The following is a 56849-nucleotide window of genomic DNA, read 5'->3' on the forward strand; positions in this document are numbered from 1 at the left end:
GACGCAGCTGAGCGCCGCGTCGGTACCCGAGTCCATCCGGGGATGACGAACTCCGTTCCCGTACGCTCGTCGTGTTTGAAAGGACTCCCGTGATCGACGACATCCGCGCCGCCCGTGACGCAGCGCTCGCACAGGTCGACGCCGCCGATTCCCTCGAATCGGTCACCGCGCTCGATACGCAACTCCTCGGTAAGAAGGGGCAGCTCGCCCAGCTCAAGAAGCAACTGGGCGGTCTCGCCACGATCGACGAGAAGAAGGCGGCCGGCCAGGCCGTCAACGAGGCGATGGAGGCCGTCGGCGCTGCGCTCGAATCTCGAACCGCGGCACTCCGCTCGGCGGCGCTCGACGCTCGCGTCCAGGCCGAACGCATCGATCTGACCGAACACGTCGGCCGACCCACCCGCGGCCACGCCCACCTGGTCACACAGGCCTGGGAGCGGCTCGAAGACGTGTTCGTCGGCCTCGGCTACCGGGTCGCCGAAGGTCCGGAGGTCGAGACCGACTGGCACAACTTCGAAGCCCTCAACATGGGGGAGGGGCACCCGGCGCGCGGCGAGTTCGACACGTTGTTCGTCGACTACGCCCCGGACGGTGGCGAACCCGGTCACACCGTCCTGCGCACCCACACGTCGCCGGTCCAGATCCGGACGATGCTCGAACAGGAGCCGCCGATCTACATCGTCGCCCCCGGACGTGTCTTCCGGCGCGACACACCCGACGCCACCCACATGCCCGTGTTCCACCAGATCGAGGGTCTGGTCATCGACCGCAACATCACGATGGCCCACCTCGCCGGCACGATCGAGGCGTTCACCAAGGCCTTCTTCGGCCCGGGCTGGTCGTCGCGGCTCCGGCCGAGCTATTTCCCGTTCACCGAGCCGTCGGCCGAGTTCGACATCCAGCGGCCCGACGGGTCGTGGCTCGAACTCGGCGGATGCGGCATGGTGCACCCGAACGTGTTGCGTGCCGGTGGGATCGATCCCGAGGAGTGGAGCGGCTTCGCCTTCGGGTTCGGCATCGACCGGATGGCGGTCATGCGGCACCAGGTCGGTGACATCCGCGACATGTTCACCAATGACATCCGCTTCCTGGAACAATTCTGAGACGAGCCACGATGCCCGATCGCTGCGTTCCGCCTCACCGCTCGTTGCCCACAGGCAACTCGGGTTCGTCGCGCCTTGCGCTCGAACATCCTGATCTCGTCTCAGGCCTTCTTGTCGACGTTCTCGGTGCCCGGCCGATTCCTCGGGCGATCACCTCGGAGGTGACCACATGAAGATCTTGTTGTCGTGGCTGAACGAGTACGGGGACTTCGCCGATCCCGCGGATGCTGCTGCGGTGGCGCGGCTCGCCGACGTGTTGACGGCGTTGGGGATGGAGGTCGACTCGGTCGACCACATCGGTGCGACCGTCGACGGCGTCGTCAGCGCCGAAGTGAAACGGCTCGAACAGCACCCCGACGCCGCCAAGGTGCAGCGGGTGTACGTCGACGCCGGCGACGGCGCCGAACGTCACGTCTGGTGCGGCGCGTTCAACATGGCGGTCGGCGACATCGTGCCGCTGGCGACCTTGGGCACCACCATGCCCAACGGGATGAAGATCGAACCCCGTGGCATCCTCGGGATCGACTCGCAGGGCATGCTGTGCGCCGCCGACGAGCTCGGCCTGGGTGACGACCACTCGGGCATCCTCGTCCTGCCGGCGGGGACGCCGCTCGGCGTGCCGTACGGCGAAGTGCTCGGCATCGAGGCCGACGTCCTGATCGACGTCGACGTCACCCGGAATCGACCCGACTGCTGGGGGTACGTCGGCATCGCCCGTGACGTCGCTGCACAGATGGGCATCGAGTTCCGCCCGCCGACGCCCGAGTTGGTGTTCGACGGCCCCGAGCGCACCGCGCCGGTCGAGATCGTCGACGGCGACCGGTGCGGACGGTTCACGTCGGTCGTCATGAGCGGCGTGCGCGTCGCACCGAGCGCTGGGTGGATGCAGCGTCGCCTCGCCGCCGCCGGCATGCGTCCGATCAGCAACGTCGTCGACGTCTCCAACTACGTGACCCTCGAACTCAACCAGCCGACACACGCCTACGACATCGACACGCTCGGAGGTGGTGGGTTCCGCATCCGCGTCGCCACCGACGGTGAACAGCTCACGACGCTCGACGGCGAGACCCGGACGCTCACGCCGAGCGATCTGTTGATCTGCGACGCCGAGGACGTGCCGATCGGGCTCGGCGGCGTCATGGGCGGACTCGACACCGAGATCAGCGAGGCCACCACGACCGTCGCCCACGAGATCGCCTGGTTCACCCCGCTGACCGTGCTCCAGACCTCTGCTCGCCTCGGACTCCGCTCCGAGGCCTCGGCGCGATACGAGCGCGGCTGCGACCCGTACATCATCGAGACCGCGCACGCCCGTTTCGCCGAGTTGCTCCGCGAGACGTGTCCCGACCTCGTCGTCCACGCCGGCATGGCCGACCAGCGGGGATCCTCGATGCCCGAGCGCAACCGTTCGGCCACGGTGCGGGTGATGGAGGTCAACCGCATTCTCGGCACCTCGCTGCAGGGCGACGACCTGCCCCGCCTGCTCGACCCGATCGGCTTCACGGTCACCGGCGACGGTGACACGCGCCAGGTGGCGCTGCCGACTTGGCGGCCCGACAGCGAAGCCGAGGTCGACGTGATCGAAGAGGTCGCCCGGCACTACGGCTACGCCGAACTCGGCAAGGCCGTACCCGAGATCACCAGCCACGGCGGCCTCACGGTTCGTCAGCAACGTCGTCGCCGGCTCCGCCAGGTGCTGCTCGGCATGGGGCTCTCCGAGGCGATGCCCAACCCCTTCCTCGCGCCCGACACCCTCGCAAAGGCGGGTCTCGACGGTCCGACCATCTCGATCACCAACCCGCTGGTCGTCGAGGAGAGCGTGTTGCGCACCTCGCTCCGGCCGGGCCTCCTCGAGGCGATCGCCTTCAACGAGTCGCATCGGCGACCTGGCGTCGGCCTGTTCGAGATCGGCCACGTCTACCCGCCCGGCTCCGGAGACCTGCCCGACGAGTACGAGGCGTTGTGCGTCGTGCTGGCCGGCGAGGAGGCGCCGGCCGCGATGGCGGTGTGGCGCGAGGTGTCAGCCGCCATGGGCGTCGGCGCTCGCATCGACCAGGGTCGTGTGCCTGCGGGGCTCCACTCGACCCGCTCCGCGGTCTTGCAGGCCGGCAAGTCGCCGACCGGGGCGGTCGGCGAGGTCGATCCGGCCGTGCTCGAGCGCTTCGAGGTGGCCGAGCGGGTGGCGATCCTCGAGCTGAACCTCGACGAAGTGCTCGACCGCGAGCCAAAACCTGCCAGCTGGTCACCGGTCAGCCGCATGCCGTCGAGCGACCTCGACCTGGCGTTCGTACTGCCGGAGGAGATCCCCGCCGAGAAGCTCGAGAAGGCGATCCGCCAGGGTGCCGGCAGGCTGCTCGACGACATCCGGCTCTTCGACGTCTACCGCGGCGAATCCCTCGGCACCGACCGACGCAGCCTCGCGTACCGGCTTCGTCTGCAGGCGCCCGATCGGAACCTCACCGACGCCGACGTCGCCGAGGTCCGCCGCTCGGTCGAGGCCGCCACGAGCAAACTCGGCGCCGAGCTGCGGGGCTGACGTGGCCGGTGAGACCGACCTGGCCAAGATGTTGGCGACGCTCGACGTCGACCGACGGCCGGGCCGGTTCGCCTTCGTGTCGGGCGATCACCCCGAGTTGCGTTCGGGCGCCGTCGCCATGATCGAGGAGACCGAGGGCACCACCCTCGTCGTTCCGGTGGCGTCCGCTCGCGAAGCGGGCCTCGCCGTCGAGTTCGAGGCGGCATGGTTGACGCTGACCGTCTTCAGTGCGCTCGAAGCGGTCGGACTGACCGCGGCGTTCAGCGCAGCGCTCGGCGAGGTCGACATCCCGTGCAACGTGCTGGCCGGCTACCACCACGATCATCTGCTCGTGCCGGTCGATCGCGTCGACGATGCGGTCGAGGCGCTGCTCGCGCTGCGCTCGGCCTGACCACCCGCCGTTCAGTTGGCGCTGAGGTCGTCGGGCGCGGTGGCCAACCAGGCCAGTCGACCGCTCTGACGTCGCAGCACCCCTCGCCAGAGGTCGTCGGGGGCACCGGCGAACACGTCGTCGGGTTCGGCGTCGAGCACCAGCCATGATCCGGCGTCGATCTCGCCCTCGAGCTGTCCCGGTCCCCACCCGGCGTAGCCGCGAAAGATGCGGACCGAACCCACGAGGCCGGCGATCAGCGCCGGATCGGTGGTCAGATCAGCGGATGCCACGCGGCCCGACACCGGGGAGAGTTCTTCGGACGGCTCGTCGACCGGCCGGTTGGCGAACGCCAACGCGATGAGGGCATCCGGTTCAACGGGCCCGCCCAGGAACACCGATGCCGGTTCGGCCTGGAGGTCGGCCCACCGATCGAGCGGTTCGCCGAGTTCTTCGCCGGTCGGCCGGTTGAGAACCACCCCGAGCGCTCCGTCGTCGCGGTGCTCGATCATGTAGATCACGACACGGTCGAAGTTCGGGTCGTCCATGGGAGGGGTCGCCAGGAGCAGCCGTCCCTTCGTGGGCGTCGAACCGTGCAGCACCGGTCCAGTCTGCCGTCGAATCCTCCCGAACGGAGATTGCATGAACATTCGTCGCGCTGTATGCTCATGCGTCTATGGTCGCGGTCGGCATCATCGGCGCGTCGGGATTCACCGGAGCAGAACTCCTCCGGCTCGCCGCGCAACATCCGGAACTCGAGGTCGTGTACGCGACGGGGGACTCACAGGCGGGCGTCCGAGCCGCCGAACTCTACCCGAGCCTTGCCGCCGTCTACCCCGACCTCGTGTTCGAATCGTTCGACCTCGAACGGGCGCGAGGGCTCGATCTGGTGTTCCTCGGTCTGCCTCACGCCGCCTCGATGGCGATGGCGCCGCAGCTCGTCGGCAGCGTGGGCTGTGTGGTCGATCTGTCGGCCGCATTCCGGCTGAAGGATCCGGTGCACTATCCGACCTACTACGGCTTCGACCACGACCAGCTCGGGCTGCTCGCCGACGCCGTGTTCGGGTTGCCCGAACTCCACCGCTCCGAACTGCACGGTGCGTCGCTCATCGCGACACCCGGATGCCACGTGACCACCGCCGTCCTGGCCCTGCGGCCGCTCGTCGATGCCGGGCTGATCGAGACCACCGGCATCACCGTCGACACGATGACGGGAATCACCGGGGCCGGGCGGGCGCCGAGCGCGACCAACATGTTCACGTCGATCGACTCCAACGTCGAGGCCTACGGGCTGCTGCATCACCGGCACACCCCCGAGATCGAGCAGGAGTTGGGAGCCCAGGTGCTGTTCACGCCGCACCTCGTCCCGATGAGTCGTGGCCTGTTCGCCACGTGCCACGCCAGGCCGGCTCCCGGCGTCGAACTCTCGACCGGGATGTTGCTCGAGACGCTGAGGTCGCGCTGGAGCGACGAACCGTTCATGGTCGTGACCGACGGATCGCCGTCGACCAAGGCGACCCTCGGCTCGAACGCGGTTCACGTCAGCGCCGCCTACGACGCCCGCACCGGCACGGTGCTGGCGTTCGCCGCCCTCGACAACCTCACGAAGGGCGCCTCCGGAGGGGCCGTGCACGCTGCGAACGTGGCGCTCGGCCTCGACGAGACCGCCGGACTCGCATCGATCGGTCTGGCCCCGTGACGATGCCCGACACCGGAGACATGGACGCCGCCGGCGTCAAGGCCGCCGTCCTCGTCGAGGCGCTGCCGTACATCCGTCGGTTCGCCGGACAGGTGGTCGTCGTCAAGTACGGCGGCAACGCGCTGGCGGGCACCTCGGATCACGACGCGCTCGCCCTGTTCGCCGAGGACATCGTCCTGATGCGCCTCGTGGGGATGCGTCCGGTCGTCGTCCACGGCGGCGGGCCGCAGATCAGCGAGATGATGCAGCGCCTCGGCAAGACGACCGAGTTCGTCGACGGGCTCCGGGTCACCGACGCCGAGACGGTCAGCATCGCCAGGATGGTGCTCAAAGGTCAGGTCAACCCGCAGCTGGTCGCCGCGATCAACGTGCACGGCAACTTCGCCGTCGGCGTGAGCGGCGTCGACGGGGGCCTGATCCGGGCGGCGCCGCGCAACGAAGCGCTCGGCTACGTCGGCGACGTCACACACGTCAATCCCGCGGTGCTCCACGGTCTGCTCGACGACGAGTTCATCCCCGTGATCGCCACCATCGGATCCGACGACACGGGGCAGGCCTACAACATCAACGCCGACACCGTCGCCGGAGCGATCGCCGAGTCGCTCGAAGCCGAGAAACTCGTGTACCTGACCGACATCGAGGGCCTCCGCCGCGAGGTGAACGACGCGGCGAGTCTGATCCGTCAGACCGACGCCGACGAACTCGACTCGCTGGTTCGCGACGGCACGATCGCCGGGGGCATGATCCCCAAGGTCGCGAGCTGCACACACGCCGTGCGCAACGGTGTCCGCAACGCCCACATCCTCGACGGCCGGATCGCCCACGTCCTGCTGCTCGAGATCTTCACCGATTCGGGCATCGGCACGATGATCCGAGGCACGCAGGAGGCCACCTCATGACCCACACCTTCGACACCGCCGCCATGGCGGCGTGCCCGTTCATGCCGGTGTTCGGCGCGCCGGCGCTGAGTATGGAACGTGGTCTCGGTACCGAGCTCTGGGACACCGACGGCAAGCGCTATCTCGACTTCCTCGGCGGGATCGCCGTCACCTCGCTGGGCCACGCCAACCCCGTCATCGCCGAGGCGATCAGCAGGCAGGCGTCGACGTTGCTCCACGTCAGCAACTTCTTCACGAACCCACAGGCCACGGCCGCCGCCGTCAAGGTGAACGAACTGCTCGAGGCAGCGACGGGCCATGCGGGCCAGTTGTTCTTCACGAACTCGGGTGCCGAGTCGAACGAGTGTGCGCTCAAGCTCGCCCGCAAATGGGGTGGTCGTGGCCGCCACACCGTCGTGAGCGCGTTCGGGAGTTTCCACGGTCGCACCCTGGCGACGCTCGCCGCCACCGGTCAACCGGCGAAACACGAGCCGTTCGCGCCGATGCCCGACGGCTTCAAGCACGTGGCGTGGGGCGATCTCGACGAACTCCGTGCCTCGGTCGACTCGTCGGTCGCTGCCGTGATCATCGAACCGATCCAGGGCGAGGGTGGCGTCAACCCTGCGCCGGCCGGCTATCTGCAGGGCGTCCGCGACATCTGCGACGAGGTCGGCGCGCTGATGATCGTCGACGAGATCCAGACCGGTTTCGCCCGCACCGGCCACTGGTTCGGGTTCGAGATCGACGGGGTCAGCCCCGACGTGGTGACCCTGGCCAAGGCGATGGGCAACGGCATGCCGGTCGGTGCGTGCTGGGCCCGTACCGAGGTCGCTGCCGTCTTCGAACCCGGTGACCACGGCAGCACGTACAGCGGCACCGCGATCGCGACCGCTGCCGTGAGCGCCGTCGTCGACGAGATGCGGCGGATCGATGCGCCGGCTCTCGCCACGGCGAAGGGTGAACGGCTGTCCGGACTGCTGCTCGAGCTGCCGCAGGTGACCTCGGTCCGCGGTGCCGGACTGATCCTCGGCGTGCAGCTGGTGGAGGGCATCGACGCGCCCGCCGTGTACCGGCGCCTGACCGAGCTCGGACTGATCTGCAACGCGGTGAACGGCTCGACGCTCCGACTGCTCCCGCCGATCACGGTCAGCGACGACGAGTTGGTCGAAGCGGTCGGGCTCATCCGTCAGGCGCTGCTGGAGGCGGCAGGATGACCCGCTCGTTCCTCGACGTCACCGACTGCACCCCCGACGAGATCCGGGCCCTCCTCGACCTGGCCGAACGGCCGATCGAGTCGCTCGGTCGGCCGCTCGCCGGTCAGGGCGCTGCGCTCATCTTCGAGAAGCCGTCGAACCGGACCCGCCATTCGACGGAGATGGCGGTCGTGCAGCTCGGCGGCCACCCGGTGTACACCCGCGGTGAAGAGGTCGGCTTCGACGTGCGCGAGCCCGTCGAGGACATCGCCCGGGTGCTGGCCGGCTATCACGGGCTGCTCGCCGCGCGGGTCTTCGACCACGACGTCGCCGTGAGGCTGGCGTCGACGGGCGACGTGCCGGTCGTCAACATGTTGAGCGACCGGTCGCACCCGCTCCAGGCGGTCGCCGACGCCCTGACGATGCGGCAGCACCTCGGTGACCTCGCCGGAAAGACCGTTGCCTACGTCGGCGACTACAACAACGTGTCGCGGTCGCTCGGCGAGATCGCCGCGATGCTCGGTATGCACGTCCGCTTCGCCTGCCCCAACGGGTTCGACGCCGACGAATCCGAACTGGAGCGTCTGCTCGTGCTCGGTGCTCCGTCGGTCTCGCAGTCGGCGCGCCCGGCCGAGGCCGTCGCCGGTGCGCACGCGGTGCACACCGACACGTGGGTGTCGATGGGGCAGGAAGACGACAAGGACGCGCGCCGGCAGGCGTTCGAGGGGTACACGGTCGATGCCGAGATGATGCGTGGGGCCGATCCAACCGCCGTGTTCATGCACTGTCTCCCCGCCTACCGGGGGTTCGAGGTCAGTGCCGACGTCATCGACGGGCCGCCGAGCGTCGTGTTCGAGCAGGCGCACAACCGCATGCACGCCGCTCGCGCCGTGATGGCATTCCTCCTGGGGGTCCGATGAGCAAGGTCCAGCGACAGCAGGCGATCGCCCGCCTGATCGAGCACCACGCCGTCACCAACCAACCGCAGTTGGTCGAACTGCTCGCCGACGAGGGGATCGCCGCGACGCAGGCGACCGTGTCGCGTGATCTCGACGATCTCGGCGCGATCAAGGTCAGGGTGCCAGGCGGCGCGACAGCGTACGCCGTGCCCGAGTTCGTTCCCGAACGGGTGGCGCCGCTCGACCAGCTGCGCCGGGTGATGGGGGAGTGGGTGGCCGAAGTCACCCACTCGGGCCATCTGGTGATCGTCCGAACGCCGCCGGGTTGCGCCCATGTGGTCGCCTCGGCGCTCGACCGGAGTGGTCTCGACGGCCTGTTGGGAACCGTCGCCGGTGACGACACCATGCTGTGCGTCGCGACCGAGGCGGTCGGCGGCGCACAGTTGGCCGCGGGTCTCCGCGACCTGGCCGGTATCGAAGGGACGCACGCATGAGCAGCGACAACGACAACGAGCAGCAGGGTGCCACGCTGTGGCACGGCCGGTTCGACGGCGGCCCGGCCGAGTCGCTCATGGCGTACACGGTCAGCCTGCCGTACGACCAGCAGATGTGGCCCGATGACATCGCCGGTTCGAAAGCGCACGTGCGAGGGCTCGCCCGCGTCGGTCTGTTGACCGACGCTGAGCGTGACGACGTGCTCGTGGCGCTCGATCGCGTCGCCGACGAACTCGCCGATGGATCGTTCGTCTTCGTCGCCTCCGACGAAGACATCCACACCGCGGTCGAGCGTCGCGTCACCGAACTCGCCGGCCCGGCGGGCGGCAAGCTCCACACCGCCCGGAGTCGCAACGACCAGGTCGCGACCGACCTCCGGTTGTGGTGCAAACGCCAGCTGCCGCTCGTGATCCGCTCGCTGCACGACCTGCAGACGGTGTTGCTGCGCCGCGCCGAAGAAGCGGGCGACGCCTACCTGCCGGGTTACACCCATCTGCAGCGGGCGCAGCCGGTGCTGCTCGCTCACCACCTGCTGGCCCACGGATGGGCGATGGCGCGTGACGTCGACCGGTTGTTCGACACGCTGCGGCGGCTCGACGTGTCGCCGCTCGGCGCAGGAGCGTTGGCAGGGTCGTCGCTGCCGATCGATCCCGAGGGGAACGCTGCCGATCTCGGATTCGCCGGCGTGTTCGACAACAGCCTCGACGCGGTGAGCGATCGCGATTTCGTGGCCGAGGCCGTGTTCGATCTGGCCCTGATCGGTATCCACCTGTCGCGGATCGGCGAGGAGTGGGTGCTGTGGACCTCGGGCGAGTTCGGTTTCGCCCGCCTCGACGACGCCTACGCCACCGGGTCGTCGATGCTGCCCCAGAAGAAGAACCCCGACATCGCCGAACTGGCGCGCGGCAAGAGCGGCCGGCTGATCGGCAACCTGACCGGCCTGCTCGCGACGCTGAAGGGACTCCCGATCGCGTACAACCGCGACCTGCAGGAGGACAAGGAGCCGCTGTTCGACTCGGTCGGCCAGGTGCTGCTCGCCGTCACGGCGCTCACGGGCATGATCGACACGGCCACCTTCGACACGGAGGCGATGGCGGCGGCGGCCGACGAAGAGACGACGGCAGCCACCGATCTGGCGGAGTACCTGGTGCGGGCGGGTGTGCCGTTCCGTGAGGCGCACGCGATCGTCGGGGCTCACGTCCGCGCCACGTTGGCCGGCGGCGGCTCGCTGCGCGAACTCGTCGCGGCGGACGAACGCCTCGGGCCCGACGCCGCGGCGTTGGTCGGCCCGGGTGTCGGCGTCAGGATGCGGACGTCGCGTGGCGCTGCCGGGCCGGCGGCGTTGCCGGACCAGGTCGTGCGGTACCGGGAGATGCTCGAGCGCCAGCGAGTGGCCCTCGACGCACGCTGACCCGATGCGGCCCGTGTCGCGTCGGCTGCTCGCCGGCGATTCCCCCGACGTCGCGCCACTCCTGCTGAACAAGCTGCTGGTGCACGGTCCGTGCGTCGGTCGCATCGTCGAGGTCGAGGCGTATCGCGAGGACGACCCGGCGAGCCACACGTTCAGGGGCCGCACGAAACGGAACGAGGTCATGTTCGGGCCGGCGGGTCATCTGTACGTCTACTTCACGTACGGCATGCACTTCTGCGCCAACGTCGTGACCGGCCCGGCCGGTACCGGCGCCGCGGTCCTGCTGCGAGCGGCCGATCCGGTCGCCGGTGTCGACGTGATGTCCGAGCGGCGAGGCGGACGGCCGCAGCTCGCCGACGGCCCGGCGAAGTTGTGTCAGGCGTTCGGGATCGACGGTGCGCACAACGGTGTCGACCTGCGGTCCGGCGGCGGCGTGGGACTGTTCGACGACGGGGTCCAGCCGCCGACGGACCCACGTGTTGGACCGCGGGTCGGCATCAGCAAGGCCGTCGACGTCCCCTGGCGGTGGCGCACACCGCTGCCGGACTGATCCGACCTATCGGGTCGACCAATGGCTGATCGACGTCAGCAGACGTTGCGGATCGACGGGTACGGATTGACCGCACGACCGCCGCCGGGGTGGATCTCGAAATGGAGGTGGGCGACGCCGGCGTTCCCGGTCGCTCCCACGTACCCGATGACCTCGTCCTGCGACACGGAACGGCTCGATCCCTCCCAGCTGGCCAGGTGGGCGTAGTAGTAGCTGTCGCCGTCGTTCGAGGTGAGCCAGACCGCATTGCCGCCGAGCGTGTTCGTCTTGAAGCGGACGGACCCGCTCTTGACCGCGACCAGCGGCGTCCCGCTGGGCGAGATCATGTCGACGCCCTCGTGTGAGCGGCCGCCCGATCGGGGGGCGCCCCACGTGTCGGAGTAGGAGTACGCGCCGCGCACCGGGCACACGATGCCCGCCTGCGGTGGAGGTGGCGGGGGCGGGGGCGGTGGCGGTGGCGGAGGGGATTCCGGTTCAGGTTCAGGCTCGGACGGGGCGTCGTTGCCGCCGCCACCACTGTTGCCGCCGGTGTCGCCGCCATCGCTGTCGCCGCCATCGTCGTCGCCGGCACCGTTGTTGCCGGGATCGGGTGGTGGTGGCGCCGGTGTCGCGGCGGCTGCCTGACGCTCCGCCGCCGCTCGAGCCGCAGCCTCTTCAGCCTCGACCCGTTCCCGTTCGGCGGCGCGAATCGCCTCGAGCTCGCGTTGGACGGCCACGTCGGCGAGACGTTGCTGTTCGATCTCCTGCAGTCGGAGCACTTCGGCTTCGGCCTCGGCCTGCAGCGCGATCAGATCGTCGCGGGGCGAGCGGTGTCGGCCCGCTGACGTTCGACCCGTTCGCGGGTGTCGTCGAGTTCGTCGATCGCCGCGTCGTAGTCGTCGACATCGACGAGCGAGGCGCCGGTCGCGGCGCCGATGAACACCGCCGCCGTGCCGTCATCGGTGGCCGCTGCAACGCCGGTGAGCAGGGGGTTCGTGTCGACGCCGCCACCGGTGAAGCGTCGAACGGCCACGGCGGAGAGATCGCCGCGCAGCGATTCGACCGCTGCCCGCTGCTCGGTCAGTCGGCGCTCCGTGGCCGTGAGTTCGATCGAGAGTTCGTCGAGCCGAGACTCGGCGGCGAACATCGCGTCGGCGGCCCGGTTCGCTCGGTCGCGGGCGGCTTGGATCTCCTCGGCCGCCCGCCGGGCAGCGTCGTCGTTCGTGCCGGCGCGCACGGGGTGTGGCGTGAGGACGATTAGCATCGCGATCGCCACGAGCGCGCCGGTCGCACGCGTCCGCCGTGTTTGCCCGCTGGTCGACATCCGTCGCATGTTACGGAATGATGACGGACTTGGGGCATCGGTCGGCTGATGTTTCACGTCGGAGCGTGCATCCAGTAGCCGTGTGGGTGTGCGGTGGCCACGTGCTCGATGCTGCGGGCTCCGTCGCGCCAGCGCACGATGGTCACGACGGTGCGGTCGTCGTCGGCGAGGTGATCCGGGTACGGGAGCCCGGCACACCAGGCGGGTGCCTCCGCGGCCACCCAGGTGAGGTCGATCTGCTCGCCGGCGGCGTCGAGCGCGGCGACGAAGTCGCGTCGCCCCTGCTCAGCCAGGTAGTTGAGGACCCACGAGGTGATCGCCACGGGGTGGCCCGCGGCCGCGCTGCCCAGAACGGCTGGTCCCACGTCGTCGACGGCGTCGCCCCGCCGCACGGGCGCTGGGTCGGCCGCCGCGATGCCGATCGCGCCGGCGAGTCGGCGGAAGCGGTCGGGTTGGTCGGGCCAGACGCACGCGAGCAGCCATCTGGCCTGTTCGGGGTCGGTCACGTCGATCGGTGAGCGATCGATGCCGAGGCGCGAGACGATCGTCGGCACGTGGCGTGGGATCGGGATGTGCCCTCGCACGTCGCACTCGAGCACGACCGGCGAGGGGTCGCCGACCTGGCCGCCGGGGGAGTAGCGGTACCGGAACCGGTCGAGTCGGAGGTTGAGGCCGGCGCTGGTGCCGACGTCGACGATCGCCAGCGGCCCGGTCTCGGCCTCGATCGACCCCAGCGCCGGGAGCAGGAAGGCGCATCGTCCGACTTCGTTCGTTTGCACCGCACGCGTGGCCACGATGCGGCGGATCTCGTCGGAGCGGTCGGCGCAGAGCCGGGCGAATGCAGGAAACGGGTCTCCGTCTCGGGGTGTCGCTGCCGTGGTCGGGTACCAGTCGGCGAGTTCGAGGTCGGGTTCGGCCAGCACCAGCGAGTGGACGGCGGCGAGCAGCAGGACCGGGAGTTGCTGGTGTTCGGGCGCTGCCGCGAGGAGTTCGACGATCTCGAGATGCTCGGCGATCCGTCGGTTCAGCGCCCCGTAGAGCGGTGATCGGCTCATCTGGTCGTCGCCGGCTTCCCGGAAGCGACGCACCAGCTCGGCGATGTCGGCCACCTCGGCGACCGTACACCGCGACCGCCGTGGCCCATACTGGGGCACGTGCGTCGGGCTGGTTGGATGATCGGGATCGTGGTCGCGATCGGCGCAGCCGGGGTCGCGGTGGCCGCCGTCGATCGGGTCGACGAGTCCGCCACGGTCGGCCGTTCGGCCGTGCGGCTCGAGCACCACGAGCGAGCCCTGTTGATCAGCGACTCGGCGTGGCTCGGCATCAAGACCTATGGGGCCGCCGATTCCGTGCAGGGCTTCGAACACATGCTCGATCTCGCTTCGTGCCGACGCCGGGTGGTGACGTCGTGCCGCAACTACGACGGCCACGTCCCGATCCCGCTGTTCGACGAGGTCGCCTGGCGGCGGGGTTCCTACACCACCTTGATCGTCGCGACGGGGTACAACGACAGCGACCACAACTTCCGGTCCGACGTCGACGCGATCGTCGGGCTCGCCCGGGCGAACGGGTACGACCGCGTGGTCTGGCTGACCTTGCGGTCGAACGTGAGCTACGAGTCGCCGGGCGACGCCGGATACGCCGCGGTGTTCGAGCGGAACAACGCCACACTGGCCGAGTTGGCCGGCTCGGATGACTATCCCGACCTCATCGCGGCCGACTGGGCGAGCTACGCCCGCGACCGCCCCGAGTGGTTCGCGAACGACGGCATCCATCTCCGGCGAGCCGGACCGTTCGCGGCCGGCGACTACATCTCGCGCAAGATGGCGTTCCTCGACGGCCGCGCCTGCCCGCAGCCCGTCTCACCGGGGGCGGTGCCGCAGGCCCCCTGCCCCGATCCGGATGTGACGGGTCCGGTGGTCGACGTCGACGGGGTGTACCCGGTCGACGAGCCGGCGCCCGCCTCGCACTTCGTCCTCGAATGGGAGGGATCGAGTTCATGGCCCGACCCCGCGTGGTGGGAGCGGTGACCCGGCAGCCGACGAACCCGTTGTCGGGCGGCATGACCGGCGTGTCATGATCGAGGACGCTATGGACCTGATCACCGACCTCGAGGCACGAGGACTCATCCACGATTCGACCGACCGGGAGTTTCTCCGGTCTCGCCTCGCGGAGCGACCGATCGGCGTCTATGTCGGTTTCGACCCCACCGCCGACAGTCTGCACGTCGGGCACCTGATGGGACAGCTCGCCCTCCGCCGGTTCCAGATGGCCGGACACCGTCCGTTCCCGCTCGCCGGCGGCGCCACCGGCATGATCGGTGACCCGAGCGGCAAGTCCGAAGAGCGGAACCTCCTCACTCGTGACGAACTGCAGCACAACGTCGACTGCATCAAGTCGCAGCTCGAGCGGATCCTCGACTTCGAACCGGGGCCGTACCAGGCCACGCTCGTCGACAACGCCGACTGGACCGCGCAGACGAGCATGCTGGACTTTCTCCGTGGGGTCGGCAAGCACATCACCGTGAACCAGATGATGGCCAAGGAGTCGGTGAAGAACCGCCTCGCCAGCGAGGTCGGCATCTCGTTCACCGAGTTCAGCTACATGCTGTTGCAGGCCAACGACTTCCGGCACCTCCACGAACACCACGACGTCGAGTTGCAGATGGGGGGTTCCGATCAGTGGGGCAACATCACGGCAGGGATCGACCTGATCCGACGGACGGCCGGTCGGCCGGCGCACGGGGTCACGTGGCCGCTGCTGCTGAAGAGCGACGGCACCAAGTTCGGCAAGACGGCGGGCGGGTCGGTCTGGCTCGATGCCGAGAAGACGAGCCCGTACCAGTTCCGCCAGTTCTGGATGCAGGCCGACGACGAGGCGATCGCCAACTACCTGCTCCGGTTCTCGACCCGACCGCTCGCCGAGGTCCAGGCGCTGATCGCAGAGCACCAGGAGGCTCCGCATCAGCGTGTCGGACAGCGTTCGCTCGCCCGTGAGCTCACCGCGCTCGTCCACGGCGACGACGCGGCTCGAGCGGCCGACGAGGCCGCCGATGTGCTGTTCGGCGGCGATCCGACCGCCGCTTCCGAGGCGGCATTCGACGCAGTGGCCCGGGAGGTCCCCTCGTCCGGAATGACACGCGTGCAACTCGATGATCTGGTCGAGGTGCTCGTCGCGGCCGGCTTGGCGCAATCGAAAGGCGATGCGAGACGCACGTTGGAGGGTGGTGGGTACCGATGCAACGGAGCGCCCCTCGACGCGTCGTCCCAGCTCAGCGGGCACGAACTGCTCCACGGGCGGTACCTCCTCCTGCAGCGCGGCAAGAAGTCGCACCACCTCCTCGAAGTTTTTTCCTGAGGCAGGTTGCGCACTCCTAACCGGAGGGATATTGTTTCTCTTCGCTCCACGGCGGCCGAAAGCCCCGGAAGAGCACAGGCACCAAGCCAAGCAGGCAAGAACACCGCCGCCAAGATGTGCCCGAGCTACGGCTCCTTGAAAACGGAAGAGAAGACAGAATGCCAGTGCGGGCAGGACGTCAGGGCGAACACCTTCGGGTGATCGTGAGATGGACCTGCTTGTCAATTCAGTCGCCGACATACCCTTGTCGGTGACAAAACTAATACGTCAGAGATCGTGGTCACCGAATATTCCAATCGGCCCACGCTCGACACTCAATCGTTCCGATCTGGAGGCAACCGCCGAAAGTGACGACACGTTTTTGTTGGAGAGTTTGATCCTGGCTCAGGACGAACGCTGGCGGCACGCTTAACACATGCAAGTCGAACGAGGTCCATGGAGCTTGCTCCGGAAGACCTAGTGGCGAACGGGTGCGTAACACGTGAGAAACCTGCCCTGAACTTGGGAATAACAGTCGGAAACGACTGCTAATACCGAATACCTTCACGACGTCGCATGGCGATGTGAAGAAAGCTTTATGCGGTTTAGGAGGGTCTCGCGGCCTATCAGCTTGTTGGTGAGGTAACGGCTCACCAAGGCATCGACGGGTAGCTGGTCTGAGAGGATGATCAGCCACACTGGGACTGAGACACGGCCCAGACTCCTACGGGAGGCAGCAGTGGGGAATATTGCACAATGGGCGCAAGCCTGATGCAGCGATGCCGCGTGCGGGATGAAGGCCCTAGGGTTGTAAACCGCTTTCAGTAGGGAAGAAAATGACGGTACCTACAGAAGAAGGTGCGGCCAACTACGTGCCAGCAGCCGCGGTGACACGTAGGCACCAAGCGTTGTCCGGATTTATTGGGCGTAAAGAGCTCGTAGGCGGTTCAGTTAGTCGGGTGTGAAAACTCTGGGCTCAACCCAGAGACGCCACCCGATACTGCTGTGACTAGAGTACGGTAGGGGAGTGGGGAATTCCTGGTGTAGCGGTGAAATGCGCAGATATCAGGAGGAACACCAGTGGCGAAGGCGCCACTCTGGGCCGTAACTGACGCTGAGGAGCGAAAGCATGGGTAGCAAACAGGATTAGATACCCTGGTAGTCCATGCCGTAAACGTTGGGCACTAGGTGTGGGTCTCAACCAACGAGATCCGCGCCGTCGCTAACGCATTAAGTGCCCCGCCTGGGGAGTACGGTCGCAAGACTAAAACTCAAAGGAATTGACGGGGGCCCGCACAAGCAGCGGAGCGTGTTGCTTAATTCGATGCAACGCGAAGAACCTTACCTGGGTTTGACATGTAGAGAAAAGCTCTAGAGATAGGGTGTCCTTCGGGGCTCTACACAGGTGGTGCATGGCTGTCGTCAGCTCGTGTCGTGAGATGTTGGGTTAAGTCCCGCAACGAGCGCAACCCTTATCCTGTGTTGCCAGCATTTAGTTGGGGACTCGCAGGAGACTGCCGGGGTCAACTCGGAGGAAGGTGGGGATGACGTCAAGTCATCATGCCCCTTATGCCCAGGGCTGCAAACACGCTACAATGGCCGGTACAGAGGGCTGCGATCCCGCGAGGGTGAGCGAATCCCACAAAGCCGGTCTCAGTTCGGATTGGAGTCTGCAACTCGACTCCATGAAGCCGGAGTTGCTAGTAATCCTGGATCAGCACGCCAGGGTGAATACGTTCCCGGGCCTTGTACACACCGCCCGTCACACCACGAAAGTCGGTAACACCCGAAGCCGGTGGCCCAACTCGCAAGAGAGGGAGCCGTCGAAGGTGGGATCGGTGATTGGGGTGAAGTCGTAACAAGGTAGCCGTACCGGAAGGTGCGGCTGGATCACCTCCTTTCTAAGGAGTGCTTTCCTGTCTGTAGGTCGTCATCAGCACGGCCCAGATGGGACACTACCTAGTTGGTGCACTGGCTGGCTGTCGTTCAACCGACCTCGAGGTCGTTAGGGATTCGGTCCCTCCCTCGAGCAACGTTCAGCGACCGTTACCGTCTTCTCTTCCGTTTTGAGGGAGTCATTCCTCAACGACGCCGCTGCGTCGAGCCGGCTTTCGGGCCGAGCTCCGTATGCGTCACGTCGCACCTTGAGAACTGCAGAGCAAGCACGAGCATCTGATCTCTCTTCGGAGAGATCGAATGAAGTACAAACAATTTTGTTTGAACGATCGAAATGTAATAAGAATTCCAAGCTACAAAGAGCCAACGGTGGATGCCTTGGCGCCAAGAACCGATGAAAGACGTGAGTGACTGCGAAAAGCTCCGGGGAGCCGTCTACTAGGCCTCGATCCGGAGATCTCTGAATGGGGAAACCCACCACTCGTCATGGAGTGGTACCCCGGTCTGAATACATAGGGCCGGTGGAGGGAACGACGGGAATTGAAACATCTCAGTACCGTCAGGAAAGGAAAGCAACCGCGACACCCTTAGTAGCGGCGAGCGAAGAGGGTAGAGACTAAACCGTATCAGTGCCAAGCCTAGCGGCGTTGCTGATGCGGGGTCGTGGGACCAGTAGTGTGAACGCTAGATCACACACGGAGTTACCAAGTTGCTGTGTAGAAGAACACACCTGGAAAGGTGGGCCGGAGTGGGTAACAGCCCCGTATTCGAAACACAAGCAACCTCCGACTGTCATCCCAAGTAGCGCCGGGACCGAGCAAACCGGCGTGAATCTGCGGGGACCACCCCGTAAGTCTAAGTATTCCTTGGCGACCGATAGTGAACCAGTACCGTGAGGGAAAGGTGAAAAGTACCCCGGGAGGGGAGTGAAATAGTACCTGAAACCGTTGGTTTACAAGCAGTTAGAGCGTCGTCATACCTTCGGGTATGGCCGCGATAGCGTGCCTTTTGAAGAATGAGCCTGCGAGTTACGGTATGTGGCAAGGTTAACCAGTGATGGGAAGCCGAAGCGAAAGCGAGTCTGAATAGGGCGTTGAGTCGCATGCTGTAGACCCGAAGCCAAGTGATCTATGCATGGCCAGGTTGAAGCGAAGGTAAGACTTCGTGGAGGACCGAACCCACGTTGGTTGAAAACAGCGGGGATGAGCTGTGTATAGGGGTGAAAGGCTAATCAAACTTGGCGATAGCTGGTTCTCCTCGAAATGCATCTAGGTGCAGCGTTGCATGTTCAGTACCGGAGGTAGAGCACTGATTGGGCTAGGGGGCCTACAAGCTTACCGAACTCAGTCAAACTCCGAATGCCGGTACTCCAGAGTGCAGCAGTGAGACTACGAGGGATGAGCTTCGTTAGTCGAAAGGGAAACAGCCCAGACCATCAGCTAAGGTCCCAAAATCTGTACTAAGTGGTAAACGATGTGGGATTGCTTAGACAGCCAGGAGGTTGGCTTAGAAGCAGCCACCCTTGAAAGAGTGCGTAATAGCTCACTGGTCGAGTGATCCTGCGCGGACAATGTAACGGGGCTAAGTACAGTACCGAAGCTATGGGTTCGTACGTAAGTACGAGCGGTAGAGGAGCGTCGATGTTGCAGTGAAGCCGGCCCGTAAGGGTCCTGTGGAGCGGCATCGAGTGAGAATGCAGGCATGAGTAGCGAGAGAGGGGTGAGAAACCCCTCCGCCGTAAGCCCAAGGTTTCCTGGGGAAGGCTAATCCCCCCAGGGTAAGTCGGGAGCTAAGGCGAGGCCGAAAGGCGTAGTCGATGCACAACTGGTTAATATTCCAGTACCACCGTGTCCGCGCCAAGCCCAAGAGGGGCAACGTTGGGGCTGTTCACCTTCGGGTGAGCGAACCGACCGAGACCCTGGCGGGTAGCTGAAGGGGGACGCAGGAGGGTAGGTGAACCGGGGCGATGGTAGACCCCGGGTAAGCGTGTAGGCGGATTCCGATGAGAGTTGGAGTCGTAACGCTGAGACGCGATGCCGAGACACAAGTCGAAGTCACTGATCCCATGCTGCCAAGAAAATCCCAGCAGCGAGTTGACACGGTGCCCGTACCCCAAACCAACACAGGTGGGCGGGTAGAGAATACCAAGGCGATCGGGAGAACTATGGTTAAGGAACTCGGCAAATTGCATCCGTAACTTCGGGAGAAGGATGACCCTTTCTGGTGACGAGATTTACTCTCCAAGCTGGCGAGGGTGGCACAGACCAGGGGGTAGCGACTGTTTACCAAAAACACAGCAGCGTGCGAAGCCGTAAGGCGCTGTATACGCTGTGACGCCTGCCCAATGCTGGAAGGTCACGGGGAACGGTTAGTTCTTTTGAGCGAAGCTGTGAACCTAAGCCCCAGTGAATGGCGGCCGTAACTATAACGGTCCTAAGGTAGCGAAATTCCTTGTCGGGTAAGTTCCGACCTGCACGAATGGCGTAACGACTTCCCCACTGTCTCAACCATAGACCCGGCGAAATTGAAGTACGAGTAAAGATGCTCGTTAGCTGCGGAAGGACGGAAAGACCCCGTGAACCTTTACTATAACTTGGTGTTGAGTCTTGAACTGCGTTGTGTAGGATAGGTGGGAGACTTGGAAGCATTGGCGCCAGCCAGTGTGGAGTCGTCGTTGAAATACCACCCTGCGTATTTTGGGGCTCTAACTTTGGTCCATTACCTGGATCAGGGACAGCGCCAGGCGGGTAGTTTGACTGGGGCGGTCGCCTCCTAAAAAGTAACGGAGGCGCCCAAAGGTTCCCTCAGGCTGGTTGGCAATCAGCCGTCGAGTGCAATGACACAAGGGAGCTTGACTGCGAGACCTACAAGTCGAGCAGGTACGAAAGTAGGGCATAGTGACCCGGCCATCGCTTGTGGAAGCGTGGTCGCTCAACGGATAAAAGGTACTCCGGGGATAACAGGCTAATCTTTCCCAAGAGTCCATATCGACGGAAAGGTTTGGCACCTCGATGTCGGCTCATCGCATCCTGGGGCTGAAGCAGGTCCCAAGGGTTGGGCTGTTCGCCCATTAAAGCGGTACGCGAGCTGGGTTCAGAACGTCGTGAGACAGTTCGGTCCCTATCCTCCGCAGCCGAAGGAAGATTGACGAAGGCTATCCCTAGTACGAGAGGACCGGGATGGACGGAGCTCTGGTGTGTCTGTTGTCCTGCCAAGGGCATGGCAGATTAGCCACCTCCGGAAGGGATAACCGCTGAAAGCATCTAAGTGGGAAACCCGTTCGAAGATGAGTCTTCCCATACCACAAGGTAGTAAGGCCCGTGGCGAGACCACCACGTTGATAGGCCGGAGGTGTAAGCGTGGCAACACGTTCAGCCGACCGGTACTAATCGGCCGAGGGCTTGGATCTTATACATTCGCTCGTGCTTGCTCTGGAGTCCTTTGGGTGCGCCCAATTGACAACAAGTTTCCGGTGGCCATAGCGAGAGGGTCACACCCGTTCCCATCCCGAACACGGAAGTTAAGCCTCTCAGCGCCGATGGTACTTGGGGAGAGATCCCCTGGGAGAGTAGGTCGCCGCCGGATTTCATCGAACAACAAGCGTCACCCTTCGGGGTGGCGCTTGTTGGCGTTTTCGGCCCGGTTTGTGCACAGCGCGGCGGACGTGGGGCCGAGCGGTGCCGGGACGCCCACGTCGGTGACCGAGGCGCCGCCGCGACCGAGGGGAACGCACGCGTGGGCGCCGTAGCATGGACCGCCATGTCTGAGGATCGTCCACGTCGCCCGCGCCCCGGCGGATCATCCGGTCCGCGACGCGGCTCGGGTCCGAACAAGGGGCGGGGTCGCCCGGCTCGTGGGTCGTCCGATGACCGTCGCGACGGCCGGTCCGGCCGACCCGGCCGAGGCAGTGACGGCAAGCCGGCGTCGCGAGGCGCCACCGGTGGCCGGCGGTCCGACGACAGCCGTGGTGGGCGATCGGACGGACGGCCCGCTGGACGTTCGGGCGGGCCCGGCGGTCAACGGCGGCGTACCGTCGGTCAGCGACGCGAGGAGTACGGCGGCCGCCCCGAGCCGCGGACGGAGGCCGAACGTCGCGCCGAGGAGGTCCGAAAGCGTCGTGGGCCACGCCGCACCGAGCGGACGCCGGAACTCGAGCGCGAGCAGATCGAGTCACGTGAGACCGAGCAGTGGATCGACGAAGGTTCGGTGCGCGACGCCGCGCTCGGGGCCACCCAGCGCGGTGGTGCCTCCGAGCGCGACCGTCCGGCCCCCGAGGTGGATCCCGAGGTGGTCGCGGAGATCCATGAGGCGCTCGACCCCCAGCGTGCTGCACGATTGTCGGAGCGGCTCGCCTCGGCCTCGGCCGCGCTCGATCGTGAGCGCTACGACGAAGCCCGACGGATGGTCACCCCACTCGTGCGCGAGCTGCCGCAGGTGGCCGCCGTGCACGAGGTGAACGCCCTCGCGAACTACCGCACCGGTCGTTGGCGTCAGGCTGCGCAATCGCTCGAGCTCGCTCGTCAACTGAAGCCCGACCCGACACTGTTGCCGGTACTCGCCGACTGCTACCGCGCGCTCAAGCGCTGGGACGACGTCGACACGGTCTGGCGCGACGTCAAGGCGGCTTCGCCGCAGCACGACGTGATGGCCGAGGCCCGCATCGTGGTCGCCGGCGCCTACGCCGATCGCGGCGACCTGGCGGCGGCGATCGCTCTGATGGAGCCGGCTCAACAACCGCCCAAGCGCGTGCGCACCCACCACCTTCGTCAGTGGTACGTGTTGGCGGATCTCTACGATCGGGCGGGCGACACGGTGTCGGCGACCAGGTGGTTCCGACAGATCGCCGACCGAGAGGCGAACTTCGCCGACGTGCGTGATCGGCTCCGCAGTCTCGGCCGCTGAGTACGATCGGCCTCCTATGACGAAGCCGCATCTCCGAGCCGGCGTGGTCGCTGCCGTGCGTCGGAGCGACGGTCGGTTGCTCGCGTTCGAGCGCAGCGACTTGTCGGGGGAGTGGCAGTTACCGCAGGGCGGGATCGAGAGCGGCGAGACGCCCGAGGAGGCCGCCTGGCGTGAACTCCACGAAGAGACCGGGCTCGACGCGAGTCAGGTCGCCCTGGTCGAGGAGTACGAGGGATGGACCGCGTACCTGTGGCCCGAACCGATGCGGAAGGGCTCCCGGCTGGGTCAGGCACACCGGTGGTTCTTCTTCGAGCCGATCGTCGACCCCCTGACGCCGACGCCCGACGGCTCGGAGTTCTGCAACTGGAAGTGGATGCGGCCGGCCAGGGTGATCGACCAGGTGGTCGAGTTCCGCAAGCAGCCGTACCGGCAGGTCCTCGGTGGCTGACCTCTTCACCGCAGCCGTCGAGGAACGGCTCAGGACCACGGCACCGCTGGCAGCACGGCTCCGGCCACGGACGCTCGCCGATGTCGTCGGTCAGGAGCACCTCGTCGGTGCAGGACGGCCGCTCCGCCGGCTCGTCGAGCAGGACCGGTTGACCTCGGCGATCTTCTGGGGGCCACCGGGCACCGGCAAGACCACCCTGGCGCTGGCCGTCGCCGGATCGACCGCACGGGCGTTCGAACAGCTGTCCGCCGTGACCGCAGGCGTCAAGGACGTCCGAGAGGTGATCGAGCGCGCCCGGCAACGCCTGGGGGAGCGCAGTCAGGGAACGATCCTGTTCCTCGACGAGATCCACCGGTTCAGCAAGGCGCAACAGGACGCGCTGCTGCCGGCAGTCGAAGACGGCACCCTGACGCTGATCGGTGCGACGACGGAGAACCCGTTCTTCGAGGTCAATCCGCCGCTGCGGAGCCGGTCCACGCTGTTCCGGCTCGAGCCACTCGATGCGACGGCCATGCGCACGTTGATCGTGCGGGGGCTCGAGGCGGAAGGGGCCGCAGCGTCGGCCGACGCGACCGACCTCCTCGTCGACCGGGCCGGTGGCGACGGGCGACAGGTGCTCACATCGCTCGAGGTTGCCGTTGCGCTCGCACACCCGGGCGACGTCGAGCTCACGCACGTCGAGTCGGCACTTGGTACGAGCGCGCTGCGATACGGGCGTGACGACCACTACGACGTGGTCAGCGCGTTCATCAAATCGATGCGCGGGTCCGACCCCGATGCAGCGGTCTATTGGCTGGCCCGGATGCTCGAAGCCGGCGAAGATGCCCGCTTCATCGTCCGACGGATGGTGATCTTCGCCAGCGAAGACGTCGGCATGGCCGACCCGACCTCGCTGACCGTCGCCGTGGCCGCTGCGCAGGCGCTCGAACACGTCGGGTTGCCCGAAGCGCAACTCAACCTCGCCCAGGCAGCGGTCCACCTGGCGACGGCGCCCAAGAGCAACCGATCGGCGCTCGCGATCTGGAACGCCCGGGCGGCGATCCGCGACGGAGCGCTCGGCGAGGTGCCGACCCATCTCCGTGATGCTCATTACCAGGGGGCGAGCGCTCTGGGACACGGCGACGGGTACGACTACCCTCATGATCACGACGGCGGTTGGGTCGAGCAGCAGTACCTGCCCGACGAACTCGCCGATCGACGATGGTACGAGCCGAGCACGATCGGCTTCGAACAGGAGATTCGCGAACAGATGAACACCCGACGACACCGAACCGACGAGGCGCCGACATGACGGCCGGCGACCTGGCGATCACCCTCGCCGCACTGCTCTGCACGATCGGGTTCGCGGCGCTGATCGTGGTGCTGGTCCGCGTGCTCGACATGCTGAAGCTCCTGCGTTCGGAGGTGGCGGGTCTGCGCGATCAGACCCAGCCGCTCATCGACGAACTGCGCACGAGCGCCGTCGAGGCGCGTACGACGATGGACGAGGCCCGCACCGACCTTGCCCGCTTCGACCGGGTCCTCGGTTCGGCCGAAGCGATCAGCGATGCCGTCGACGGCTCCGGCCGGGTGGCGCGGACGGCGTTCTCCGTGCCGGCGATCAAGCTGGCCGGACTCGCGACCGGCACCAGCCGAGCGGTCCGCAAGATCCGCGGACGTGACACCGGAGCGACGCTCGTGCACGTCCCGTCCGAACGGAGGCGGGCATGAAGCGGGTCACCTGGTTCGTCACCGGCATCGCCGCCGGCGCCGCCGGAGCCAACTACGCCACCAAGAAGGTGAAGGAGACCGCGTCGCAACTGGCGCCGGCCAACGTCGCGAAGGGTGCTGCCAATCGGGTCAAGCAAGGCGGACGCCACGTCATCGACGCCGTCCGCGAGGGGCGTTCGGCGATGCATGCACGCGAAGACGAGCTCAAGGCCCGACGCGACGCACGTGTCGAACCGATCGACGATCGCCTCGAGCCAGGCGATCAGCTGCTCGTCGACGGACAACCGGTCGACGCCGGTCGTGTGATCGTGATGAAGCAGAAGCCGAAGCCACCCCAGCCGTGAATGCCCTCGTCGCCGACCTCAGGGCGGTCCTCGGTGAGCGCCGCGTCAAGACCGGCCCGAGCGAGTTGTCGCTCTACCGCAAGGATTCGTCGAACATGGCGGGGTCGACCTCGGTCGTGTGCCTGCCCGAGACCACCGCCGAGGTGCAGGCGTGTGTCCGTATCGCCAATCGACACGGTGTGCCGTTCGTCCCGCGCGGGTCCGGCACCGGGCTCTCCGGCGGTGCGGTGCCGCTCGACGACGCGGTCGTGATCGCCACCAGCAAGATGGACGCGATCACGTCGATCGACGCGGTCAACCGGACGGCGTGGGTGCAACCTGGGGTGCTGAATCTCGACTTGTCGAAGCGCACCGCGCATCTCGGTCTGCACTTCGCCCCCGACCCCAGCAGCCAGCAGACCTGCTCGATCGGTGGCAACGTCGCGAACAACTCGGGTGGGCCGCACTGCCTCGCCGACGGTGTGACCGCGAGCCACATCCTCGGGGTCGAGGTCGTCTTGCCCGACGGGACGGTCACCGTACTGGGCGGGGAGGATCCCGAACCCGACGGACTCGACCTTCGTGGCGTGTTCGTCGGGAGCGAGGGCATGCTCGGCATCACCACATCGGTCTGCGTGAAGCTGACGCAGGACCCGCCCGGGGTCAAGACGATGCTGATGGACTTCGCGACGGTCGAGGACGGCGCGGCGACGGTGAGCGGCATCATCGCGGCGGGCATCGTGCCGGCAGCCGTGGAAATGATGGATCAGCTCTGTCTGGGCGCCGTCGAGGCCTACATCCACGCCGGGCTCCCGGTCGATGCGGCAGCCGCCTTGCTGGTGGAGGTCGTCGGGCTCCCCGAGGGTCTCGACGCCGAGGTCGAGCGCATCATGGAGATCGCGCGTGAACACCGGGTCGGATCCGTCAGGGTCGCCCGTGATGAAGCCGAGCGGGCGCTGCTCTGGAAGGGACGCAAGTCGGCGTTCGGGGCCATCGCCCGGATCAAGCCGAACTACTACCTGCACGACACGGTGGTGCCGCGAGCGAAGCTGCCCGAGGTGCTGACGAAGATCTACGAGATCGCGGCACGCCACGAACTCGACGTCCTGAACGTGTTCCACGCCGGTGACGGCAACCTGCACCCACTCCTCGTCTACGACGCACGCGAGCCGGGCACGGCCGAGCGGGTCCACCTCGCCGGCGAAGAGATCGTGCGTGCGTCGGTCGACGCCGGCGGCGTGTTGAGCGGCGAGCACGGCATCGGGCTGGAGAAGCGCGACTACATGCCGATGATGTTCTCCGACATCGACCTCGACGCGCAGCAGGCGCTGCGCCGGGCGTTCGACCCGCACGGTTGCTCGAATCCGGGCAAAGTGCTGCCGTCTCCCGCAGCGTGCGGTGACATCCACAGTGTGCCGGAGGGCGCATGGATCTGAGCGAGTTCGCGAACGACATCGGCGACGAACGACCGGTCTCGATCGCCGGGATGGGCACTCGGGGCGGTCCGGTCGACGGTGTGCACACGGTGATGGCGCCGTCCGGCGTCGAGTGGGTGCAGCCCGACGAGATGACCGTGCGATGTGGTGCCGGAACACCGCTCGACGAGCTCGACGCAGCGCTCGCCGTTCATGGTCAGTCGGTCGCGATCCCGCCGTCCGGCACGGTTGGCGGGGCTCTCGCCGTGGGCCAGAGCGGAATCCGCCGGCTCGGCTACGGCCCGGTCCGCGACGTACTGCTGCAGGCGCAGTACGTCGACGCTCGTGCCCGAGTCGTCAAGGCCGGCGGCCCGACCGTCAAGAACGTGAGCGGATTCGACCTCTGTCGGCTCCTGGTCGGATCGCGCGGCACACTCGGGTTCCTAGGCGACGTGATCTTGCGCACCCGACCGCGTGCCGGGTTCGAGCAGTGGTTCACGACCGACGCCGACCCGTTCGAGCTGTTCCCGAAGCTGTACCGACCGACATCGGTGTTGTGGGACGGGCACCAGACCTGGGTGCTGCTCGAGGGGCACGAGCGAGACGTCACCGGTCAGGCGACGCGGCACGGTCTCCACGCCGGGGAGCCACCTGCGGCGCTGCCGAGTGGCGGACGCTGGTCGCTGCCGCCGAGCGAGTTGCACGAACTGGTGGGTTCGGGTTCGTTCGTCGCCGAGATCGGCGTCGGCATCGTCCACCACGAGCACCCGGCTCCGGTGAAACCGGTCGACGCCGCCGTGGTCGAGCTCCATCGACGGCTGAAGCACGAGTTCGATCCGACCGGCAGGCTGAACCCCGGCGTCGAACTGGTGCCGTCTGCATGAACGGCGGTCGACCGTACGTCGACCAACGCGTCGTCGACCTCGATGCTTCGCAGCGTGTCGCCGCGACCGTGGCGGCCGGATGGGGGCTTCCCGAACCGACGCTGCTCCGGCGTGGCATGAACGCGATCTACGTCTGTGGCGACGAGGTCGTCCGCGTTGGCCGGGCGACCGCTCCCGCCGCTGCGTCGCACGCGCTCGCCGCCGTCCTCGCCGAGCACGGTGTGCCGACCACGGCCCCGGTCGTCGGACACGCGGCGGACCTCGACGGGTTCGCCGCCACCGGATGGGGACGCATCAGGGATGGGGGTGGCCCCATCGACTGGGAGGCGGTCGGGGCGGCCGTCGCCCGGATCCACACGATCGATCCATCCGAACTTCCTGCGGCCTATCCGGTTCCGTCGCCGGTCACGTTCCCCTGGTGGGACTTCGACGAAATGCTCGATTCGCTCCACGAGCACATCGACGCCGATGCTCTCGCCGGTCTCGTCCGAACGACCCGAAGCGGGCAGAACTGGCGCGACGACGTCGGGCACGGCGCCGTCGTGTGCCACGGTGACGTGCATCCCGGCAACGTGTTGGCGACGTCCGATGGTCCGGTCCTGATCGACTTCGACCTGCTCTGCTTCGCGCCCCCGGGCTGGGATCACGCCATGTTGACCACGTTCGCGAGCCGATGGGGCGGTGATGCCGACGTGTACCCGGCATTCGCCCGCGGCTACGGCCGTTCACTGGTCGACGACGACCTCACGGTGACGGTCGCGTCGCTCCGCAACGTCGCGGCCACCCTGCTGCGGGTGCGTGCGGGCGTCACCGATCCCGATGCCCGAGCCGAAGCCGAGCAGCGCCTCCGGTTCTGGCGGGGTGACCCAGCGGCGCCGCAGTGGCGCGCCCAGTAGGGCTACCGGGGCTGATCCGTCGGGCAGTAGTAGCAGGTGCGGTTGGCGACATCGAGGGTGCGGATCTCGTCACCGCACCGGATACATCGGTCGCGCTGGTAGACGTAGGTCGCTTCCTCGCGGGGGATGCGGCGGCCGCGCGGCCAGCCGATCTCGTCGCGGTCGACGGTGACGATGCGATTGGCCTTGACCCCTGCTCGGAGCATGCCGACCGCCGTCGACCAGATGCCGGCGGCGTCGTCGGCGGTGCACCGCTTCCCCGGCCGTTCGGGGTGGATGCCGTGGAGGAACAGGATCTCGGCGCGGAAGATGTTGCCGAGCCCGGCGATGACCGCTTGGTCGAGCAGGAGCGCCCCCATCGCCTTCGTGCTGCGCGTCATGCGATCGATCGCCCGCTGTGGGTCGGCGTCTCGGCGGAGCGGATCCGGTCCGAGCCGTGCGATGATCGCCGCCCGCTCGTCGGGTGGTGCCACCGTGCACGCCGTGGGCCCGCGCAGGTCGATCGTGACGGGTTCACCGCCGTCGTCGAGCGTCTGGAGCCGCATCCGGAGTGCACCGGTCGGCTCGGGGGATTCGCCACGAGTCACTCGGTACTTGCCGAACAGCCCGAGGTGCACGTGCCCGATCTCGCCCGTCGACCACCAGTAGAACAGGTGCTTGCCGTAGGCCTCGATGCGTTCGAGCGTGGCGCCGTCGATGCGTTCGGCGTCGGGGGCGAACCGACCCTGCGGGCTGCTGACGCGAATCGGACGTCCGGCGAGCAGGCGACCGTGATCACGCGCGATTCGATGGATCGTATGACCTTCCGGCATGCCGCTGCACCCTACGATGGGGCACGCGATGACCCTCCATCTCGATGCCGAAGAACTCAACACCTGTGTGGCCTGCGGGCTGTGCCTGCCCCATTGCCCGACGTTCCGGGTGACGGGGGAGGAGGCGCTGTCGCCGCGTGGCCGGATCGAGGCGATGCGAGCCGTGCAGTTGCGCGGTGCCCCCGTCGACGACGACTTCGTGTCGTTCATGTCGACGTGTGTGCAGTGCCGTGGTTGTGAGCCGGCATGCCCGAGTGGCGTCCCGTACGGTCACCTGATCGAGGGCACCCGCGAGATGCTGGCCGACGAGGGCAGGATCACGCCGTGGTGGCAGAAGATCGGCTTCCGGATGTTGGGACGGCATCGTCTGTTGCTGGCTGCGTCGTCGGCGCTGGCCGTGGGACAGCGCCTCCGGCTCGTCCCGAAGCGACTCGACCCCGGCCGTGTCCCGTTGCGACGTGGCAGGCCGATCGAGCCAACCGGTGATCAGGTCTGGCTCTACACCGGTTGCGTGATGGACGCCTGGCTGCGCGACACCCACCGGTCGACCGCCAAGGTGCTCGACGCACTCGGCGTCGGGTATGCGATCCCGAGTGCCGACGGCGCGTGCTGCGGGGCGCTGCACGTCCACGCCGGGCTCCACGACGAGTCGGTCGAGTTGGCCGTGGCCGTCATGCGGTCGATGCCGGGCGACGCGCCGATCCTCGTGAACTCGGCCGGTTGTGGCGCGGCGCTCAAGGAATACGGCACGCTGCTGGGCACCGACGGCGCTCGTCGATTCGCCGCCCGCGTGTTCGACATCCACGAGTGGATCGCGCCACGGGTCGACGAGCTCGACCTCCACAGTTCCGACACGCCGTACCTCGTCCAGGACCCGTGCCATCTGCGCCATGTGCAGCGGGCGCATCTTCCGGTCCGGACGGTCATCGAGCGAGTCGGGAGCGTGGTCGAACTCGACGACGATGGTCTGTGCTGCGGCGCCGGCGGTGCCTACTCGGCGCTGCAACCCGAGCTGGCCGGCCAGATCCGTGATCGCAAGATGGAAGCCGTCGACCGCGCCGTCGAGCAGAGCGGCGCGACTGCGCTGGTGAGCGCCAACCCGGGCTGCAGCATGCACCTCCAGCAGCTGCTCGCCGAACGTGGTGTCAGCGTCCGCCATCCGATCGACGTGCTCGCCGACGCGCTGCGATGAGCGACTACGCGACGTTCGCCGACCGCCTGCGAACGATCCTCGACGACCTCGACGAGCTGGCGTTCGACCAGTTGCGTGAGGCGGTCGCCGACGGTGCGACGAGTCGGCCGACGAGCGACAAGGAACTCGCGAAGGTCAGACGTTCGGTCGAGAAGGCCGTACGGGTGCTCGAGGCGCTCGACGACGAGGGGTGACGGGTCAGACCAGGCGGTTGAGCGCGTCGATCAGGCCGCGCAACTCGGCGAAACCGCGCTGATTGAACTTCATGACGATCCGGTCGAGGTCGAGGTGGTCGCCATCTCGCTTCTCGATGCCATAGGGCTCGGTGCGCCGGATCTCACCCGATTCGACGAGATGGGCGAAGTCGCGGTTGATCTCGGCGAGCTGGGCGTCGTCGGGCGAACGCCGCACGCGGATGATCAGATCGCTGCCGACGCTCCGGATCGAGTGATAGTTCGCGTAGAACCGGGTGACCTCGTCGACGGCGTCGTCGCACGAGTCGGTCACGCGGTACAGCGCCGTGTCGGAGGCCGACACGAGGCCGCGCGGCACCAGCTGTTGGGTGATCAGCGCATGGACCTGCTCCCAGTACGGGTCGCCTGGCGTGTCGAGGAACACGATCGGCACCGGGATGCCCTTGCCGGTCTGGGTCAGCGTCAGGAGTTCGAAGGTCTCGTCGAGCGTGCCGAATCCGCCGGGGAGGCAGATGAACGCGGCGCTCTCCTTGACCAGCATCAGCTTGCGGGTGAAGAAGTACTTCATCGCCACGTGCTTGTCGTCGTCGGCGATGATCGAGTTGGCACCCGACTCGAACGGGAGTCGGATCGAGACGCCGATGCTCTGGGCGACCCCGGCACCGTGCATGCCGGCCTCCATGATCCCCGGGCCGGCGCCGGTGACGACCATCCAGCCGGCCTCGGCGAGGCGTCGGGCGACGCGAACGGTCTGGTCGTAGAGCGGGTCGTCGGGCTTCGTACGGGCTGAACCGAAGATCGAGACCTTGGGCACACCGTGGTACGGAGCGAACATGGCGAATGCTTCGCGCATTTCGGTGACGGCGGCGCTGGCGATCTTCAGGTCGAGGAGTTCGGGTTCGTCGGTGATCAAGCCGATCACCTCGGAAACGAACCGTTCCGAGATACGAAAGTCCTTCGAAACTCCGAGCTCGCGGAGCAGGTTTGCAACGAGTTCGTCACGGCTGTTGGGCACACTGGACTCCATGGATCAAGGATTGTACGGCTCACGCTGGCACGGCATCGCGATCGGTCTCCTGTCGACCTTCGCCGGCCTCGCCGCCGCGGAGCTGATCGTCGGGCTGGTTCGCGGTGCGGTGTCGCCCGTCGTGCCCGTCGGCCAGGAGGTCATCGACATCGTCCCGCCGGCCGTCAAGGACTGGGCGATCGACTGGTTCGGTACCGCCGACAAGGCCGTACTCATCATCGGGACGCTCCTGTCGCTCGCGGTGATCGGCTCGATCGTCGGCAATCTGGCGGTCAAGGGCAACCGGTCGTCGGCCTATGCGGTGACGGCCGTCGTCGGCCTCATCGGCGTCTTCGCGGTCACGATGCGACCGGCACCCGACTTCGGCAAGATGTTGCCGCCGATCGTCGGGACGCTGGCGTCGATCGCCGTGATCTGGTGGCTGTCGCCCCGCGACATCGCTGCGCAGGGGGTCGACGACGCGCCACCCGACCCGTCGCCGACGTCGGTGCCGCGTCGTAACTTTCTGCAGGGGGCGTCCACCGTCGGACTGCTCGCGGTCATGGTCGGCGGTCTCGGGCGGGTGTTGCGAGGACGGTTCGAGGTCGGCGACGAACGGGCTGCGCTCCAGCTCCCCGAGCCGACCGACACGGTCGCCACACCTCCCCAGCCCGTCGACGGTGCCGGCGACGTGACCGACTTCGGCATCGAGGGGGTCGAGTCGTTCGTGGTCCCCAACGACGACTTCTATCGCATCGACACCGCGCTCGTCGTCCCGCAGGTCCCCAAGGACACCTGGCGGCTCCGCATCCACGGCATGGTCGACAACGAACTCGAGCTGACGTTCGCCGATCTCCTCGAACGCGAGCAGATCGAGCGGTACATCACGCTGTCGTGCGTGTCGAACGAGGTCGGTGGCGGGCTGGTCGGCAACGCGCTGTTCCAGGGTGTCCGGATGCAGGACGTGCTCGACGAAGCCGGCGTGCAGCAGGGCGCCACGCAGGTCGTCAGCCGGTCGATCGACGGTTGGACCTGCGGTTCACCGACATCGGTCATCATGGACGGCCGCGACGCGATGCTGGCGATCGCGATGAACGGCGAACCACTCCCGGCCGAACACGGCTACCCGGTCCGCCTCGTCGTGCCCGGCCTGTACGGGTACGTGTCGGCCACCAAGTGGGTCACCGAGATCGAGCTCACACGGTGGGAGGACTTCGACGGCTACTGGGTGCCTCGCGGTTGGTCGAAGGAGGGGCCGGTCAAGACGATGGCCCGCATCGACCGCCCTGGTTCGGGTCGCAGCTATGCGCCGAACGGCGACGAGGTCATCGACATCGCCGGCCTCGCCTGGGCGGTGCACCGTGGCATCTCACGCGTCGAGGTGTCGATCGACGACGGCGACTGGCGTGAGTGTGAACTCGCCGGCGTCCCGAGCGACGACACGTGGCGGCAGTGGCGGTATCGCTGGACCGACTTCACCCCGGGCGAGCACACGGTACGTGCCCGGGCCTACGACGGCGAAGGAGTGCCGCAACCCGAGGAACCGAAGTCGGTCGCCCCGGACGGTGCCCAGGGCTACCACCGGGTCAGATTCGACGTCGACGCCTGATCGGCCGGCGCCGAACCCGTGCGACCTCGCGCAGGCTGGACCTGTGGGAGGCTCTCCGAGTGGGAACTCGCAGGGCCGTGCTGGCCTCGATCCTGGCATTGGCCGCCTGCGGGGGTGACGAAGTCGCCGATCTCGGCTGCCAGGATGGCGCGACCGGTCCGGGCGGTGTGGTCGGATTCGATGTCGACTCGGGCGAACCGCGATGGTCCGTGCCCGTCGGCTGGCCGAATGGAGCGGCCGTGTTCGACGACTTCGCCGTCGTGAGTACCGCCGAGCATGTGGTCCGCGGCATCGCGATCGACTCGGGTGAGGTCGTGTGGTGTGTCGAGTTCGAGCCCGGCGACACCGAGTTCTCGGGTGGCATCGCGGCAGCGGGACCGGTCGTGGGCGCGTTGGCCGGTGACTCGGTCGTGGGGTTGGATCCGGCGACTGGTGTGGAGCGCTGGCGACGGCAGCTGCAGGCACCCGAGGCGACACTGCGCGGCGGCGACGTGTTGTGGGTGCTCGATGGGTCCGTGGGCGGCACACCGATCATGGTGCTCGAACCGACCACGGGCGAGGATGCCTCGGACGTCGACGACGGCGCATCGGAACCGGTGTCATTCGGTATCGGCACCCCGCCGAGGCAGGTCGGCGGCCTCGAGTTGTCCACCGCCGCCGGTGGGTCGGATCGACAAACGATCGAGGTGTCCGTGTCCCGCGACGACTCGGTGGTCTGGGACGACACCGTCCCCGGGTTCGTGGCCGCACTCGTTGCCGGCCCGGCAGAGCCGATCGTCCTCGTACTCGATCAGACCGGAGGCACCGGCGACCTCGCTGGGAGTGCTGACACGATCCTGACCGCCTACGCCGCGATCGGCGGCGACCGGCAGTGGCAGCACGCGCTGCCCGGCACGCCGCACCTGATCGCTCAGCTCTCCGACGAGGTGATCGCCGTTCCCGTCGGCATCGACGTTCACGCCATCGACATCACGACCGGGGCCGAGACCTGGGTCGCCGAGTTGCCGAACCCCGGCCGGGGTGGCAGCTACGAACAAGCGGGCACGTTCTGGTTCATCGACACCGGCTCCTCGGGTACCGCCGTCGCGGTCGGTCGGGCCGAGCAGCCGTATCGAGACTGACGGACCAGACGGCGCGCCCCAACGTCCGATCGGTCGGTGGGCGGGGTTGGGATGTCGTCGATGCCGAGGTCGGCTCGCAGATTTGATCAGGTGTCGCACAGGCTTGGCGCACCCAGCAATAGCGCCCCTGGTCGGAAGGATTCTGCTGCCTGTGTCCTTGGCGGGACCTCGTCCTGGGCGTGTCTACTCGGGCGTTACCCTCGTCGGGATGGGGAACCGCGGAGATGTTGCTGTTCCGTCGGGTGTAGTGGCGTTTCTGTTCACCGATGTGGAGGGCAGCACCGGGCTGTGGGCTACTGACGCTGAGGCGATGGCGGCGTCGTTGCGCGTGCACGACGATGTGGTGCGTACCGGTATCGAGCAGCGCGGCGGCTATGTATTCACCACAGCTGGCGACGCGTTCTGCGCTGCGTTCCAGCGCGCATCTGACGCGGTAGGCGCCGCTGAACAAATCCAGGAAGCACTCGATGCAGCACCGTGGCCGGGCCCTTCGCTTCGAGTGCGGATGGGTGTACATCTGGGTGAAGCAGAAGAGCGTGCCGGCGACTACTTCGGGCCGACCGTCAACACTGCGGCGAGGGTGGAAGCAGCGGGTCATGGCGGCCAGGTGTTGATCACGGATTCGGTCCGGACCGCAGCCAACGTCGTTGGAGTCACGGACTTGGGCGAGCATCCGTTGATGGGCGTGCCTGAGCGGGTCAGAATCTACCAAGTCGGCAACGGAGCCTTTCCGCCATTGCGCACGAGGGGGGTTGGTGGCTCGAATCTCCCAATACCCGCGACGCGCCTCGTCGGCCGCGACGACGACGTTCGCGATCTTCGGTTGTTGCTGGCCCAGCATCGCCTGGTGACCTTGATGGCGGTTGGGGGTACCGGCAAGACCCGTGTGGCGATCGAGGTCGGTGACCAGGAACTTGCCCACTGGCGTGACGGCGTGTGGTTTGTCGACTTGACCCAAGCCAGCAGCGACGCCGACGTGGCGGTGGCTGTGGCGCGCAGCATCGGGCTTGCCCTTCAAGGCGGCGACGTCGCCGGGCAGGTGGCCGCGTCGGTCGCATCACAGTCCATGCTGATCGTGCTCGACAACTGCGAGCATCTGATCGATGCGTGTGCCGAACTGGTCCACACCGTGATGACCGCCGGCGGTTCGTCGAAAGTCTTGGCAACAAGCCGCGAGTGGCTCGACATCGATGGCGAACACGTCTTCCAACTGCGTTCCCTGGACACATCAGATGCGAACAGCGCAGCGGTTCAGCTGTTCGTTCAGCGAGCCAGGGCGATCGATCCCACCTTCGCGGCCGATGCCGATGGTGTGGTGGCTGAAGTGTGTCGGCGCCTTGATGGCATGCCTCTCGCGATTGAACTCGCGGCATCCCGGGTGTCGGTGCTGACCCCCAATGCGCTGCTCGAAGGGCTCGACGATCGATTCCGGTTGTTGTCCGGTGGCCGGCGCCGCCAACGCGGTCGCACACTCGAGGCCACGATTGATTGGAGCTACGACCTGCTTGCCGACGACGAGCAACGGTTCTTCCGCCGCCTCGGTGTATTCATCGGATCGTTCGACATCGCCGCTGCAGCGACCGTTGCGCGTACCTCGGTCGCCGAAGCGATCGACCTGATCGAATCGCTGTACGCCCGGTCACTGATCACGAGTTCCACCGAATGGCCTGGGCGGTTTCAGCTCCTCGAGACCCTCAAGGCCTACGCCGAGGACCGGCTCGTCGATGCCGGCGAGGCCGACGACGCACGGGGTCGCCTGCACCGTCACTTCGCACCGGCGTCGACCCCAACACTCGTCGCCCCGACGCAATCTCTTTCGGCCACGGTTGCTATGGAACCTGATCACGCCAACATCACCCAGGCCGCCGAATGGCTCTACGGCGCTGAGTTGTGGAGCGAGTTGGCCGACTTCTTGCTTCACACCAGTATCAACAACAGTCGCAACGACTTCCGCAACCTCGAGTTGCTCGGCCGATGCCGCAACTTTGTGGATGACCCCGACGTCGACGCCGAGCTCGCGCAGTGTCAGATCTGGAACCAGATGACGGCTGCGGATTGGGCGTCGTACGCCGAGACATGTCTGGAGGAGATGGGGCGAGACGACCCTCACTACGCCGGGTGGGCCAACCTGATGCTGTCCCTGATTACTGTCGTCAGCCACCCGGACCGGGGGATAGCTCTCATCGATCGTTTTGTCGAGCTTCCCTCTCGACTCGACGACGACACAAAACGCCTCTGGGAGATGAACTACCGGGCCACTGCGGCGGGATTTCTCGGACAGACTGACCCGGCCCGCCGGTACGCGGCCGAGACCGTCGCCATCTGTCGCCGGCTCGAGGTCGACCCTCCTGCAGCGCTGATGAGCACACAAATTCTTGGTGTCTGTTCGTGGAGTGTTGGCGACCGCGGCGGGCTGACCAGATCGATCGACGATGCTGACGAACTTGTCGGATCGACGAATGATCCGGGACTACGACTCATGACCGATTTTCTCACCGCGCTCGCCTCGATCGGAGACACTCAGATTGCTGGGCCGCTGCGGCAATACCTGCGCCGATGCGCAACTGGTCAGTTGGCCCTCAGCGAGAGTGATGCTCTCGTAATTCTTGCTGCGATCTCCGAAGCTGACGGTGCCATCGAACACGCTCGCTCCCTGATCACATCACCCATCAGCCCGAGAGCGCCCGGCTCATGGCTTGCCATGCATGTCCTGGCCCAGCGTCTCGGCATCGGCAACGACGTCCACCAACGGCGCAAGGCCGAACGCTCGAACGAGACGATTCGGGAGCAGAACCGCGACCTCCCTAAGCAAGCACTACACACAGAGCTCCGGCGCCGCGACTGGCTCGACTGATACCCGCCCAGCCAGGAGTCGCAACCGCTCACCTCGATGGTCCGCGCCGTCGGCGCCAGGGAGTCCGGAGGTGGCCGAGTTGGCCAATGGATTGGCCGCCAGGGCCAAGACGCCGGCTGGTCGTGCTTCGTACGTTGAGGATGCTTCCCATCCACGACATGAACGAGGACCGACATGTACGCCAACACATCCGCTCTCCCAGACACTCAGAAGACGAACGCAGCCGGCCATGCGAACTTCATCGCCACCGAGCCGGTCGGCGGGCGTCGAGTCGACATCGGCACGGGATTCGCCGCGTCGAACTTCGATCATGGGATGTTCGGCGGCCTGATGGATCCGCTGGTGATGGTCGACCACTTCACGATGACCGAACCGACCTTCGGGACCCACCCCCACGCTGGGATCTCGGCGGTCTCGGTGATGCTCGAGGACAGTCAAGGCCCCTATCACAACCGTGACTCGCTCGGCAACGACATCGATCTCGAGCCCGGCGACCTGTATTGGCTCAAGGCGGGACGAGGCGCGGTGCACAACGAAGGCCCGCGACCTGGCGCGCGAGCCCACGGCCTGCAGGTGTTCGTCAACCTCCCTGCGTCGGACAAGCACGATGCACCGGAGTCACTGCACGTTCGCGCGTCCGACATGCCCGAGATCCGCGGCGAAGGCCACCGCGTCCGCGTCGTCCTCGGTGACAGCCAGGACGTGTCGGGTCACTTGTCGCCGGCTTCGCCCCTCACCGTCCTCGACGTTCACATCGATCGAGACGGCAGCTTCCGCCACACGATCGGTGCGAACGCGCACGCATTCGTCCTGGCGATCCGCGGTCATGGACGAATCGTCACCGACGACGCAACTGTGACGCTCCCGGCGGGCCACGCGATCGCCGCCCGCAGCAACATCGGGACCTCGGCACTGACCCTGCACAGCGAGCAGGGCGCCCAATTCGTGATCATCGAAGGCGAGCCGCTCGACCAGCCCATCGCCCAGCGGGGCGGCTTCGTGATGAACACGCCCGAGGAACTCACGTCCGCCTTCGCCGCTCATGCCGCCGGGGAGTTCGGCCACATCGATTGACACCGATCCCGCCGAGACGACGCATGCGCTGTTCGACGCTCTCGCGGCGGGCCGAGTGCGCTGTCGACTCGTTGCCGGAATCGGTGATGTTTGCGTGTCGAAGTGTGCGACCCAATGGAGGGTCCGTCGGCGCTCGTTCGGTGATGAGTTCAGGCGTCGGTGTCGTCGGCGACTGCTGACGGAATGTCTCGACGACAGTGGAGGATGCGCCATACGTCCACGAACTCGTCGCCAACGACGTAGAACACCAGATACGGGAAACGAGCGACTGGGCGAACGCACAAGCCCGGGATCTCCAGTTCGTAGGAGAACCGCAAGCTTCCCGAGTTGGGTGACCGGCCGATCTGGCCCACGGCCCGTTCGACTGCTTCGACGAATCGCAACGCCACGTCTACGCCGCCCTCACCGAGGTAGTGGCCAGCGGCTTGCTCGATGTCGATCGCAGCGCGTTCGCGTAGCCGGACAGACCGGGCAGCCACGATGATCAGGCGTCGGATCGGATGCGGTCACGCAGTGACCCGAAGTACGAGGCATCTGCGACCGGTCCAGGACTCGACGAGGCGCCGTCGAGCAGCACGCGTCGGAGTTGTTGGCGGTCCTTGTCGCGACGGATGAGGTCGCGGACGTACTCGCTCGTTGATCCGTAGCCACCGTCGTCGACCTGTTCGTCGACATACGACTTGAGTTCGTCGGGCAGCGACACGTTCATCGTCGACATGCCGACAGAGTAGCTGCTCATGGCAAATCTTGCCATAGCGCGGAGCCGTGCGGCGTGCCGCAGGCCAGTGTGGTGTGGCTTGGTGTCAGTCTTCTAGCGTGATGGTGGTCCGCACGATGCCGGCGCGGTCGTGGCGGACGGTCACCGAGACCTCGGTGCCCGCCGGGGCAGCGACGACCCACTCGGCGACCGTACGGTCGCTCGTGTCGTCCGATCCGCCGGCGAACATGCCGATGCCGCTGTTCTTGAGCACTCGGCCGGCGAGTTGGCCCAGGTCGACGCGCTCGGTGCCCGTCAAGAGCGTGGCACCCTCCCGCAACGTGATCTCGCCACGGAGCGGCAGCACGATGCGGCGATCGACGGCCTGCTGCGTGACGTTGGTCGGCAGGTAGCCCGTGTTCTCGACCACCACCCGGATTCGCCAGGTGTCGTCGCCGGCTCGTTCGACGAGGGTCTCGCGATGCCGGAGGTCCGGCGCGATCAGCGCCTGGAAGATCGCCAGCTCGGTGTGCGGGGCCACCTCGGCCTCCAGCAGGTGGGGCGGGGGATTGCGGAACACCGCTGCACTGTTCCAGCCGCCGAGCTCCACGGTGCCGAGCTGCGGGTGTTCGAACTCGTACCAGTCGACGAACCCGTCGTGGACGTGCTCGTCGACCCACGCGAGCAGCTTGAGTTCGTCATCGGCCGGATGCGACCGGAACCACTCGATCGGATGTGGGTCGTCGAGGCCGGCCGCCCGCATCGCGTTCCAGAACTCGGTCGTCCACGAGATCAACCCGACCTGATCGTAGGCCCAGTCGCTTCCGCTGCCACCGATCACCGCCTTCGGGTCGTAGCGGAAGTCTTCGAGGATCGAGATCGACGGGTAGCCGGTGATCTCGGTGTATCGCTCGCCGAGATCCTCGTAGACCCACTTGTCGACCGTGGGGAGGGCGTCTTGCGGCTTGTTGCCGTACGGACGCAGGTGCACCCCCGAGAACGTGTGGTAAGCGAAGTAGGCGGTGATGTTCGGCCGGTCGTGGACGCCCTGGACCACCGCCCGGACCTCGGGCTCGCTGGTGGGGTAGTCGCCGGCGCCCGTCGGGGCCTTGCCGGGGAAACGTTCCCAGTCGAACGGGAAATTGCGGTTGGAGTCGACGCCGGCGATCGGGGGAGCGATCGGGACGTTGACGCCGTCGTAGTTCTCGATCTTGCCCTCGCGGAACAACCGGTAGTAGTCGCCGCCGACCTCGTCGGGTTCGCGAGGGACGAGGAGGCGCTGGTCGGCTCCCGACGGCTTCCAGTTGCCGTTCGGGTCGGGCACGCGCATCTGGAGGCTGCGGCCGTCGAGGTCGACGTCGCCCACGATCAGCCCGTCGGCCTGATCGGTGCGCGGCCATTCGCGCACCGTCGAGCGGACGACGAACGGCACCTCGCCGAGAGCCAACTCGGCGCCGTCGGGGTTGACGCGCGGCACGATGTAGAACGTGCGGGTGTCGAGCGCTCGGGTGACCCGCTCATCGGATCCGTACCCGGTACAGAGCGTGTGCAGGAGGTGCAGCAGGGCGACGGAGGCGGTGGTCTCGCTGGCATGGATGTTGCCGTCGAGCCAGATGGCCGGCTTCTCGTGGTGGGGGCCGTTCGCCCGATTGGTGACCGTGGCGATCCAGACCTCGCGGCCCTCGTACGAGTTGCCGAGCACCTCCAGATCGACCAGATCCGGATACTCGGCGGCGATCTGCTGCAGCCATTCGGTGAGCTCGTTGAAGCGGGGTGCCCGATCGAACGTGATGTCAGCCATGGCGTGCAGGCTAGAGCGCGCACCGGGTCGGATGGCGAGAGCTGCTTCGACGACGCCCGGTCGTCACGAGCGGCGTTCGAAACGTCAACACCCCCTCAAGAACTCTCCGAGTGGGTTTACAAACACTCGGAGTGGTCGAAGATACTGCCATGGAAGCCACCGCCCGCCCGACCCGTCTTGCCCTCAAATGCGATCCGAAAGAGCGCGGCTCACGCCGTGAGCGTCGCGCCATCGCCGAACACTGCGAAGGCAGGATCCCCGAGGAGATGATGGCTGACCTGCAACTGATCGCGTCGGAGCTCGTCACCAACGCCTACGAACACGGCGCGCGCGGCGTCGTCACCCTCGACGTGACCCTCGACGGCGACACCGCCACGCTCACGGTGACCTCGACCGGCAACTCCAGCGGCATCGGGCACCCGAGCCATTGGGAGTTCCCGGAGACACCGACGGCATCGGGCCGCGGTCTGGCGCTCGCTCGGGCCGTATCGCAGACGATCGAACTTCACACCGCCGTCGCCTCGTTCTCGCCCGACTGGGTGGCGATCACCGCCCATCTCGGGGCGAAGGACTCGGTGCCGGGCCCGCAGTGCCGTACCGCCACAGCGTGACGGCGACGCTCAGCCTGCGTCGAGCTCGGCCGCCTTGGTCTCCAAGGCGCTGATCAACTCGTCGAAGCTCTTCATGAAGCTGTCGACGCCTTCGCGCTCGAGCTGAGCCGACACGTCGTCCATGTCGACACCGACATCCGCGAGTGCCTGCCAGACACGATCGGCTTCGTCGTAGCTCTGGTCGACGGTGCGCTCGACGACGCCGTGGTCGGCGAATGCTTCGAGCGTCGGCTCCGGCAGGGTGTTGACCGTGTCGGGACCGATCAGATTGTCGACGTAGAGCACGTCGGAGTACTCGGGGTTCTTGGTGCCGGTGCTCGCCCACAACGGCCGTTGCACCCGGGCACCGCGGGCGGCGAGCGCCTCCCAGCGCGGCCCGCTGAAGACCTCGGTGAACAGGCGATAGGCGAGTTGGCCCTGAGCCAACCCGGCCTTGCCGCGCAACGCGAGTGCCTCGTCGGTGCCGATCGCCTCGAGGCGGCGATCGACCTCGACGTCGACCCGGCTGATGAAGAAGCTCGCCACACTGGCGACCTGTGACAGATCGGCGTCGGGGTCGGCCGCGAACGCCTCGAGCCCGGCGAGGTACGCCTCCATCACGGCAGCATGCCGTTCGAGCGAGAAGATCAGCGTCACGTTGATGCTGCGACCCTCGCTGATCATCTGGCGGATCGGGGCGAGCCCGGCCTCGGTCGCGGGGATCTTGACCATGAGGTTCCGGCGGCGCAGGCGTTCGTGCAGTTCCCGTGCCGCGGCCTCCGTACCGGGGCCGTCGTGAGCGAGACCGGGGTCGACCTCGACGGACACATAGCCGTCGACGCCGTCGGTCTCGTCGTACACGCGTGAGAACACGTCGCAGGCGCCGTGGATGTCGGCGAGCACCATCGCCCAGTAGTCGTCGATCACCGGGTGCTCGTCGGCAGCGAGTTCGCTGAACTGCTCGTCGTAATCGGGCGAACCCTGGATGGCCTTCTGGAAGATCGACGGATTCGACGTGAGCCCACGAACGCCGCGATCGCGGATCCGCGCGAGCTCACCCGAGGTCAGATAGCTGCGCTTCAGGTTGTCGAGCCACGGGCTCTGCCCCTGTTCCTGGGAGAGTGCGTGCAGGCGGTTGGTCATGAGCTGCTCCGATCGTGTTGGTTCGTTCAGTCGGCCAGGAGGCCCTGGGCGTGGGTCACCACGTTGTCGGGATTGATACCCAACTTGTCCATGACCACACCGCCGGGTGCGCTGGCGCCGAATCGTTCGATGCTGATCACGTCGTCGGCGTACTTGTGCCATCCCAACGCAACGCCGGCCTCGACCGCGAGGACCGGAACGTTCGGCGGGAAGATGCCACGTTGGAAACCGGTGTTCTGCTCGTCGAAGCGATCCCACGAGGGCATGCTGACGACGCGGGCCGAGACACCTTGTTCGGCCAGCTGCCCGGCTGCGGTGACGCACACGGCGACTTCGCTGCCGGTGGCGACGAGCACGATGTCGGGGTCGCCGTCGCCGCGGACGATCCCGGCGCCGAACTCGACGGCCGAGCCGTCGGTCACGACCTCGATGTTCTGCCGGCTGAGCACGAGCGCCGTCGGGCCGTCGTGATGAACGGTGTCGCGCCAGGCGCTGATCGTTTCGTTGGCGTCGGCCGGTCGGATCACGTGCAGCCCGGGGATCGCTCGGATCGAGGCGAGTTGTTCGATCGGCTGGTGCGTCGGGCCGTCTTCGCCGACGCCGACCGAGTCGTGGGTGAACACGAAGCAGACCTTGGCGCCGGAGAGGGCGGCGAGGCGGACAGGCGGGCGCATGTAGTCGACGAACACGAAGAACGTTCCGCCGGCCGGGAGCACGCCGCCGTGCTGGGCCATGCCGACCATCGCCGAACCCATCGCGTGCTCACGCACGCCGTAGTAGATCTGGCGTCCGCCCGGATCGGCGGCCGATTGCGCCGTCTGGTCGGCGAGTTTGGTGCCGGTGTTGCCGGTCAGGTCGGCCGCACCGGCGACGAGGCCGGGGATCGATTGCTCGGTCGCCTGGAACGCGGCCTGGATCGCCTTGCGGGTCGGCACCTGCTCGCCCTGCTCGTAGGTGGGGAGGTCGGCATCCCAACCCTCGACACCCGTGCCGTTCCAGGCGGCGACCCACTCGGCGGAGGCGATCGTCGTGGCGTTCTGTTCGGCCCAGCCGGTGCGCGCCTCGGCGCCACGGGACCCTGCGTGAGCTCGGTAGGCGTCGACCAGTTCGGCGGGTGCCCAGAACGGCTCGTCGGGGATGCCCATCGTCTCCTTGGTGCGGGTGACGTCGCCGGCGTCGAACGCAAGGCCGTGGGCCTCGTGGTCGTCGGTGTGGTCGGGGGAGGGATACCCGATGTGCGAGCGGAGGACGAGCAGCGTCGGTGAGCCGGTGTGGTCCTTGGCGGCGTTCAGGGCCGCCTCGAGCGCGTCGAGGTCGTTGGCGATCTCGCCGAGTTCGACGACGTTCCAGCCGTAGCTCCGGAAGCGGGCCGGCACATCGTCGCTGTACGCGAGGTCGGTGTCGCCGTCGATCGTGATGTGGTTGTCGTCGTAGATCGCGATCAGTTGGTCGAGTCCGAGGTGGCCGGCGAGCGACGCCGCTTCGTGCGACACGCCTTCCATCAGGCAGCCGTCGCCGGCGATGACGAAGGTGTGGTGATCGACCGCCTCGCCGAACTCGCCGGCGAGTACCCGCTCGGCGATCGCCATGCCGACGGCGTTGGCGAAACCCTGCCCCAGCGGGCCGGTGGTGACCTCGACGCCGACGGTGTGACCGGCTTCGGGGTGCCCCGGCGTCGCCGACTCGTACTGGCGGAACGCCTTGAGGTCGTCGAGTTCGAGACCGTGCCCGGTCAGGAACAACAGCGAGTACTGCAGGATCGACGCATGGCCGGCCGACAGGACGAAGCGATCACGGTCGGGCCAGGCCGGATCGGCAGGATCGAACTTCATCACCCGGCTGTAGAGCACATGGGCGAGGGGAGCGAGTGCCATCGCTGTGCCCTGATGGCCGCTGTTGGCGGCGAGCGGGGCGTCCATGGCGAATCCGCGGATCGCGTTGACGGCCTGTTGATCGAGTTCTCTGGAAAGCGACGACATCACCGTCGACCTTATCGCTCGGCCGGGCGTTGGCTTGCCTGCGTCAGGCGGCACCGGCCGACTTCGATCAGTTGCCGATCGTGGCGAGGCGGATGACCACCTCGTCGCTCAGCACGGTGTAGCCGTCGCGGTCGAAGCGGCTCCCGAACGACGAGAACGACAGTTCGCTCAAGGCGCGCCCCTGACGCTGGTAGAGCAGTTCGAGGAACTGGCTCACGGTCTGGTCACCGATGGTGAGCGGAACCTCGAGCAGTACACCCACCGCGACGTCGGGGTCGCGATCGCCTTCGGTCCGAGTCACGAGTACGTCACCGATGCCGACGTCGGCGAGGTCGGGGTCACGAGCGAACGTCGTGCGGTAGAACTCGCCGATCACGTCGGCGAGACACGATTCGGCGCCGTCGACGCGAACCTCCGCCATCGCATCGAGCGCGGTGTCGACATCGGGAGCGAGCACGACCTCGTGCGCCACGGTCGTCGCGTCGTCGTCGATCGGGTGGAAGTCGCCGGTGCTGACCTTGAGGCGATCGATCTCGTCGCCGACCTGGTCCTCACCGTCCCGGCCGAGACAGGTGTCGAACTGCGCCTCGAACTCACTGTCGCTGCCGTCATCGTCAGCGGCGTCGTCCTCGACCGGATCCTCCACCCATCCGTCGGGAAAGACCGACAGGGTGATCAGCGCGGTCCGGGCGACGTCGCGATCGGCCTGCTCGGCGTCGGTGAAATCGGCCGCCTCGGTGGTGGTGGGTGTCGTGGCGACGCTGCTGGTGGTCGTGGCGACACTGGTCGGCGGGGACGTGCTCGACGATGACGTGGGTGGTGCCGTGGTCGTCGGCGCGGACGTCGTCGTCGTCGAGTCGGCGGCGGTGGAAGGTGGCGCGGTCGTGCCGGGCTGCGTGCCGGCGACGCTCGGCGGTGGCGTGGTCGACGCAGCGTCGTCGGATGACGAACAGGCGCCGGTCAGGAGCGCAGCGGCGAGAACGAACGAGACGAGCCGTGGAGTCACCCACAGCAGCGTAGGACGTCGACTCAGGCCGTCGTCGGCTCTTCGGTGGGTGGCAGGAGCGTGAACGGCACGACGTGCCACGGGCCGTGATCGACCCGGCAGTACGCGAAGATCTGGCGGTACTCGTCGAACTCGAGCTCGCCACGCACCAGGCGGTAGGTGAACTTGCCGGGCTCGACCGTGAACGGGCTCACGTTGCGCGCCAGGTGCTCGCCGGCATCATCGGCCTCGGGATCGCCCATCTCCGTTCGGAACACGACCTCGAACACGCCGCTCCCGCTCTCGTCGGCCGGGCAGAAGATCAACCCGACGAGATGGGGCGAGATGGTCACCGGCGCAGGGCTGGGTGCCGCCATCGAGAACATCGCGCCGGTCAGGTCGATCCGCGTCGACGGGCCGGGGGCCTGTCGCATCTCGAAGTTCTCGACGAAGAGGGCCGAAACGATCTGCATGTCGTCGAGGGTACCTGCGAAGATCGTGGCGATGCACGACGACGCCGATCGCTGGAATGCCCGCTACCAGGGCCGATCGACGGGCGAGCCGTCGATGCCGAAAGGGCTCGGCGGCATCGAACTGGCGCGCGGCGGCCGCTGCCTCGATGTGGCCTGCGGGCTCGGCGAGCAGTCGATCTGGGCTGCCCGGCAAGGGTTCGAGGTGGTGTCGATCGACACCTCCGACGTCGCGATCACCGCGCTCAACTCGGCGGCGATGACGGCCGGTGTCCGCGACCGGATCGACAGTCGCGTGGTCGACCTCGACGGCGGGCTGCCGACCGAGCTGACCAGTTCGTTCTCCCTGGTGATCTGTCAGCGATTCCGCGACCCGAGCCTCTACGAGCAGTTGGTGTACGCCCTCGAGCCCGATGGCGTGCTCGTGGTGACGGTGCTGTCGCAGGTGGGGTTGGACGATGCGCCCGGTCCCTTCCACGCTCCGCCGGGCGATCTGGTGTGCGCGTTCCGTTCCTTCGACGTCGATGTCCTGCGCAGTGTGGAGCTCGACGGCGAAGCCACGCTCGTGGCGCGACGGCGCTGACGTTCGGTCGGATCGGTCAACCCGGGACGCGGAGCAGCATGCGGTAGCTGCCACGGATCGGCACGAAGCCGAACCGTCGTGAATCGACAGCGTCGACGTCGGGGTTGTCGGACAGCGCTTCGAAGCGGTCCTCGCGAACGTCGCCGACACGCTTGATCAGCCAGAAGCCCGGTCGGGTCGGGTGTTCGAAGCATCGGATCTCACCCCGGCGGGCGCGACCCGATCGGATCGCGATGATGCCGTCCCCGGGCCGCAGCGTCGGTTGCATCGATGCCTCGGCCACGACGAACCGTTTCATGGAGAGCACGATCGGGAAGTGTAGGTTTGAGTTCGTTCCGTCTCTGACGGCAACCACATGCTCGTCCGGCAATCAATCAAGGAGATCCATCCGATGTTCAGCCGCCTCTTTTCGAATGCGACCGTCGCCCACGCCCACTGCGACCTCTACTGCGGTGTCTACGACCCCGCCCAGGCCAAGATCGAGGCGCTGTCGTGCCTGAAGACCATCGGCAAGTTCCACGATTCCGACGACGAGCACTTCAAGACCCGTTGCATCATCGTCAAGGAGCAGCGTGCCGAAGAGGTCAAGCATCATCTGATGGTGCTGTGGGCCGACTTCTTCGCGCCCGACCACTTCGCGCAGTTCCCGAACCTCCACCAGCTGTTCTGGGACGCCATCCACCAGGCCGGTGAGGTCAAGAAGTCGGTCGACAAGGAGCCCGCCGAGAAGCTGCTGTCACTGATCGACGAGATCGCCGACGTCTTCTGGCAGACCGAGAAGGCGAAGGGCATGGGCGTCTACCCGCCCAGCTGATCCCGGTCTCGAACCATGATCCGGCGCAAGCGCCGGTCGACCCGCTCAGGCGGCGTTGGCCGGCGCTTGTGCGCGTCCGGAGAGCTTCAACCCGTTGAGTCGCACCCGGGCGAGCCGCATCCACGTGAGCGGCTTGATGACGAGCCAGCCCGGGTCGATCTCGTACCAGCGGTGCGCCAACTTCGCGGACGTCGGTGCGGCGTGGTGGTTGTTGTGGAGCCCCTCACCGGCGGTGACGAACGCCAGCCACTGCAGGTTGGTCGCCGAGTTGTCGTAGGGGCGGCGTCCGAAGTGGTGACCGATCGCGTTCACCGCGGCCGAACCGGCCAGGTAGTAGTTGACGTGGATCACCGCGGCGAGCAGTCCGACCCGCCAGCCGAACGCCAGACACAGCAGCGCAGTTCCGGTGAGGAGACCGAGCCAGGAGCGGTCGTAGAGCACCCGGTCCCACGCCGTCGGAGCGAGATCCTTGGCGTACTTGTCGATGTTCGCCGGGTCGTGGGCCGCTGCCCGGTACATGCCCAGGTTCTTGACCTGCACCGTCTTCCAGCCGCTGACGGCAGGGGAGTGTGGGTCGTCGGGGGTGTCGGTGTGGGCGTGGTGCTTGCGGTGGACGGCGACCCACTCGCGGACCTTGATGCCCGTGCTCAGCCACACGAGGGTCTTGAACACGGCGTGGGCCGGCCGGCTGAAGGTGACCGCTCGATGGGAGAGGCCACGGTGCAGGTACACGGTGGTGCAGATGTTGGCCAGCGTGGTCACGCTGATCCCGACGGCGAGTGCGAGGAGAAGGGTGCGCATCGGATCGCAGCGTAGCATCGGCTACCTACCGGTCGGTAGGCGGTCGACGCCCGAGCGGTGTAGCGTCTGCGATCACATGACGACGGATACATCAGCGACGGCTGCGGCCCCGCCGAACGATCAACGGTCGACGCGCGAGCAGATCCTCGACGAAGCGCTCGGCTGCTTCGCGCACGCGGGCTACGAGGGCACGTCGCTCAACGACATCGCGGCGGGTGTCGGCATCCGACGACCCAGCCTGCTCCACCACTTCTCGTCGAAGGAAGCGCTGTACCAGGAGGTGTTCGAGCATCTCCTGAGCGACTGGTTCGACCGGCTCACCTCGGCGATCGCCGCACCGCAGGCCGGGTGGGACAAGGTCGAACTCGTCCTGCGTACCGGATTCCGGTTCTTCGCCGACAACCCGAACTACGTGCGGATGGTCCGGCGCGAAGCGATCGACGGTGGCGAACACCTGGCGATCGACCTGGCCAGCGTGCTGCGACCGATGTTCGACTTGGCCGCCGACTACTTCGAGCGCGAGATGGACGCCGGTGTCTTCACGCCGCAAGACGCCCGACAACTCCTGATCACGGGCTACGGCGCGCTGCTGTCGTACTTCTCCGACGAACCGTTCCTCGAGGGGTTGCTCGACGTCGCCCCGCTGTCGGAGACGGCACTCGCCGCCCGCGAAGAGCACGTCGTGCAGTTCTTCCGCTCAGCATTGCTCCCGTAGCCGATTGCCAACAGCGCCCGAGCCCCAGTGGGTACCGTGGGCGGCGCATGAGCGCCCCCTCGACCCTCTCCGAATCCGCCTCGAAACACCTGCTCGTCGCCTACGGCCTGCCCGTTCCCGACGAACGTCTCGTGGCCGCTGCTGCCGACGCGGGCGACGCCGCTGACGCGATCGGGTACCCGGTCGTGGCCAAGTTGGAAGGCGACGCGATCGCCCACAAGACCGAGCGGGGCCTCGTGCGGCTCAAGCTCGGCGACCGTGCCGCGGTCGAGTCGGCGGCCGCCGAACTGCTCGCCGCGGCGACGCCCGACGACGGCGAGGTGCGCGTGCTCGTCGCACCGATGATCGGCGGCAACCGCGAGCTGATCATCGGACTCCTGCGCGATCCGCAGTTCGGGCCGACCGTGATGCTCGGCATCGGCGGGATCCTGGCCGAGGCGATCGCCGACGTCGTGTTCCGCCCGGCACCGCTCGACGAGGTGACCGCACGCGAGATGATCGACGACCTCGCCACCCAGGCGTTGCTCGGCGAATTCCGGGGCGAAGCGGCCGTCGACCGTGACGCGATCGTCACGCTGCTCGTCGGTCTCGGCCGGTTGGCGGTCGACCGGCCCGACGTCGCGAGCGTCGACGTCAACCCGCTGATCATCACACCGCAGGGGGCTCCCGTGGCGGTCGACGCGCTCGTGGAGCTCGGTGAGCCCGTGAGCGCGCACCCACCGATGCGCCGGCGCCCGTCCGACGACGGATTCCGAGCCCTGTTCGAGCCGCGTGGCGTCCTGGTGACCGGTGCGTCGTCGCATCCGGGCAAGTTCGGGTTCGTGTCGCTGCACAATCTGCTCGCCTCGGGGTACGAGGGTGCCGTCTTCGGTACCAACCTCAAGGACGAGGAGGTCCTGGGCATCCAGACGGTCGCCGACATCGAGTCGCTGCCGGACGATGCGATCGACCTCGTGTTCGTGTGCACCCCGGGCTCGACCAACCCCGACATCCTGCGCGCGTGTGCGGCGAAGGGCGTCCGCGCCGCGTTCGTCACGTCCGCCGGCTACGGCGAGGCGGGCGACGAGGGTCGAGCCGCCGAGATCGAACTGGTCGCGCTGGCCGACGAGCTGGGGATCCTGCTGGCCGGCCCGAACGGCCAGGGCGTCGTGTCGGCCCCCGCCAACCTGTGCGCACAGATCGTCGCGCCGTACCCGCCGGCCGGCACGATCGGCGTTGCCAGCCAGTCGGGGAACTTCGTGTCGAGCTTCCTCAACCTGTCGCGGTCGACGGGCGTCGGCATCAGTCGGGCCGTCTCCGCCGGCAACGCCGCAGCGGTCGGGGTTGCCGACTACCTGGACTTCTACGCCGACGACACGGCGACGAGGGTCGGACTCGCCTACATCGAGGGCATCACCGACGGCGAGGGCCTCATGCGCCGGCTCGGGACCGCGGCGAGCCGCCAGCCGCTCGTCCTGCTCAAGGGCGGCTCGACCGCCGGTGGCGCGCGTGCGGCCGCCAGCCACACCGGGGCGCTGGCAGCGGACGACAAGGTGTTCGACGGCGCCTGTCGTTCCAACGGCATCACGCGTGCGGCGAGCGTCGAGGAGGCCTTCGAGTTCGCGGCCACGTTCGCGACGCAACCCTTGCCGTCCGGGCCCCGCGTCGTGGTGCTCACCACCGCCGGCGGGTGGGGCGTCGTCACCGCCGATGCCGTGACCCGCGACCCCGACCTCGAACTGCTCGAACTGCCGGATGATCTGCTGGCAGCGGTCGACGAGCACCTCCCGCCGCGCTGGAGCCGGAACAACCCGGTGGACTGCGCCGGCGGTGAAACCCGCGACACGATCCCGACGGTCATGAGGCTGATCGCGGAACACCCGTCGGTCGACGCGATCGTGTACATCGGGCTCGGGATCCAGTCGAACCAGGCGCGGCTGATGCGCGAGGGCCCGTTCTACCCCGATCACGGGCTCGAACGGATCGTCGAGTACCACGAGCGCCAAGATCGCCGGTTCGCCGAAGCTGCCGTCGAGGTCTCGCGCAGCACGGGCAAACCGATCCTCACGGCAACCGAACTCGCCGTCGCCGATCCGGACAACCCCGGCCCGGCGGCAGTGCGCGAGCTGGGTGGCGTCACCTACCCGAGCGGCGACCGCGCCGTCGCTGCGCTCGGCGCCCTGTACCGGCGGGCGCGCTACCAGGAGCGACGCGCCACGTGACCCCCCGTCACCGCTCCGGGGGTCTCCACCCGCTGGTCGCGATCGCGGTCCTGGCGGCGATCCCCGCGGCCCTGCTGTGGGGCGTGTGGCGCTGGGCGAGCGACCGCGCCGAGATCGCCGCCGACGCGGTCCCGACCGACACCGTCGCCGAGCCGGTCACCGAGCCCCGGCTGGCGCTCTCGACCCAGCTGCTGTCGTTCCGGCGCTCGGCCACCGTGTTGTCTCGCGACCTCAACCTCGACGCGTTCCGTGCCGCCGTGCAACCGCTGCTGGGCAGCACCGGCCAACGGTCGTGTGCCGCCATCTCACTCGACGGCGTGCTCGTCGGCGAGCAGAACCCCGACCTGGCGGTCATCCCGGCGAGCAACCAGAAGATCCTGGTGGCAGCGGTCGCCGAGCAGGTGCTCGGCAACGACTTCGTCTACACGACCAGGGTCGTCGGGCCGCAGCCGTCCGGCGGCGTCATCACCGGCGACGTATACCTGGTGGGTGGCGGCGATCCGCTGCTGTCCGGTGAGTGGTACGAGCAGGCCGAACTCGACCGCTTCCCACCGTTCAACACGACGCCGCTCGACGAGCTGGGACGTCAGCTCGCCGCGGCCGGCGTCACCCAGATCGCCGGTGTCGTGCGAGGTGACGGCAGCCGATACGACGACGAGTTCTACGCCCCCGGATGGGGCGCCGGCGTCGCCGGGCTCGAAGCAGGGCCCTACGACGCGCTCCTCGTCAACGACGCGCGGGTCCTCGGCGACGACCAGCGTGGCAGTGACCCCAACGAGGCCGGCGCCCGCGAGTTCGTCAGGATCCTGGCCGAACAGGGCATCGTCGTGACCGGCGGAGCGTCGTCCGGTGCCGCTCCCGAGGGCTCGACCGAACTGGCCGCGATCGATTCCCAACCGTTGCCTGCGATCATCGCGGAAATGCTCACCAACAGCGACAACAACACCGCCGAACTGATGGTGAAGGAGATCGGCTACGAGGCCACCGGCGCCGGGACCCGGATCGCCGGCCTCGAGACCATCGGGGCCACGATCGCGTCGTGGGGCGTCGATGTCGCCGGGCTCGAACTGGGCGACGGCAGCGGCCTGAGCCTCGACAATCGCACGACCTGCACGACGATGCTCGGCGTGCTGCAGCACGTCGGCGCCGAGAGTGCGACCGGCCAGGGCCTCGCCGTGGCCGGCACCTCCGGAACCCTGATCGACATCTTCGGCGACACGCGACTCGCCGGCCGGCTGCGCGGCAAGACCGGCACGCTCAACAACTTCCCGATCGACGAGGACCCGCCGGCCGTCAAAGCGCTCTCCGGCTTCCTGCCGTTCGACGGCGGGGGAGCGATCGAGTTCGCACTGCTCCTCAACGGTCCGACGATCTCGGATCAGAGCGAGTATCGACCCGTGTGGGCCGAGCTGGTGACCGCGCTCGATTCGTTCCCCGCCGTGGCGAGTCCGACCACCCTCGGGCCGCGATGAACCGCGAACGTCGCCGAGCGGTGCCGCTCGCGGGTCTGGCTGCGTTCGCGTTGGTACCCGCCGTCGTCCTCGCCGGGGTGTGGCAGTACGCGGACGCCAATGTGCCCCCGCCGACCACGACGACGACCACGACGATCCCGGCCGAGCCGGCTCCCGAACTGGCGACCGACCTGCTGTCGCTGCGCCGGCACCCGACACCGCTCGCCGAACGGGTCGCAGCCGCTGCCTCCGACGCGGCGTTCGCCGAGCGGATCGGCCGCGTCACCGACGACGTCGACGACCGTTCGTGCCTCCGGATCGTCGACCGTGACGGGGTCGTGCTCGAACTCGGCGCCGACGGAGCGTTGATCCCGGCCAGCAACCAGAAACTGTTCGTCGCCGCCGTCGCGCTCGACGTCCTCGGGGCCGACCACCGGTACCGGACCGAGCTGCAGTCACCGCGGCCGTTCGACGGCACCGTTGCCGGCGACGTGTACCTCGTCGGTGGCGGCGACCCCGTCCTGCGGACCGAGGGGGTACCCGACCCGCTTCGATACCCGGCGTTCAACACGACGTCGCTCGACCTGCTCGCCGACCGACTGCTCACCCTTGGCATCACGACGATCGATGGCGACATCGTGGGCGACGGCAGCCGCTACGACGACGAGTTCCGCGCACCGTCGTGGGGCGACGACATCACCAACATCGACGGAGGGCCCTACGACGCGCTGCTCGTCAACGACGGGCTCGTCGAGAACGGCAACTACGGGCTCGATCCGAGCCGTAGCGCCGCCAGGGTGTTCACCGACCTCCTGATCGCCCGGGGGATCACGATCACCGGTGCTGCCGCCAACGCCGCACGACCGGCCGACGCTGATCTCACGACGCTCGCGTTCGTCGAGTCTGAACCCCTCACCGAGATCCTGGTCGAGATGCTGCACACGAGCGACAACAACACCGCCGAGATGATGGTCAAGGAGATCGGCTTCGTCGCGACCGGCGTCGGCACACGACAGGCCGGACTCGACGTGATGCGCTCCACCATCGAGGGATGGGGCATCCCGCTCGACGGTGTCGAGTTCCACGACGGTTCGGGTCTCAGCCGATCGAACCGCACCAGCTGCACCGCACTGACCTCGCTGCTCGCCGATGCGCCCGTCGGCGACCGGTTGCGATCGCTGCTGCCCGTCGCCGGACGCGACGGCACGCTCTCGCCCCAACTGCTCGGCACCGAGGCCGAGGGCCGCCTGCGGGCGAAGACCGGCACGTTGACCGACGTCAAGGCCCTCACCGGCACCCAACCCGGCGCCGATCGTCGCGAGGTCGACTTCTCGCTGGTCCTCAACGGACCGGATGTCGACGCGCCGGCCGTCTACGACCCGATCTGGAGGCGGCTGGTCGCGCTGATCGACGAGCACCCGATCGTCGTCGAACCCGAGCCCGACCGGTTTGCCCCGACGACCGCCGAGGAGGCTGCGCCCGTATCGTGATCACATGCCCGTGATGCCGATGTTCCCGCTGGGCATGGTCCTGCTGCCCGGCGGCGTCCTGCCGTTGCACGTGTTCGAAGACCGGTACCTCCGGATGTTCCGCGACATCCTGGCCGACGACGAACGTCCGCCCGAGTTCGGAGTGGCGCTCATCACCAAGGGTCGTGAGGCCGGGGGAGGCGACGAGCGAGCCCTGGTGGCCACGAGCGCACGGATCCTCGACATGCAGGCGACGCCCGACGGTCGGTACGTGCTTGCGGCCGTCGGGACCGATCGGCTCCGTGTCAACGCCTGGCTGCCCGACGACCCGTATCCGGTGGCAGACGTCGACGTGTGGGCCGACGCCGACGTCGGACACGACGCGTCGGCGGCGTCGACGACCGACGACGAGGCACGCCGTGCCCGCCTCGCACGGGCGCGGGCGCGGATCCTGGACCTCAACGCGCTCGCCGCCGAACTCGGCGACGAGACCGCACCGCCGTCCGACATCAGCGACGATCCGCTCCTCGCCGTCTACCACCTCGGATCGCTCGCACCGCTCGGGCCGTCCGATCGCTACCGGATGCTGGCCGCGCCGGGTCTCGACGAGCGTCTCGACGTGCTCGACGACGCACTCGACGATGTGGCAGCCGTGTTGGAATTCCGTCGTTCGTGATAGAACAGGCTCCCATGTCGAACGACGTCCCCAGTCCCCGACCCAAGAACGAACAGGCCTCGATCGGCGAGGTCGTCGAGTTCGTCAAGACCTACGCCAAGCAGGAGACCGTCGGCCCGCTCCGGGGCGCCGGGCGCTGGATCGCGTACGGTGCGGCCGGTGCCATCTGCCTCGGCATCGGCCTGTCGCTCCTGCTCCTCGGGCTGCTCCGGCTCGTGCAGTCGGAGATGAGCGACATCGCCGACGGGCGGCTCTCCTGGCTGCCGTACCTGATCGTCCTGGCGGTCTGCGTACTCGTCATCGCCTTGGCGATGGCCCAGGTCAACAAGACGTTCCTCGAGAAGGAAGACAAGCAATGAGCAAGCAGCAGACGAACACCAAGATCTCCCCGGACGACCTCCAGAACAAGTTGCAGGCGTTCCAAGACGGCATCCAGGGCAAGGTCGACGACAAGAAGAGCACCCTGGCAGCGGCCGGTGGCGCAGCGCTCCTCGTGCTCATCATCATCTTCTTCCTGCTCGGCAAGCGCAGCGGCAAGAAGAAGACCACGCTCGTCGAGATCAAGCGCATCTGAGATGGCACTGCTCCCACGAGCGCTCCGTCCGGCGGTCCTGATCCGACGCAAGGCGCTCTACTCCGGTGTGTTCGGACAGAGCACGCTCTGGAAGGCGGTCGCCGTCTGGGTGTTCGGCAAGGCGTCGATCAAGAAGTTCTTCGGCAAGAACGTCGAGGTCATCGACACCGCCAAGCTCGGCAAGGGTCGCTACATGCAGCTCGCGACCGCCCAGCCGGTCACCAAGCGCGAACTCAAGAAGCTGCGCAAGGCCGGCATGGAACCGCCGACGCTCAAGGAGCACAAGGCGCTCGGGAAGCTGTGGGCGACGTCACGGGCCGGGAATCGCCGGGCTCGGGCCCGACAGGCGCGGCTGCGCGACGTCTCTTGATCGTCAAACTGCGCCAACCGAAGCGCGAGGTCACCGTCGACGGCAATCGGACCGTCAATCAGCTCCTGGACGAGCTCGACATGAATCGCGAGTCGTTCCTGGTGATCCGCAACGGCACACTGGTACCCGGCGACGGACGGCTCGACGACGACGACACGATCGAGATCCGCCCCGTCATCTCCGGTGGCTGAATCACGAGTTGTGCCTGGCACAACTCGTGATCGAAAGGACGTGCGATGAACTACAGCAAGTGTCGTGTGTGCGGCGAACGGGCGATCATCGACCTGCCACGCCACAACGCGAACTTCTGCGGTGAACATCTGCTCCAGCTCTGTCGGCGCCAGGTCGAGAAGGCGATCCACGACCACGACATGCTGTCGAAGGACGACAAGATCCTCGTCGCCGTCAGTGGCGGCAAGGACTCGCTCGCCGTGTGGGACATCCTCCTGGAGCTGGGCTATCGAGCCGACGGGCTGTACATCGGACTCGGCATCGGTGAGTACAGCGACGTCAGCGGCGACTACACCCGCGAGTTCGCGGAGGAGCGCGGCCTCACGCTGACGACGATCGACCTGCGTGACGAGTACGACTACGACGTCCCGACCGCGGCGAAGGTCACGAAGCGGGTGCCGTGTTCGGCCTGCGGCCTCTCGAAACGGCACCTCTTCGACAAGGCGGCGCTCGACGGCGGTTACGACGTCGTGGTCACCGGTCACAACCTCGACGACGAGGCGGCGGTGCTGTTCGGCAACGCCCTGCGGTGGGACGTCGAGTACCTCGCACGGCAGTATCCGGTGCTGCCGGCACGCGACGGCTTCCCGAAGAAGGTGAAGCCGCTGATGCGTCTCACCGAGCGCGAGATGGCGGCGTGGTGCATCGTGCGCGGTATCGACTACCAGGTCGAGGAGTGCCCGATGGCGCTCGGCAACAAGCACCTGGCGTACAAGGACGCACTCAACTCGATCGAGCGCGAATCGCCCGGGTCCAAGTCGGCGTTCTACCTCGAGTTCGTCGACAAGATGTCGCCGATCCTGGCCGAACACCGGCGCACGACCGGTCGCGAACTGGTCGCGTGCACGTCGTGCGGTGCGCCAACGACCGAGCCCGACTCGGGCGACGCTCCCGTGTGTGCGTTCTGTCGGCTGCACGACCGGGTGAGCGGGGTCGAGGCGGTGCCCGTCGAGATGGTGTTGAACAAGAAGGCCCGCAAGGCATATCTGGCGGCGCAAGCCGCAGGGGAGTGACGGAACGACCATGAACGCCTTGGCCGCGGGTGACCGCGTGATGCTGCTCGATGCGAAGAAGCGGCGCTATCTGCTCACCCTCCAAGACGGCGGTGAGTTCCACACGCACGCCGGGTTCGTGCCGCACGACGAGATCATCGGCAACAACGACGGCGTCATCGTCAACAGCACGAAGGG

The 56849-nt window shown here is 67.2% G+C and carries 54 protein-coding genes and 3 rRNA genes (1 of these 57 cut by a window edge); 43 read left to right on the forward strand and 14 right to left on the reverse strand.

Annotated elements, in window-relative coordinates:
• The first annotated feature begins 89 nt into the window (after positions 1-89).
• From pheS to R8G01_03025, 3 genes are all read left to right on the forward strand, one after another.
• Positions 90-1103 carry a phenylalanine--tRNA ligase subunit alpha gene (gene pheS, locus R8G01_03015; protein ID MDW3212942.1) on the forward strand — a complete coding sequence of 338 codons (1014 nt, stop codon included), beginning with the start codon at positions 90-92 and terminating at the stop codon, positions 1101-1103.
• Positions 1104-1272: 169 nt separating this feature from the next.
• Positions 1273-3639, forward strand: a complete 2367-nt coding sequence (gene pheT, locus R8G01_03020) for a phenylalanine--tRNA ligase subunit beta (GenBank protein MDW3212943.1) — start codon at positions 1273-1275, stop codon at positions 3637-3639.
• Between the two features lies 1 nt (position 3640).
• On the forward strand, positions 3641-4030 hold the full coding sequence (locus R8G01_03025) for an ACT domain-containing protein (protein ID MDW3212944.1): 390 nt from the start codon (positions 3641-3643) through the stop codon (positions 4028-4030).
• Between the two features lie 11 nt (positions 4031-4041).
• Here R8G01_03025 and R8G01_03030 read toward each other — a convergent pair whose 3' ends face one another.
• Complete coding sequence (locus R8G01_03030; GenBank protein MDW3212945.1) at positions 4042-4611, reverse strand: YqgE/AlgH family protein; 570 nt, start codon at positions 4609-4611, stop codon at positions 4042-4044.
• A 74-nt stretch (positions 4612-4685) separates the two neighbouring features.
• Between R8G01_03030 and argC the strand changes: the two genes are divergently transcribed.
• From argC to R8G01_03065, 7 genes are read left to right on the forward strand one after another with little or no spacing between them, the layout of a single operon-like run.
• Positions 4686-5708 carry an N-acetyl-gamma-glutamyl-phosphate reductase gene (argC, locus tag R8G01_03035; protein MDW3212946.1) on the forward strand — a complete coding sequence of 341 codons (1023 nt, stop codon included), beginning with the start codon at positions 4686-4688 and terminating at the stop codon, positions 5706-5708.
• Positions 5709-5710: 2 nt separating this feature from the next.
• On the forward strand, positions 5711-6607 hold the full coding sequence (argB, locus tag R8G01_03040) for an acetylglutamate kinase (GenBank protein MDW3212947.1): 897 nt from the start codon (positions 5711-5713) through the stop codon (positions 6605-6607).
• The gene (locus R8G01_03045) at positions 6604-7800 is read left to right on the forward strand and encodes an acetylornithine/succinylornithine family transaminase (protein ID MDW3212948.1); all 1197 of its coding nucleotides are present in this window, start codon (positions 6604-6606) and stop codon (positions 7798-7800) included. Before argB ends, R8G01_03045 begins: the two co-directional genes overlap by 4 nt.
• On the forward strand, positions 7797-8699 hold the full coding sequence (argF, locus tag R8G01_03050; protein ID MDW3212949.1) for an ornithine carbamoyltransferase: 903 nt from the start codon (positions 7797-7799) through the stop codon (positions 8697-8699). The genes R8G01_03045 and argF overlap by 4 nt, the downstream gene beginning before the upstream one ends.
• Positions 8696-9172, forward strand: coding sequence for an arginine repressor (gene argR, locus R8G01_03055; GenBank protein MDW3212950.1), 477 nt, complete (start codon positions 8696-8698; stop codon positions 9170-9172). The genes argF and argR overlap by 4 nt, the downstream gene beginning before the upstream one ends.
• A complete protein-coding gene (gene argH, locus R8G01_03060; protein MDW3212951.1) occupies positions 9169-10584 on the forward strand; it encodes an argininosuccinate lyase in 1416 nt (471 codons plus the stop codon). The genes argR and argH overlap by 4 nt, the downstream gene beginning before the upstream one ends.
• 4 nt (positions 10585-10588) lie before the next feature.
• Positions 10589-11134, forward strand: coding sequence for a DNA-3-methyladenine glycosylase (locus tag R8G01_03065; protein MDW3212952.1), 546 nt, complete (start codon positions 10589-10591; stop codon positions 11132-11134).
• 35 nt (positions 11135-11169) lie between these two features.
• Here the strand turns inward: R8G01_03065 and R8G01_03070 are convergent, their stop codons facing one another.
• From R8G01_03070 to R8G01_03080, 3 genes are read right to left on the reverse strand one after another with little or no spacing between them, the layout of a single operon-like run.
• On the reverse strand, positions 11170-11892 hold the full coding sequence (locus R8G01_03070) for a M23 family metallopeptidase (GenBank protein ID MDW3212953.1): 723 nt from the start codon (positions 11890-11892) through the stop codon (positions 11170-11172).
• Positions 11893-11921: 29 nt separating this feature from the next.
• Positions 11922-12437, reverse strand: coding sequence for a hypothetical protein (locus R8G01_03075; GenBank protein MDW3212954.1), 516 nt, complete (start codon positions 12435-12437; stop codon positions 11922-11924).
• Between the two features lie 53 nt (positions 12438-12490).
• Positions 12491-13546 carry a DUF2332 domain-containing protein gene (locus tag R8G01_03080; protein ID MDW3212955.1) on the reverse strand — a complete coding sequence of 352 codons (1056 nt, stop codon included), beginning with the start codon at positions 13544-13546 and terminating at the stop codon, positions 12491-12493.
• Between the two features lie 63 nt (positions 13547-13609).
• On the opposite strand from R8G01_03080, the gene R8G01_03085 reads away from it, so the two are divergent.
• The 13 genes from R8G01_03085 (at position 13610) to R8G01_03145 (ending at position 28247) form a co-directional block, all read left to right on the forward strand.
• Positions 13610-14467 (forward strand): hypothetical protein, encoded by an 858-nt coding sequence (locus tag R8G01_03085; protein ID MDW3212956.1) that lies wholly within the window; start codon positions 13610-13612, stop codon positions 14465-14467.
• A gap of 46 nt (positions 14468-14513) precedes the next feature.
• Positions 14514-15794, forward strand: coding sequence for a tyrosine--tRNA ligase (gene tyrS, locus R8G01_03090; protein MDW3212957.1), 1281 nt, complete (start codon positions 14514-14516; stop codon positions 15792-15794).
• A 361-nt stretch (positions 15795-16155) separates the two neighbouring features.
• A 16S ribosomal RNA gene (locus tag R8G01_03095) occupies positions 16156-17674 on the forward strand.
• Positions 17675-18015: 341 nt separating this feature from the next.
• Positions 18016-21078: ribosomal RNA gene (locus R8G01_03100) — 23S ribosomal RNA — on the forward strand.
• Between the two features lie 59 nt (positions 21079-21137).
• Positions 21138-21254 (forward strand): 5S ribosomal RNA (gene rrf, locus R8G01_03105).
• Together the 16S, 23S and 5S rRNA genes form the textbook arrangement of a ribosomal RNA operon.
• Before the next feature lie 621 nt (positions 21255-21875).
• The gene (locus R8G01_03110) at positions 21876-22571 is read left to right on the forward strand and encodes a hypothetical protein (protein ID MDW3212958.1); all 696 of its coding nucleotides are present in this window, start codon (positions 21876-21878) and stop codon (positions 22569-22571) included.
• 16 nt (positions 22572-22587) lie between these two features.
• Positions 22588-23019 carry an NUDIX domain-containing protein gene (locus R8G01_03115; protein MDW3212959.1) on the forward strand — a complete coding sequence of 144 codons (432 nt, stop codon included), beginning with the start codon at positions 22588-22590 and terminating at the stop codon, positions 23017-23019.
• The gene (locus R8G01_03120; protein MDW3212960.1) at positions 23012-24310 is read left to right on the forward strand and encodes a replication-associated recombination protein A; all 1299 of its coding nucleotides are present in this window, start codon (positions 23012-23014) and stop codon (positions 24308-24310) included. The genes R8G01_03115 and R8G01_03120 overlap by 8 nt, the downstream gene beginning before the upstream one ends.
• Positions 24307-24729, forward strand: a complete 423-nt coding sequence (locus R8G01_03125; protein ID MDW3212961.1) for a DUF948 domain-containing protein — start codon at positions 24307-24309, stop codon at positions 24727-24729. The genes R8G01_03120 and R8G01_03125 overlap by 4 nt, the downstream gene beginning before the upstream one ends.
• On the forward strand, positions 24726-25073 hold the full coding sequence (locus R8G01_03130; GenBank protein ID MDW3212962.1) for a hypothetical protein: 348 nt from the start codon (positions 24726-24728) through the stop codon (positions 25071-25073). The genes R8G01_03125 and R8G01_03130 overlap by 4 nt, the downstream gene beginning before the upstream one ends.
• Entirely contained in the window at positions 25070-26488 is a 1419-nt protein-coding gene (locus tag R8G01_03135; protein MDW3212963.1) for an FAD-linked oxidase C-terminal domain-containing protein, read from the forward strand. Before R8G01_03130 ends, R8G01_03135 begins: the two co-directional genes overlap by 4 nt.
• On the forward strand, positions 26479-27351 hold the full coding sequence (locus R8G01_03140; protein ID MDW3212964.1) for an FAD-binding protein: 873 nt from the start codon (positions 26479-26481) through the stop codon (positions 27349-27351). The genes R8G01_03135 and R8G01_03140 overlap by 10 nt, the downstream gene beginning before the upstream one ends.
• Complete coding sequence (locus R8G01_03145) at positions 27348-28247, forward strand: aminoglycoside phosphotransferase family protein (protein ID MDW3212965.1); 900 nt, start codon at positions 27348-27350, stop codon at positions 28245-28247. Before R8G01_03140 ends, R8G01_03145 begins: the two co-directional genes overlap by 4 nt.
• A gap of 2 nt (positions 28248-28249) precedes the next feature.
• Here the strand turns inward: R8G01_03145 and R8G01_03150 are convergent, their stop codons facing one another.
• Positions 28250-29059: a DNA-formamidopyrimidine glycosylase family protein gene (locus R8G01_03150; protein ID MDW3212966.1), complete on the reverse strand. Its 810-nt coding sequence runs from the start codon at positions 29057-29059 to the stop codon at positions 28250-28252.
• 28 nt (positions 29060-29087) lie between these two features.
• Here R8G01_03150 and R8G01_03155 point away from each other — a divergent pair, with 28 nt between their 5' ends.
• Positions 29088-30251: a (Fe-S)-binding protein gene (locus tag R8G01_03155; protein ID MDW3212967.1), complete on the forward strand. Its 1164-nt coding sequence runs from the start codon at positions 29088-29090 to the stop codon at positions 30249-30251.
• Positions 30248-30445 carry a hypothetical protein gene (locus tag R8G01_03160; GenBank protein ID MDW3212968.1) on the forward strand — a complete coding sequence of 66 codons (198 nt, stop codon included), beginning with the start codon at positions 30248-30250 and terminating at the stop codon, positions 30443-30445. The genes R8G01_03155 and R8G01_03160 overlap by 4 nt, the downstream gene beginning before the upstream one ends.
• A 4-nt stretch (positions 30446-30449) precedes the next feature.
• On the opposite strand, the gene R8G01_03165 is transcribed toward R8G01_03160, so the two are convergent.
• Complete coding sequence (locus R8G01_03165; GenBank protein ID MDW3212969.1) at positions 30450-31472, reverse strand: TIGR00730 family Rossman fold protein; 1023 nt, start codon at positions 31470-31472, stop codon at positions 30450-30452.
• Here R8G01_03165 and R8G01_03170 point away from each other — a divergent pair.
• The 4 genes from R8G01_03170 (at position 31471) to R8G01_03185 (ending at position 38109) form a co-directional block, all read left to right on the forward strand.
• The gene (locus tag R8G01_03170; protein MDW3212970.1) at positions 31471-33060 is read left to right on the forward strand and encodes a molybdopterin-dependent oxidoreductase; all 1590 of its coding nucleotides are present in this window, start codon (positions 31471-31473) and stop codon (positions 33058-33060) included. The two genes, R8G01_03165 and R8G01_03170, sit on opposite strands and share 2 nt — an antisense overlap.
• A 59-nt stretch (positions 33061-33119) precedes the next feature.
• Positions 33120-34181 carry a PQQ-binding-like beta-propeller repeat protein gene (locus R8G01_03175; GenBank protein ID MDW3212971.1) on the forward strand — a complete coding sequence of 354 codons (1062 nt, stop codon included), beginning with the start codon at positions 33120-33122 and terminating at the stop codon, positions 34179-34181.
• Between the two features lie 208 nt (positions 34182-34389).
• Positions 34390-37035: an adenylate/guanylate cyclase domain-containing protein gene (locus tag R8G01_03180; GenBank protein MDW3212972.1), complete on the forward strand. Its 2646-nt coding sequence runs from the start codon at positions 34390-34392 to the stop codon at positions 37033-37035.
• 174 nt (positions 37036-37209) lie between these two features.
• A complete protein-coding gene (locus tag R8G01_03185) occupies positions 37210-38109 on the forward strand; it encodes a pirin-like C-terminal cupin domain-containing protein (protein MDW3212973.1) in 900 nt (299 codons plus the stop codon).
• Positions 38110-38593: 484 nt separating this feature from the next.
• Here the strand turns inward: R8G01_03185 and R8G01_03190 are convergent, their stop codons facing one another.
• On the reverse strand, positions 38594-38848 hold the full coding sequence (locus R8G01_03190) for a type II toxin-antitoxin system ParD family antitoxin (GenBank protein MDW3212974.1): 255 nt from the start codon (positions 38846-38848) through the stop codon (positions 38594-38596).
• Positions 38849-38912: 64 nt separating this feature from the next.
• A complete protein-coding gene (locus R8G01_03195) occupies positions 38913-40607 on the reverse strand; it encodes a M14 family metallopeptidase (GenBank protein MDW3212975.1) in 1695 nt (564 codons plus the stop codon).
• Between the two features lie 149 nt (positions 40608-40756).
• On the opposite strand from R8G01_03195, the gene R8G01_03200 reads away from it, so the two are divergent.
• Positions 40757-41218 (forward strand): ATP-binding protein, encoded by a 462-nt coding sequence (locus R8G01_03200; GenBank protein ID MDW3212976.1) that lies wholly within the window; start codon positions 40757-40759, stop codon positions 41216-41218.
• Between the two features lie 9 nt (positions 41219-41227).
• On the opposite strand, the gene tal is transcribed toward R8G01_03200, so the two are convergent.
• From tal to R8G01_03220, 4 genes are all read right to left on the reverse strand, one after another.
• The gene (gene tal / locus R8G01_03205; GenBank protein ID MDW3212977.1) at positions 41228-42340 is read right to left on the reverse strand and encodes a transaldolase; all 1113 of its coding nucleotides are present in this window, start codon (positions 42338-42340) and stop codon (positions 41228-41230) included.
• Positions 42341-42366: 26 nt separating this feature from the next.
• A complete protein-coding gene (gene tkt / locus R8G01_03210; protein MDW3212978.1) occupies positions 42367-44319 on the reverse strand; it encodes a transketolase in 1953 nt (650 codons plus the stop codon).
• Between the two features lie 67 nt (positions 44320-44386).
• Positions 44387-45325, reverse strand: a complete 939-nt coding sequence (locus R8G01_03215; protein MDW3212979.1) for a hypothetical protein — start codon at positions 45323-45325, stop codon at positions 44387-44389.
• A 23-nt stretch (positions 45326-45348) separates the two neighbouring features.
• Positions 45349-45777 (reverse strand): hypothetical protein, encoded by a 429-nt coding sequence (locus R8G01_03220; GenBank protein MDW3212980.1) that lies wholly within the window; start codon positions 45775-45777, stop codon positions 45349-45351.
• A gap of 31 nt (positions 45778-45808) precedes the next feature.
• On the opposite strand from R8G01_03220, the gene R8G01_03225 reads away from it, so the two are divergent.
• Entirely contained in the window at positions 45809-46357 is a 549-nt protein-coding gene (locus R8G01_03225; protein ID MDW3212981.1) for a class I SAM-dependent methyltransferase, read from the forward strand.
• Positions 46358-46373: 16 nt separating this feature from the next.
• Here R8G01_03225 and R8G01_03230 read toward each other — a convergent pair whose 3' ends face one another.
• Entirely contained in the window at positions 46374-46655 is a 282-nt protein-coding gene (locus R8G01_03230; protein MDW3212982.1) for a S26 family signal peptidase, read from the reverse strand.
• Between the two features lie 93 nt (positions 46656-46748).
• On the opposite strand from R8G01_03230, the gene sodN reads away from it, so the two are divergent.
• Positions 46749-47171, forward strand: a complete 423-nt coding sequence (gene sodN, locus R8G01_03235; protein MDW3212983.1) for a superoxide dismutase, Ni — start codon at positions 46749-46751, stop codon at positions 47169-47171.
• Positions 47172-47216: 45 nt separating this feature from the next.
• On the opposite strand, the gene R8G01_03240 is transcribed toward sodN, so the two are convergent.
• On the reverse strand, positions 47217-47972 hold the full coding sequence (locus R8G01_03240) for a fatty acid desaturase (protein ID MDW3212984.1): 756 nt from the start codon (positions 47970-47972) through the stop codon (positions 47217-47219).
• A gap of 76 nt (positions 47973-48048) precedes the next feature.
• On the opposite strand from R8G01_03240, the gene R8G01_03245 reads away from it, so the two are divergent.
• The 11 genes in view from R8G01_03245 to R8G01_03295 are tightly spaced (at most 47 nt apart) and all read left to right on the forward strand, a layout consistent with a single transcriptional unit that may run on beyond the window.
• A complete protein-coding gene (locus R8G01_03245; GenBank protein ID MDW3212985.1) occupies positions 48049-48687 on the forward strand; it encodes a TetR/AcrR family transcriptional regulator in 639 nt (212 codons plus the stop codon).
• Positions 48688-48734: 47 nt separating this feature from the next.
• Positions 48735-50888, forward strand: a complete 2154-nt coding sequence (locus R8G01_03250; protein MDW3212986.1) for an acetate--CoA ligase family protein — start codon at positions 48735-48737, stop codon at positions 50886-50888.
• Entirely contained in the window at positions 50885-52360 is a 1476-nt protein-coding gene (locus R8G01_03255) for a D-alanyl-D-alanine carboxypeptidase (GenBank protein ID MDW3212987.1), read from the forward strand. Before R8G01_03250 ends, R8G01_03255 begins: the two co-directional genes overlap by 4 nt.
• Positions 52357-53829 carry a D-alanyl-D-alanine carboxypeptidase/D-alanyl-D-alanine-endopeptidase gene (gene dacB / locus R8G01_03260; protein ID MDW3212988.1) on the forward strand — a complete coding sequence of 491 codons (1473 nt, stop codon included), beginning with the start codon at positions 52357-52359 and terminating at the stop codon, positions 53827-53829. Before R8G01_03255 ends, dacB begins: the two co-directional genes overlap by 4 nt.
• A 4-nt stretch (positions 53830-53833) precedes the next feature.
• The gene (locus R8G01_03265; GenBank protein ID MDW3212989.1) at positions 53834-54484 is read left to right on the forward strand and encodes an LON peptidase substrate-binding domain-containing protein; all 651 of its coding nucleotides are present in this window, start codon (positions 53834-53836) and stop codon (positions 54482-54484) included.
• A gap of 14 nt (positions 54485-54498) precedes the next feature.
• Entirely contained in the window at positions 54499-54843 is a 345-nt protein-coding gene (locus R8G01_03270; protein ID MDW3212990.1) for a hypothetical protein, read from the forward strand.
• Positions 54840-55058 carry a hypothetical protein gene (locus tag R8G01_03275; protein MDW3212991.1) on the forward strand — a complete coding sequence of 73 codons (219 nt, stop codon included), beginning with the start codon at positions 54840-54842 and terminating at the stop codon, positions 55056-55058. Before R8G01_03270 ends, R8G01_03275 begins: the two co-directional genes overlap by 4 nt.
• A gap of 1 nt (position 55059) precedes the next feature.
• Positions 55060-55428: a hypothetical protein gene (locus R8G01_03280; protein MDW3212992.1), complete on the forward strand. Its 369-nt coding sequence runs from the start codon at positions 55060-55062 to the stop codon at positions 55426-55428.
• A complete protein-coding gene (locus tag R8G01_03285; protein MDW3212993.1) occupies positions 55425-55619 on the forward strand; it encodes a MoaD/ThiS family protein in 195 nt (64 codons plus the stop codon). Before R8G01_03280 ends, R8G01_03285 begins: the two co-directional genes overlap by 4 nt.
• 45 nt (positions 55620-55664) lie before the next feature.
• Positions 55665-56672 carry a tRNA(Ile)-lysidine synthetase gene (locus R8G01_03290; GenBank protein ID MDW3212994.1) on the forward strand — a complete coding sequence of 336 codons (1008 nt, stop codon included), beginning with the start codon at positions 55665-55667 and terminating at the stop codon, positions 56670-56672.
• A 10-nt stretch (positions 56673-56682) separates the two neighbouring features.
• On the forward strand, positions 56683-56849 hold the start of the coding sequence (locus tag R8G01_03295) for a tRNA (adenine-N1)-methyltransferase (protein MDW3212995.1). 652 nt of this gene lie beyond the right edge of the window; 167 of the gene's 819 nt are visible here — the first part of the coding sequence; it begins with the start codon at positions 56683-56685; the stop codon falls past the right edge of the window.

Source organism: Ilumatobacteraceae bacterium (assembly GCA_033344875.1).
GTDB lineage: Bacteria > Actinomycetota > Acidimicrobiia > Acidimicrobiales > Ilumatobacteraceae > Ilumatobacter.

Excerpts from the sequence above, each read along its gene's own strand:
- pheT (MDW3212943.1), top strand. The coding sequence starts at position 1,273 with ATGAAGATCTTGTTGTCGTGGCTGAACGAGTACGGGGACTTCGCCGAT.
- argC (MDW3212946.1), top strand. The coding sequence starts at position 4,686 with ATGGTCGCGGTCGGCATCATCGGCGCGTCGGGATTCACCGGAGCAGAA.
- argB (MDW3212947.1), top strand. The coding sequence starts at position 5,711 with ATGCCCGACACCGGAGACATGGACGCCGCCGGCGTCAAGGCCGCCGTC.
- R8G01_03045 (MDW3212948.1), top strand. The coding sequence starts at position 6,604 with ATGACCCACACCTTCGACACCGCCGCCATGGCGGCGTGCCCGTTCATG.
- argF (MDW3212949.1), top strand. The coding sequence starts at position 7,797 with ATGACCCGCTCGTTCCTCGACGTCACCGACTGCACCCCCGACGAGATC.
- argR (MDW3212950.1), top strand. The coding sequence starts at position 8,696 with ATGAGCAAGGTCCAGCGACAGCAGGCGATCGCCCGCCTGATCGAGCAC.
- argH (MDW3212951.1), top strand. The coding sequence starts at position 9,169 with ATGAGCAGCGACAACGACAACGAGCAGCAGGGTGCCACGCTGTGGCAC.
- R8G01_03065 (MDW3212952.1), top strand. The coding sequence starts at position 10,589 with ATGCGGCCCGTGTCGCGTCGGCTGCTCGCCGGCGATTCCCCCGACGTC.
- R8G01_03075 (MDW3212954.1), bottom strand. The coding sequence starts at position 12,437 with ATGTCGACCAGCGGGCAAACACGGCGGACGCGTGCGACCGGCGCGCTC.
- R8G01_03085 (MDW3212956.1), top strand. The coding sequence starts at position 13,610 with ATGATCGGGATCGTGGTCGCGATCGGCGCAGCCGGGGTCGCGGTGGCC.
- tyrS (MDW3212957.1), top strand. The coding sequence starts at position 14,514 with ATGATCGAGGACGCTATGGACCTGATCACCGACCTCGAGGCACGAGGA.
- R8G01_03115 (MDW3212959.1), top strand. The coding sequence starts at position 22,588 with ATGACGAAGCCGCATCTCCGAGCCGGCGTGGTCGCTGCCGTGCGTCGG.
- R8G01_03125 (MDW3212961.1), top strand. The coding sequence starts at position 24,307 with ATGACGGCCGGCGACCTGGCGATCACCCTCGCCGCACTGCTCTGCACG.
- R8G01_03130 (MDW3212962.1), top strand. The coding sequence starts at position 24,726 with ATGAAGCGGGTCACCTGGTTCGTCACCGGCATCGCCGCCGGCGCCGCC.
- R8G01_03140 (MDW3212964.1), top strand. The coding sequence starts at position 26,479 with ATGGATCTGAGCGAGTTCGCGAACGACATCGGCGACGAACGACCGGTC.
- R8G01_03145 (MDW3212965.1), top strand. The coding sequence starts at position 27,348 with ATGAACGGCGGTCGACCGTACGTCGACCAACGCGTCGTCGACCTCGAT.
- R8G01_03150 (MDW3212966.1), bottom strand. The coding sequence starts at position 29,059 with ATGCCGGAAGGTCATACGATCCATCGAATCGCGCGTGATCACGGTCGC.
- R8G01_03155 (MDW3212967.1), top strand. The coding sequence starts at position 29,088 with ATGACCCTCCATCTCGATGCCGAAGAACTCAACACCTGTGTGGCCTGC.
- R8G01_03160 (MDW3212968.1), top strand. The coding sequence starts at position 30,248 with ATGAGCGACTACGCGACGTTCGCCGACCGCCTGCGAACGATCCTCGAC.
- R8G01_03170 (MDW3212970.1), top strand. The coding sequence starts at position 31,471 with ATGGATCAAGGATTGTACGGCTCACGCTGGCACGGCATCGCGATCGGT.
- R8G01_03165 (MDW3212969.1), bottom strand. The coding sequence starts at position 31,472 with ATGGAGTCCAGTGTGCCCAACAGCCGTGACGAACTCGTTGCAAACCTG.
- R8G01_03180 (MDW3212972.1), top strand. The coding sequence starts at position 34,390 with ATGGGGAACCGCGGAGATGTTGCTGTTCCGTCGGGTGTAGTGGCGTTT.
- R8G01_03185 (MDW3212973.1), top strand. The coding sequence starts at position 37,210 with ATGTACGCCAACACATCCGCTCTCCCAGACACTCAGAAGACGAACGCA.
- R8G01_03190 (MDW3212974.1), bottom strand. The coding sequence starts at position 38,848 with ATGAGCAGCTACTCTGTCGGCATGTCGACGATGAACGTGTCGCTGCCC.
- R8G01_03195 (MDW3212975.1), bottom strand. The coding sequence starts at position 40,607 with ATGGCTGACATCACGTTCGATCGGGCACCCCGCTTCAACGAGCTCACC.
- R8G01_03200 (MDW3212976.1), top strand. The coding sequence starts at position 40,757 with ATGGAAGCCACCGCCCGCCCGACCCGTCTTGCCCTCAAATGCGATCCG.
- tal (MDW3212977.1), bottom strand. The coding sequence starts at position 42,340 with ATGACCAACCGCCTGCACGCACTCTCCCAGGAACAGGGGCAGAGCCCG.
- tkt (MDW3212978.1), bottom strand. The coding sequence starts at position 44,319 with ATGTCGTCGCTTTCCAGAGAACTCGATCAACAGGCCGTCAACGCGATC.
- R8G01_03220 (MDW3212980.1), bottom strand. The coding sequence starts at position 45,777 with ATGCAGATCGTTTCGGCCCTCTTCGTCGAGAACTTCGAGATGCGACAG.
- R8G01_03225 (MDW3212981.1), top strand. The coding sequence starts at position 45,809 with ATGCACGACGACGCCGATCGCTGGAATGCCCGCTACCAGGGCCGATCG.
- R8G01_03230 (MDW3212982.1), bottom strand. The coding sequence starts at position 46,655 with ATGAAACGGTTCGTCGTGGCCGAGGCATCGATGCAACCGACGCTGCGG.
- sodN (MDW3212983.1), top strand. The coding sequence starts at position 46,749 with ATGTTCAGCCGCCTCTTTTCGAATGCGACCGTCGCCCACGCCCACTGC.
- R8G01_03240 (MDW3212984.1), bottom strand. The coding sequence starts at position 47,972 with ATGCGCACCCTTCTCCTCGCACTCGCCGTCGGGATCAGCGTGACCACG.
- R8G01_03245 (MDW3212985.1), top strand. The coding sequence starts at position 48,049 with ATGACGACGGATACATCAGCGACGGCTGCGGCCCCGCCGAACGATCAA.
- R8G01_03250 (MDW3212986.1), top strand. The coding sequence starts at position 48,735 with ATGAGCGCCCCCTCGACCCTCTCCGAATCCGCCTCGAAACACCTGCTC.
- dacB (MDW3212988.1), top strand. The coding sequence starts at position 52,357 with ATGAACCGCGAACGTCGCCGAGCGGTGCCGCTCGCGGGTCTGGCTGCG.
- R8G01_03265 (MDW3212989.1), top strand. The coding sequence starts at position 53,834 with ATGCCCGTGATGCCGATGTTCCCGCTGGGCATGGTCCTGCTGCCCGGC.
- R8G01_03270 (MDW3212990.1), top strand. The coding sequence starts at position 54,499 with ATGTCGAACGACGTCCCCAGTCCCCGACCCAAGAACGAACAGGCCTCG.
- R8G01_03275 (MDW3212991.1), top strand. The coding sequence starts at position 54,840 with ATGAGCAAGCAGCAGACGAACACCAAGATCTCCCCGGACGACCTCCAG.
- R8G01_03280 (MDW3212992.1), top strand. The coding sequence starts at position 55,060 with ATGGCACTGCTCCCACGAGCGCTCCGTCCGGCGGTCCTGATCCGACGC.
- R8G01_03290 (MDW3212994.1), top strand. The coding sequence starts at position 55,665 with ATGAACTACAGCAAGTGTCGTGTGTGCGGCGAACGGGCGATCATCGAC.